The sequence below is a fragment of the Draconibacterium sediminis genome (assembly GCF_000949475.1).
Lineage (GTDB): Bacteria > Bacteroidota > Bacteroidia > Bacteroidales > Prolixibacteraceae > Draconibacterium > Draconibacterium sediminis.
This window is the reverse complement of record NZ_JRHC01000003.1, coordinates 1-57,671: the sequence shown is the minus strand read 5'-3', so window position 1 is coordinate 57,671 and position 57,671 is coordinate 1. Positions and strand designations below refer to the sequence as shown.

At 40.7% G+C, this 57,671-nt stretch carries 58 protein-coding genes (1 of these 58 running past the window's edge); 25 read left to right on the top strand and 33 right to left on the bottom strand.

Features of this window, described 5'->3' with window-relative positions; genetic code table 11:
- A protein-coding gene (locus LH29_RS12730; RefSeq protein ID WP_045030413.1) for a hypothetical protein crosses the window boundary here: on the top strand, positions 1-236 show its final stretch. 367 nt of this gene lie to the left of the window's left edge; only the last 236 of its 603 coding nucleotides appear in the window; its start codon lies off the left edge, out of view; its stop codon occupies positions 234-236.
- 211 nt (positions 237-447) lie between these two features.
- Entirely contained in the window at positions 448-1,551 is a 1,104-nt protein-coding gene (locus LH29_RS12725; RefSeq protein WP_045030410.1) for a lipid II:glycine glycyltransferase FemX, read from the top strand.
- Positions 1,552-1,606: 55 nt separating this feature from the next.
- Here the strand turns inward: LH29_RS12725 and fabF are convergent, their stop codons facing one another.
- The 6 genes from fabF to LH29_RS12695 all read right to left on the bottom strand — a co-directional run bounded on the left by fabF (position 1,607) and on the right by LH29_RS12695 (position 7,208).
- Positions 1,607-2,857: a beta-ketoacyl-ACP synthase II gene (gene fabF / locus LH29_RS12720; RefSeq protein WP_045030408.1), complete on the bottom strand. Its 1,251-nt coding sequence runs from the start codon at positions 2,855-2,857 to the stop codon at positions 1,607-1,609.
- Positions 2,858-3,008: 151 nt separating this feature from the next.
- The gene (locus tag LH29_RS12715; protein ID WP_045030404.1) at positions 3,009-3,839 is read right to left on the bottom strand and encodes a nitroreductase family protein; all 831 of its coding nucleotides are present in this window, start codon (positions 3,837-3,839) and stop codon (positions 3,009-3,011) included.
- 152 nt (positions 3,840-3,991) lie between these two features.
- Complete coding sequence (arsB, locus tag LH29_RS12710; RefSeq protein WP_045030402.1) at positions 3,992-5,023, bottom strand: ACR3 family arsenite efflux transporter; 1,032 nt, start codon at positions 5,021-5,023, stop codon at positions 3,992-3,994.
- A gap of 34 nt (positions 5,024-5,057) precedes the next feature.
- Entirely contained in the window at positions 5,058-5,483 is a 426-nt protein-coding gene (locus tag LH29_RS12705) for an arsenate reductase ArsC (RefSeq protein ID WP_045030400.1), read from the bottom strand.
- A 198-nt stretch (positions 5,484-5,681) separates the two neighbouring features.
- Positions 5,682-6,014 (bottom strand): ArsR/SmtB family transcription factor, encoded by a 333-nt coding sequence (locus tag LH29_RS12700; RefSeq protein ID WP_045030399.1) that lies wholly within the window; start codon positions 6,012-6,014, stop codon positions 5,682-5,684.
- Between the two features lie 261 nt (positions 6,015-6,275).
- Positions 6,276-7,208 (bottom strand): magnesium transporter CorA family protein, encoded by a 933-nt coding sequence (locus LH29_RS12695; RefSeq protein WP_045030398.1) that lies wholly within the window; start codon positions 7,206-7,208, stop codon positions 6,276-6,278.
- A 312-nt stretch (positions 7,209-7,520) separates the two neighbouring features.
- Here LH29_RS12695 and LH29_RS12690 point away from each other — a divergent pair, with 312 nt between their 5' ends.
- Together LH29_RS12690 and LH29_RS12685 are read left to right on the top strand one after the other, a co-directional pair.
- Positions 7,521-7,844 (top strand): hypothetical protein, encoded by a 324-nt coding sequence (locus LH29_RS12690; protein ID WP_045030397.1) that lies wholly within the window; start codon positions 7,521-7,523, stop codon positions 7,842-7,844.
- Positions 7,845-7,945: 101 nt separating this feature from the next.
- Positions 7,946-8,338 carry a hypothetical protein gene (locus tag LH29_RS12685; protein ID WP_045030395.1) on the top strand — a complete coding sequence of 131 codons (393 nt, stop codon included), beginning with the start codon at positions 7,946-7,948 and terminating at the stop codon, positions 8,336-8,338.
- A gap of 92 nt (positions 8,339-8,430) precedes the next feature.
- Here LH29_RS12685 and LH29_RS12680 read toward each other — a convergent pair whose 3' ends face one another.
- The 7 genes from LH29_RS12680 to LH29_RS12650 all read right to left on the bottom strand — a co-directional run bounded on the left by LH29_RS12680 (position 8,431) and on the right by LH29_RS12650 (position 12,504).
- The gene (locus LH29_RS12680) at positions 8,431-9,204 is read right to left on the bottom strand and encodes a pyrroline-5-carboxylate reductase family protein (protein WP_045030991.1); all 774 of its coding nucleotides are present in this window, start codon (positions 9,202-9,204) and stop codon (positions 8,431-8,433) included.
- 150 nt (positions 9,205-9,354) lie between these two features.
- Positions 9,355-10,398 (bottom strand): permease, encoded by a 1,044-nt coding sequence (locus LH29_RS12675; protein WP_045030393.1) that lies wholly within the window; start codon positions 10,396-10,398, stop codon positions 9,355-9,357.
- 88 nt (positions 10,399-10,486) lie between these two features.
- Complete coding sequence (locus LH29_RS12670) at positions 10,487-10,711, bottom strand: (2Fe-2S)-binding protein (protein WP_045030391.1); 225 nt, start codon at positions 10,709-10,711, stop codon at positions 10,487-10,489.
- Positions 10,699-11,412 carry an aromatic aminobenezylarsenical efflux permease ArsG family transporter gene (locus tag LH29_RS12665; RefSeq protein ID WP_045030390.1) on the bottom strand — a complete coding sequence of 238 codons (714 nt, stop codon included), beginning with the start codon at positions 11,410-11,412 and terminating at the stop codon, positions 10,699-10,701. The genes LH29_RS12670 and LH29_RS12665 overlap by 13 nt, the downstream gene beginning before the upstream one ends.
- Positions 11,413-11,417: 5 nt before the next feature.
- Entirely contained in the window at positions 11,418-11,855 is a 438-nt protein-coding gene (locus LH29_RS12660) for a nitrophenyl compound nitroreductase subunit ArsF family protein (protein ID WP_045030989.1), read from the bottom strand.
- Positions 11,856-11,913: 58 nt separating this feature from the next.
- Positions 11,914-12,144 carry a thioredoxin family protein gene (locus LH29_RS12655; protein WP_045030389.1) on the bottom strand — a complete coding sequence of 77 codons (231 nt, stop codon included), beginning with the start codon at positions 12,142-12,144 and terminating at the stop codon, positions 11,914-11,916.
- Positions 12,145-12,204: 60 nt separating this feature from the next.
- Positions 12,205-12,504: an ArsR/SmtB family transcription factor gene (locus LH29_RS12650; RefSeq protein WP_045030387.1), complete on the bottom strand. Its 300-nt coding sequence runs from the start codon at positions 12,502-12,504 to the stop codon at positions 12,205-12,207.
- Between the two features lie 252 nt (positions 12,505-12,756).
- On the opposite strand from LH29_RS12650, the gene LH29_RS12645 reads away from it, so the two are divergent.
- The 3 genes from LH29_RS12645 to LH29_RS12635 all read left to right on the top strand — a co-directional run bounded on the left by LH29_RS12645 (position 12,757) and on the right by LH29_RS12635 (position 14,876).
- Positions 12,757-13,242 carry a glutathione peroxidase gene (locus tag LH29_RS12645; protein WP_045030384.1) on the top strand — a complete coding sequence of 162 codons (486 nt, stop codon included), beginning with the start codon at positions 12,757-12,759 and terminating at the stop codon, positions 13,240-13,242.
- 95 nt (positions 13,243-13,337) lie between these two features.
- Positions 13,338-13,781 carry a MarR family winged helix-turn-helix transcriptional regulator gene (locus tag LH29_RS12640; RefSeq protein WP_045030382.1) on the top strand — a complete coding sequence of 148 codons (444 nt, stop codon included), beginning with the start codon at positions 13,338-13,340 and terminating at the stop codon, positions 13,779-13,781.
- Positions 13,782-13,880: 99 nt separating this feature from the next.
- Positions 13,881-14,876, top strand: coding sequence for an FAD:protein FMN transferase (locus LH29_RS12635; RefSeq protein WP_045030381.1), 996 nt, complete (start codon positions 13,881-13,883; stop codon positions 14,874-14,876).
- 171 nt (positions 14,877-15,047) lie between these two features.
- Here LH29_RS12635 and LH29_RS12630 read toward each other — a convergent pair whose 3' ends face one another.
- Entirely contained in the window at positions 15,048-15,296 is a 249-nt protein-coding gene (locus tag LH29_RS12630; protein WP_045030380.1) for a hypothetical protein, read from the bottom strand.
- A gap of 161 nt (positions 15,297-15,457) precedes the next feature.
- Between LH29_RS12630 and LH29_RS12625 the strand changes: the two genes are divergently transcribed.
- Genes LH29_RS12625 through LH29_RS12610 form a run of 4 tightly spaced genes read left to right on the top strand, consistent with a single transcriptional unit; the run spans position 15,458 to position 18,589 of the window.
- Positions 15,458-15,814, top strand: coding sequence for a hypothetical protein (locus LH29_RS12625; RefSeq protein WP_045030378.1), 357 nt, complete (start codon positions 15,458-15,460; stop codon positions 15,812-15,814).
- Between the two features lie 48 nt (positions 15,815-15,862).
- Positions 15,863-16,780 (top strand): hypothetical protein, encoded by a 918-nt coding sequence (locus LH29_RS12620; protein ID WP_045030377.1) that lies wholly within the window; start codon positions 15,863-15,865, stop codon positions 16,778-16,780.
- A gap of 43 nt (positions 16,781-16,823) precedes the next feature.
- Positions 16,824-17,096 (top strand): acylphosphatase, encoded by a 273-nt coding sequence (locus tag LH29_RS12615; RefSeq protein WP_045030375.1) that lies wholly within the window; start codon positions 16,824-16,826, stop codon positions 17,094-17,096.
- 50 nt (positions 17,097-17,146) lie between these two features.
- Entirely contained in the window at positions 17,147-18,589 is a 1,443-nt protein-coding gene (locus tag LH29_RS12610; RefSeq protein ID WP_198152441.1) for a pyridoxal-dependent decarboxylase, read from the top strand.
- 26 nt (positions 18,590-18,615) lie between these two features.
- Here the strand turns inward: LH29_RS12610 and nth are convergent, their stop codons facing one another.
- A complete protein-coding gene (gene nth, locus LH29_RS12605) occupies positions 18,616-19,260 on the bottom strand; it encodes an endonuclease III (protein WP_045030369.1) in 645 nt (214 codons plus the stop codon).
- 291 nt (positions 19,261-19,551) lie between these two features.
- Here nth and LH29_RS12600 point away from each other — a divergent pair, with 291 nt between their 5' ends.
- The gene (locus tag LH29_RS12600; protein ID WP_198152440.1) at positions 19,552-20,817 is read left to right on the top strand and encodes a serine hydrolase domain-containing protein; all 1,266 of its coding nucleotides are present in this window, start codon (positions 19,552-19,554) and stop codon (positions 20,815-20,817) included.
- A 3-nt stretch (positions 20,818-20,820) separates the two neighbouring features.
- A complete protein-coding gene (locus tag LH29_RS12595) occupies positions 20,821-22,707 on the top strand; it encodes an ABC-F family ATP-binding cassette domain-containing protein (RefSeq protein ID WP_045030367.1) in 1,887 nt (628 codons plus the stop codon).
- 11 nt (positions 22,708-22,718) lie between these two features.
- Here LH29_RS12595 and LH29_RS12590 read toward each other — a convergent pair whose 3' ends face one another.
- The 4 genes from LH29_RS12590 to ffh all read right to left on the bottom strand — a co-directional run bounded on the left by LH29_RS12590 (position 22,719) and on the right by ffh (position 26,008).
- Positions 22,719-23,111 (bottom strand): DUF3276 family protein, encoded by a 393-nt coding sequence (locus tag LH29_RS12590; RefSeq protein ID WP_045030366.1) that lies wholly within the window; start codon positions 23,109-23,111, stop codon positions 22,719-22,721.
- A 212-nt stretch (positions 23,112-23,323) separates the two neighbouring features.
- A complete protein-coding gene (folD, locus tag LH29_RS12585; protein ID WP_045030987.1) occupies positions 23,324-24,199 on the bottom strand; it encodes a bifunctional methylenetetrahydrofolate dehydrogenase/methenyltetrahydrofolate cyclohydrolase FolD in 876 nt (291 codons plus the stop codon).
- Positions 24,200-24,237: 38 nt separating this feature from the next.
- Positions 24,238-24,618 carry a GxxExxY protein gene (locus LH29_RS12580; RefSeq protein WP_045030362.1) on the bottom strand — a complete coding sequence of 127 codons (381 nt, stop codon included), beginning with the start codon at positions 24,616-24,618 and terminating at the stop codon, positions 24,238-24,240.
- 49 nt (positions 24,619-24,667) lie between these two features.
- Complete coding sequence (gene ffh / locus LH29_RS12575) at positions 24,668-26,008, bottom strand: signal recognition particle protein (RefSeq protein ID WP_045030360.1); 1,341 nt, start codon at positions 26,006-26,008, stop codon at positions 24,668-24,670.
- Between the two features lie 234 nt (positions 26,009-26,242).
- On the opposite strand from ffh, the gene LH29_RS12570 reads away from it, so the two are divergent.
- The 4 genes from LH29_RS12570 to LH29_RS12555 all read left to right on the top strand — a co-directional run bounded on the left by LH29_RS12570 (position 26,243) and on the right by LH29_RS12555 (position 30,745).
- The gene (locus tag LH29_RS12570) at positions 26,243-26,932 is read left to right on the top strand and encodes a hypothetical protein (protein ID WP_045030358.1); all 690 of its coding nucleotides are present in this window, start codon (positions 26,243-26,245) and stop codon (positions 26,930-26,932) included.
- Between the two features lie 258 nt (positions 26,933-27,190).
- Entirely contained in the window at positions 27,191-27,781 is a 591-nt protein-coding gene (locus LH29_RS12565; RefSeq protein WP_045030356.1) for a hypothetical protein, read from the top strand.
- 120 nt (positions 27,782-27,901) lie between these two features.
- Entirely contained in the window at positions 27,902-30,037 is a 2,136-nt protein-coding gene (locus tag LH29_RS12560) for a Tex family protein (protein WP_045030355.1), read from the top strand.
- Complete coding sequence (locus tag LH29_RS12555; protein ID WP_045030353.1) at positions 30,038-30,745, top strand: M15 family metallopeptidase; 708 nt, start codon at positions 30,038-30,040, stop codon at positions 30,743-30,745.
- On the opposite strand, the gene LH29_RS12550 is transcribed toward LH29_RS12555, so the two are convergent.
- Positions 30,735-30,956: a PspC domain-containing protein gene (locus tag LH29_RS12550; protein ID WP_045030351.1), complete on the bottom strand. Its 222-nt coding sequence runs from the start codon at positions 30,954-30,956 to the stop codon at positions 30,735-30,737. The genes LH29_RS12555 and LH29_RS12550 overlap by 11 nt on opposite strands.
- Before the next feature lie 46 nt (positions 30,957-31,002).
- Complete coding sequence (locus tag LH29_RS12545; RefSeq protein WP_045030985.1) at positions 31,003-31,257, bottom strand: hypothetical protein; 255 nt, start codon at positions 31,255-31,257, stop codon at positions 31,003-31,005.
- A gap of 336 nt (positions 31,258-31,593) precedes the next feature.
- Here LH29_RS12545 and LH29_RS12540 point away from each other — a divergent pair, with 336 nt between their 5' ends.
- From LH29_RS12540 to LH29_RS12510, 7 genes are all read left to right on the top strand, one after another.
- The gene (locus tag LH29_RS12540; RefSeq protein ID WP_045030983.1) at positions 31,594-33,324 is read left to right on the top strand and encodes an alanine/glycine:cation symporter family protein; all 1,731 of its coding nucleotides are present in this window, start codon (positions 31,594-31,596) and stop codon (positions 33,322-33,324) included.
- Between the two features lie 104 nt (positions 33,325-33,428).
- Positions 33,429-34,463 (top strand): sialidase family protein, encoded by a 1,035-nt coding sequence (locus LH29_RS12535; RefSeq protein ID WP_045030349.1) that lies wholly within the window; start codon positions 33,429-33,431, stop codon positions 34,461-34,463.
- A 178-nt stretch (positions 34,464-34,641) separates the two neighbouring features.
- On the top strand, positions 34,642-37,134 hold the full coding sequence (locus tag LH29_RS12530) for an endonuclease MutS2 (protein ID WP_045030346.1): 2,493 nt from the start codon (positions 34,642-34,644) through the stop codon (positions 37,132-37,134).
- Between the two features lie 60 nt (positions 37,135-37,194).
- Complete coding sequence (locus LH29_RS12525; protein WP_045030343.1) at positions 37,195-37,887, top strand: HAD family hydrolase; 693 nt, start codon at positions 37,195-37,197, stop codon at positions 37,885-37,887.
- A gap of 91 nt (positions 37,888-37,978) precedes the next feature.
- On the top strand, positions 37,979-39,730 hold the full coding sequence (locus LH29_RS12520) for an arylsulfatase (protein WP_082063684.1): 1,752 nt from the start codon (positions 37,979-37,981) through the stop codon (positions 39,728-39,730).
- Between the two features lie 52 nt (positions 39,731-39,782).
- Positions 39,783-40,199: a VOC family protein gene (locus tag LH29_RS12515; RefSeq protein ID WP_045030342.1), complete on the top strand. Its 417-nt coding sequence runs from the start codon at positions 39,783-39,785 to the stop codon at positions 40,197-40,199.
- A gap of 26 nt (positions 40,200-40,225) precedes the next feature.
- Entirely contained in the window at positions 40,226-42,079 is a 1,854-nt protein-coding gene (locus LH29_RS12510; RefSeq protein WP_045030341.1) for a right-handed parallel beta-helix repeat-containing protein, read from the top strand.
- A 1,361-nt stretch (positions 42,080-43,440) separates the two neighbouring features.
- On the opposite strand, the gene LH29_RS23840 is transcribed toward LH29_RS12510, so the two are convergent.
- From LH29_RS23840 to LH29_RS12485, 5 genes are all read right to left on the bottom strand, one after another.
- Complete coding sequence (locus LH29_RS23840; RefSeq protein ID WP_052670888.1) at positions 43,441-44,187, bottom strand: energy transducer TonB; 747 nt, start codon at positions 44,185-44,187, stop codon at positions 43,441-43,443.
- 323 nt (positions 44,188-44,510) lie between these two features.
- Entirely contained in the window at positions 44,511-44,948 is a 438-nt protein-coding gene (locus LH29_RS12500) for a helix-turn-helix domain-containing protein (RefSeq protein ID WP_045030339.1), read from the bottom strand.
- Between the two features lie 255 nt (positions 44,949-45,203).
- Positions 45,204-45,617, bottom strand: a complete 414-nt coding sequence (locus LH29_RS12495) for a hypothetical protein (RefSeq protein WP_157493686.1) — start codon at positions 45,615-45,617, stop codon at positions 45,204-45,206.
- Between the two features lie 200 nt (positions 45,618-45,817).
- Positions 45,818-48,109 carry a beta-glucosidase BglX gene (bglX, locus tag LH29_RS12490; RefSeq protein WP_045030334.1) on the bottom strand — a complete coding sequence of 764 codons (2,292 nt, stop codon included), beginning with the start codon at positions 48,107-48,109 and terminating at the stop codon, positions 45,818-45,820.
- A gap of 215 nt (positions 48,110-48,324) precedes the next feature.
- On the bottom strand, positions 48,325-49,041 hold the full coding sequence (locus LH29_RS12485; RefSeq protein WP_082063682.1) for a ThuA domain-containing protein: 717 nt from the start codon (positions 49,039-49,041) through the stop codon (positions 48,325-48,327).
- A 184-nt stretch (positions 49,042-49,225) separates the two neighbouring features.
- Between LH29_RS12485 and LH29_RS12480 the strand changes: the two genes are divergently transcribed.
- Complete coding sequence (locus tag LH29_RS12480; protein ID WP_045030332.1) at positions 49,226-50,458, top strand: alpha/beta hydrolase family protein; 1,233 nt, start codon at positions 49,226-49,228, stop codon at positions 50,456-50,458.
- Between the two features lie 306 nt (positions 50,459-50,764).
- On the opposite strand, the gene miaB is transcribed toward LH29_RS12480, so the two are convergent.
- The 7 genes from miaB to LH29_RS12445 all read right to left on the bottom strand — a co-directional run bounded on the left by miaB (position 50,765) and on the right by LH29_RS12445 (position 57,599).
- Complete coding sequence (miaB, locus tag LH29_RS12475; RefSeq protein WP_045030330.1) at positions 50,765-52,105, bottom strand: tRNA (N6-isopentenyl adenosine(37)-C2)-methylthiotransferase MiaB; 1,341 nt, start codon at positions 52,103-52,105, stop codon at positions 50,765-50,767.
- Between the two features lie 70 nt (positions 52,106-52,175).
- Entirely contained in the window at positions 52,176-52,820 is a 645-nt protein-coding gene (locus tag LH29_RS12470) for a ferredoxin--NADP reductase (RefSeq protein WP_045030328.1), read from the bottom strand.
- Positions 52,821-52,974: 154 nt separating this feature from the next.
- Positions 52,975-53,979, bottom strand: a complete 1,005-nt coding sequence (locus tag LH29_RS12465; RefSeq protein ID WP_052670886.1) for a sugar ABC transporter substrate-binding protein — start codon at positions 53,977-53,979, stop codon at positions 52,975-52,977.
- Between the two features lie 123 nt (positions 53,980-54,102).
- Entirely contained in the window at positions 54,103-54,678 is a 576-nt protein-coding gene (locus tag LH29_RS12460) for a Maf-like protein (protein ID WP_045030326.1), read from the bottom strand.
- A 1-nt stretch (position 54,679) separates the two neighbouring features.
- Entirely contained in the window at positions 54,680-55,210 is a 531-nt protein-coding gene (locus tag LH29_RS12455; RefSeq protein ID WP_045030325.1) for a KdsC family phosphatase, read from the bottom strand.
- A 2-nt stretch (positions 55,211-55,212) separates the two neighbouring features.
- Positions 55,213-55,995: a Rossmann-like and DUF2520 domain-containing protein gene (locus LH29_RS12450; RefSeq protein ID WP_045030324.1), complete on the bottom strand. Its 783-nt coding sequence runs from the start codon at positions 55,993-55,995 to the stop codon at positions 55,213-55,215.
- On the bottom strand, positions 55,992-57,599 hold the full coding sequence (locus LH29_RS12445; protein ID WP_045030320.1) for an O-antigen ligase family protein: 1,608 nt from the start codon (positions 57,597-57,599) through the stop codon (positions 55,992-55,994). Before LH29_RS12445 ends, LH29_RS12450 begins: the two co-directional genes overlap by 4 nt.
- Positions 57,600-57,671 lie beyond the last annotated feature (72 nt).

Sequence of the window (57,671 nt, the reverse complement as noted above, 5' to 3'; positions counted from 1 at the left end):
ATTGTAAAGGAGATGCGCTTTTTATAGCTCATTTAAATGGATATTATTTTGAATATAACGATATCGAATTTGGAATAAAAGAAGATGGTGATGGATTTTTAATCTATGCTTGTAAGTTAACAAGTGCCTGTACCCCTCTTCAGATCGATAAATTCCTGATTAAAATTGATATTGAGGGAAATATAGTAGTATTAGAGCAATCGGTTTTAACTAAGATGGAGAATGCCTGCATATAAACAAGAACCATCAACAATGCACATACAAAACGAAAAGGATAGCGTAAAAACTAAAAAACAATAAGATTAATTTTGAAATTATCGAGCACTTATTCCCCTAACCCGCATGTTATCTCAAGTTTAACTTCTTTAAAATCACCCCTCCACAATTTTCATTCGCTAATGATTTGTATAGTTTCGCGCCCCAAACAGAAATTATAATTAGCGAAGTATGATTTGCGAACTGGCGAAAAAAGACATCGAAGAACTACAGACCACAAACGTATTACCGCAAACCACTTTTTGGGGCCGTATAAAACGCAACCAGGGTTTTATTCCGAAAGGTTTTGAACTTACCATTTCGCGCGATTTACTGGTTACAAGCGCCAATTCGCTCGAGAAAAAAGGGGAAGATTTACTGGTACTGATCAAGTATGTAAATCCTAACGCTTGTTTTGCCTATGTTCCGTACGGCCCGAAAATGGAGCCCACTTTCGAAAACCAGGGGCTGCTTTTAGAGCAGTTATCCGAATCGATACGACCGCACCTGCCTGCCAACTGTATTTTTATTCGTTACGATCTGACCTGGGAAAACCAGTGGGCCGCCGAAGATGATTATTTTGATGAGCAGGGGAACTGGATTGGGCCGCCACCCGCCCATACGCAGGAATACCGCGTAAATTTTAATACCGTCACCGGGAATGTAAAAAAGAGTATCGAGGATAACCTGCCAAAAAATACCTTCTTTCTCGACCTTACCTTAAACGAGCAGGAATTGATGTACAACATGCGCTACAATACCCGCTACAACGTACGCAAAGCCACCAAAAAAGGAATACGGGTGCGCGAATACGGGCTGGAGCAAATTGGCGAATGGTATAAATTATACTTCGATACAGCCATGCGTCATAATATGGCTTTGCAAAGCCAGGACTACTTTTCGTCTATTCTGAGAAACCAGGACAACAGCAAAAACGGCGTAACCGTAAAAATGCTTATGGCCGATATTGACGGGCGTTTTCTGTCGTCGATGTTTTTGGTTCTATCGCGAAAACGCGGAACCTATCTGTATGGCGCCTCTTCGTCGGATAAAGACAATTTAATGGCCAGTTATGCGCTACAGTGGGAGTCGATACGAATCTCGAAAGAATGGGGATGCACCGAATACGATATGTTTGGCTCGGCACCTAACTTAGACAGCAGTCACCCTTTGCACGGCGTGCATATTTACAAAAAAGGCTTTGGCGGCGATCTCTACCACCGAATGGGATGCTGGGATTATCCATACGACCAGAAACAGTATGATATTTTTCGTTTACAGGAGGCGCAGAAATAGTTTCTCGCTGATAACGCCGATTATTTTTTATTTATCTGCGAAATCTGCGTGCAACCTACTCCACCCACTTCTTAAAAACCAAAGTAGCGTTGTGCCCACCAAAACCAAAGCTGTTGGTAATAGCAATGTCAACGTTGGCTTGTACACTTTCTCCGGTAATTATATTTATCGTTTTCGGAATTACCGGATCAATCTCTGTGGTGTTTATTGTAGGAGTGATTATCCCCTTTTCGATAGCTTTAATGCATAGGATAGATTCCACTGCTCCGGCAGCCCCCAGCAAATGCCCCGTCATCGATTTTGATGAACCGATTTTTAGGTTCTGCGGATTTTCGCCAAACAAGCGTCGTACGGCATTTATTTCGCTGATATCGCCAATGGGTGTTGAAGTAGCATGGGCATTCAGGTAATCCACCTCTTCGGGTTTTACTCCGGCTTCTTTTAAGGCAAACTCCATGGCTTTTGATGCGCCTTCGCCATCGGGGTGCGATGCTGCCACATGGTAGGCATCCGATGTCATGGCAGCGCCTACAATTTCGGCATATATTTTAGCGCCACGTTTTTTGGCATGTTCGTAGTCTTCCAGAATCAATGTTCCGGCGCCCTCTCCCATCACAAAACCATCGCGGTTTACATCAAAAGGCCGTGATGCCTGTTCCGGGTGCTCGTTGTTTACAGACAGGGCACGCATGGCGTTAAAACCACCGATTCCCATTTCGATAATTCCGGCTTCCGATCCACCGGTAACAAAAACTTTTGCCTTTCCGAGTTTAATGTAGGTGTAGGCATCCATAATGGCCGTATTCGAAGTGGCACAAGCCGACGATGTGGTGTAGCTCATTCCTTTCAAACCATACTTTAATGAGATCATTCCTGCTCCCATATTTATAAGCATTTTGGGCCCCAACATCGGGCTAAAACGAGGCACGCCGGTTTTGGCATAAACTTTTACTTCTTTTTCGTAATAATCCATGCCGCCCTGGCCCGATCCCCAAATCACGCCAATGTCGTACGGATCGATGCTTGCCAGATCCAAACCACTATCCAGCAAAGCTTCGCCGGTAGTTACCAATGCATATTGCGAAAACAGGTCGGTACATTTTATATCCGATCGTTCGAGGTTCTCGTTTACATTGAAGCCTTTAATTTCGCAGGCAAATTTGGTTTTAAAATTGGATGTATCGAATTTGGAAATAGGCACTGCACCGCTGGTTCCGGCCACCGCATTCTCCCAAAATTCGTTTATATTATTTCCGATAGGCGTAAGTGCTCCAAGCCCGGTGATTACAACTCGTCGTTTTTCCATAATAAAACGGCACCCCTGTTCGGGATATGCCAAGCTGGTTATGATTTAGTTTTCGATTTATTCACAACAACACTATCAGCTGTTATGATTCTCAAGCAAATATAAGCACTTATTTAAAAGATGAACTTTATACCTCCGGCAATTTCTGGTTTTAATCCAGTTTAATGCGGTTCAAATGCAGTCCTTCGCTTTGAACAGAGCGGGCATATTTTACGGCCGGTTTTCCGAAAAGCAACACATAGCCCAGTTCATGGTCTTCCGGAATACCAATCTGGCTTCCCAATTCCGGAGCAAGAACTTTCATTACCATTTTTATAAAACCATTCCATAAAGTTCCTATTTCATAGCTGTTGGCAAGCAACTCGAAATAGCTAAGTGCAATATGACAATCAGCATCGGGCGACGCAACATTTTTGGGAGCCGAAGTAATTAGCACATGTGGTGCATCGCGAAAAAGAACGTCGATTTGTTTGCTTTCCCACAAGCGCTGCAGATCGTTTAAAAACGCCATTCGTTCAGGAATTTTTCCTGCGGCATTGGCTTCTTTAATTGCGTTATAAACTGCATTGCGCAATTTGCTTAACTCACTTTTTGTTTCGGTTACCGAAAACAACACTTCATTTTTATTATGCCCTGTTGGAGCATAAGCTGCCGTTGCCAGCAATTCGTGAATGAGTTCCGGCGCTATCGCTTCAGTTTTAAACTTGCGAATTGAACGACGAGTTTTGATTAACTGCGCCAGTTTATCCGGTTCTACAACATTCTTTTTAACCGAAATGCTGTCTTCCGGCTTCTTCCCCCAGATTGAAAGCGCTGCCGTTGGACAGATAGCCAAACAGTGCTGACATTTTATACACTGTGCTTCTTTACCTTCTTTAATTTCCGGGTATTCGCTTTTTGGGTTGATGACCAGTGTTGGGCAATCGGCGGCACACAAACCGCATTGGGTGCATTTCTGCCTATCTATTTTAAAATCGATCATTTTGGTTTTTCTTTTTGGTGGTACAAAGATAGCAGTTGCCCTGAGAACACACTTTATACGTTTTCGCGAAAGGCCTAAAACAAAAAACAGGTAACATTTAGCGCTGTAGCTACCTGTTACCTGTTCTTCATCTTAAAACGATTTTAGAGGAATTAGTATTTCCATTTATTGGCCAGTCGCACCAGCGATAACATTACCGGCACTTCGACCAAAACACCTACCACAGTAACCATTGCTGCCGGCGATTGTAAGCCGAACAACGCAATTGCTACGGCCACTGCCAGCTCGAAAAAGTTGCTGGCGCCGATCATCGCTGCCGGAGAACAAACGGCGTGTGGCAATTTTAATTTCCGGCCGCCAAACCAGGCAATAAAAAAGATAAAGTAGGTTTGAATAACCAGCGGAATGGCAACCAGCACAATAATCAGTGGATTTTTAACGATAATATCCCCTTGGAATGCGAACAACAAAACCAGCGTAAGCAATAAGGCAATTATCGACACCGGTTTAAACTTCGGAAGGAAAACGTTTTTAAACCAATCTTCGCCTTTTTGTTTCACCAGCAGTTTGTGGGTTATGTAACCCGCCAAAAGCGGTACTACCACAAAAACAACGATACTGGCAACCAGCGTGTCGTAAGGAATGGTGATATTTGTTATTCCCAAAAGGAATCCCACAATCGGGATAAAAGCCACCAAAATAATCAGGTCGTTAACCGAAACCTGCACCAGCGTGTAGTTCGGGTCTCCGTTGGTTAAATAGCTCCACACAAATACCATTGCTGTACACGGTGCGGCTCCCAACAGAATTGCTCCGGCAATGTACTCTCCGGCCTGCTCAGGCGAAATAAAAGCCGAATAAAGTTTTGAGAAAAAGATCCAGGCAAAAAATGCCATGGTAAAAGGTTTAATTAGCCAGTTTACAACTAGGGTGAGAATTAAACCTTTGGGGCGCTTCCCAACGTTTTTTATGCTCGAAAAATCAACCTGAAGCATCATGGGATAAATCATCATCCAGATTAAAATAGCAACCGGAATGTTCACCTTGTAAATCTCCATGTTGCTCAATACCTGGATGCTGTCTCCGGCAAAGTGCCCGATGCCAATTCCCACAGCAATACAAATTGCCACCCACAGACTCAGATATTTTTCAAAAAAACCGATTTGCTTTTTGTTGTTGCCCATTTTTTGTTCCAATAACCGTTATTTAAAAGTCAACCTATAGTTGAGGTTTAATCTCTTCCTCGTATAGTTTGTAAAAACGTTCTTTAATTTCGTTGCGTACCCTGATAAACTCGCTCCAGATAAACTCATCGGTGCCGGTAGCGTGCGACGGATCGTCGAAACCAATGTGCAGGCGGTGTTTCACTTCACCGAAAAAAGCGGGGCAATTTTCGTTGGCACCACCACAAACGGTAATTACGTAATCCCATTGGTCGTTCAAAAATTTCTGAACCGAATCAGAAGAATGCCCACTGATATCGATACCAATTTCGGCCATTGCTTTAACGGCTTTTTGGTTGAGTTTACCCGATGCTTCGGTACCACCTGATTCTACCTGAATACGTTCGTCAAACGATTGTAAAAAACCGTGTGCCATTTGGCTGCGGCAACTGTTACCTGTACAAAGAATTAATACTTTCATTTTATAAATTATTTATTTTATTGCTATGATTGAATTTCAACTAATTCCTATTCTGCAAATTGATTATCACTGAATAGCCCTTCCCTAAAGGGAGCAGTGACAATCAATTCGCTTCCGCCAGCTGGCGGATAAGGGTAAACGAATTGAGATTTAGGATGTTTATTCATTTTTCGTAAAATAAAGCTATACATATCACTCTTATTTACATTCATAATCGCCCACATTCAGGCCACTTAAAAATTGTTCGATTATGGATTTTACCTCAGTAATTTTCTCCGGATTCAGACAATATTTTGTTCGAACACCTTCAATGTGCCCCTGAATTAAACCTGCTTCCTTTAACTCTTTAATGTGCTGATTTACGGTGGTTCTTCCCAATGGTAATTCTTCCGAAAGATCGCCGGTAATACAACTGTTCGCTTCCGACAGGTATTGCAAAATTTTTAAACGAGCCGGATGCGCCAACACCTTAAACCAGGCGGCCTGCGTTTTTAGCTCCTCATCGAATAAATCTGTTTTTGATTGTACCATTGTTTTTTATTTGGACGCAAATATACGTCAAATTGATTTCCGACGTATATATACATCTAAACAAATCGTTAAATTAAGGTAAACTGATCATTTCTACTTTAACAGATTCATTGAAAAATTCAATCTGTTTTACCCTAAACCCTAAAGGGAACCAGATTGATTTTTTGGGTTTCACCCTTTAGGGTCGGGGTAAAAGTCCAAAAAATTGTATTGAAATGATAATCTGTTAAAGTAGAATTATTTACTAAAGGCATATTGGTTTTAAAACCATTCGCGTTTTCGGAAAATAAGAATACCGATTAGCGCCAGAATTATTGAAATACCGAGGATAAGAAAAAATGCCCATCGACTGGTTTCCAGGTTATTCGGAATATTCATGCCATAAAAACTGGCCACAAGTGTTGGAATCATTAAAATAATGGAGATGGAAGCCAACTGTTTCATCACCACATTCAGGTTATTCGAAATTACCGAAGCAAAAGCATCCATCATTCCACTTTGAATATCGGAGTAGATCTGTGCCATGTCGAGCGCCTGTTTGTTTTCGATTATGGCATCTTCAAGCAGATCTTCGTTGATTTCGCTAATCGATTTCCGGTTTCCATTTTTCAGTTTGGCCAAAACCAATTCATTGGCTTTTATCGAGGTAATAAAAAACACCAGGCACTTTTCCATTTTAAGCAGTCGGTTCAATTCCTTGTTTCTGATCGATTTTTCCAGATCCTGCTCGATAATAGCCGTTTGCTGGTTAATGTATTTTAGGTAACTCAGGTAAGTATTGGCGGTGCGCAGAAACAGTTTCAATGCAAAGTTCAGCACGTCTTTAACCTGTCGTTTACTATCGCGGTACAGCGACGGACTATCGTAGGGCAGCACCTCGTTTTCCACCTGGCAAAGTGTTATGGTAAAACTTTCGGTCATAAAAATGCCAAGCGGAACCGTAATATACGGCACGCCGTTATTCTTGTCGGGCACCGGAATACGAATAATGATCAGCGACCAGTCATCGTCGTGCTCAATCCTCGAGCGTTCGTCGGCATCGAGAATATCGCGTACAACATCCTGCGGTACATTAAAGTCTTTAGTAAGTAATTCTATTTCGTTGGCGGTAGGTTTTGTTACATTAATCCAGCAGCCTTTTTCCGGCTTATCAATTTCAATATAACCGCCAAATGATTTGAAAATTTTCAACATGGTATTACCTCCTCTGTTTTTCTACCAGCAGGAGGCTATGTGGCTCCTAGTGGTAAGAGTTATTTTTTAATTCTCTATGATACGGGCCTTCGTCCATATTAATTTTTGTTTTTTTTGAATTCGCTTGCAAAGGTAATTTTAAACGGCCAAAACCCGGCTATTGTTCTAAAAAATATGTTAATGAACTCTTAATGCCTACCCCAAACGGAATCATTAACAACTCAATAAGAAATGTTAACTCTAATTAACTTTAATTCTGTTCTACAATATATTTAAAGCACTAATTTTAATCCCGGAAACAAAAGAAACCGTATGAGATGGATTTTTTACATAGTATGTTTTTTGCTGCTCGGAATCAATTCCGTAAGAGAAGATGTACTTCCGTCTCAGACAACTTCGTGCGAAAGCTTCCGCGCAAAACAGATCAATCAAACGATTATCATCTCTCCCGATCAATTTATTTCGGAAGATTTGGATACCGAATATTTTGCTCCGGGATCGGGAATAGTATTATCGAACGAGCTATTTGCTTATTTCTCTGAGAAGGGAAAAGATGTTAATGCTTCTTTTCCGGCCGGATATTGCTTTCTTTTATCGGCCTGGTTGATTGACCTTCCACCGCCTTCTTTAGTGTGATGCAAAACCGAGTATCACTGTGCCAACCCTAAATAGTTTGGCAGGTTTATACTCATATTCCGTTCATGAAAAACAAATATTCACACTAAAAAAATACGATCATGAGAACAATACTAAATATTAATGAATACGCACAAAATCAGGCAATTCACCTTGAAAAAATTAATGATAGTTCAAACCAGGTAGAAATAGCAGAAGTGAACTATACTCCTGAAAGTAACCTGGAACTTTTGCTTCAATCGCCACTGTTCATTCGTTCGCCACGAAACATAAAAATTGCGGGAGACCGGCTGACATTAACACTGGAAGAATTTGTTCGGGCCGATTACCCCGACCGTGCGCCGGAGTTTGCCTGGGCCAGCTTTTTTTACCATAGCTATGTGCGATTTCATCATATCTCTTTTTTGTTACCGGGCGATGATTTTTACATGATAAAATCGGCCTTACTTCCTGAAGCCATTTACCTGAAAATTGTTTTAGGAATGGCTGACTAAAACCGGAGTTTTTGTTTTTGTAACCATAATGAGTTCATAGAAAGGGGGTAAGTCGTAACGACTACCCTCTATCGTTTTTTATGGTTTGTCTTTTAAGCTTTAATTTTCTCGTATAAGCCCAACAGTTTAGTCTCGTAAATTTCCTTAATCTGCTCTTCGGCATCGCCAATAGGTTTTACCGGAATCAGATCTTTTACCTCATCGGCCGACATTCCTGATTTAAAGAAAATGGCATGTGATTTTTTCAATGTAGCTTCCACTGCTTTCTTGGCTTCTTTCTCGTCCAAACCGGTTGCAACGGCAACTCTTATCATCTCTTCCCACTGAAACCAGAAATAGGTTGGCAACATGGCTGAAACAATAGCGTATCCTTCCAGCTTATTTTCTTCCACCTCAAAGTTTTTACCCAAAGCTTTCACCAGTTTCATAAAGCTTTTTTGGGCTTTTTTATCGGTTTCAGGATGAAAAGCCACCGGATTATAACCTTTGTTAATAAATGATGTAGCATTAGGAATCATACGTACAACTTTTGAAGTTCCCAAAGCTCCGGCAATTTTCTCGATAGTAACTTTTGGCGCCAGCGAAAGCACCTGCGTATCTTCTGTTACAACATCTTTAATAGCTGTAAGTGTTTCGGCCATTACCGGCGGATGAACAGCCAAAACCACCAATTGTTGTTTGGCAGCAGCTTGTGCTGAATCGGCAACTTCAATATCCGGGAATAAATTTTGTAGTGCACTCAGCGTTTCGCTGTTTGGGTCGAATACCTTAACGTTCTCAAAAACAACTTTTTTGTTTTTAAACGCCTGCAAAAAGATCTTAGTGATCCTTCCGCCACCAATAAATCCAATGGTTTTTGTTTTCATCTGTTTAAAATTTTTTGATTTCTGAATGTTCAAAAAATTTGAATACATTCAGGAACTCACATAAATTTTAATCATTCATATTAACGAATTTAGAATGAAGAAAATTTATATTCGTTTCATTTTTTTGAGTTTTATCGTTAGTTGAAACAATTACATCACGTAGTTAAAAATGAAACCTACAATTACAATTCCGGCAGCAACAATACCCACAAACGCAGCTATCAATTGCCACTTTAATACCTTTTTCAGGATGATTATTTCGGGGAGCGACAAAGCAATTACCGACATCATAAATGCCAGTGCCGTGCCCAGCGACACTCCTTTTTCGATTAGTACACTTACAATTGGGATGATTCCGGCTGCGTTGGAATACATGGGAATGCCCATTAGGATAGCCAGCGGAACACCATACCAGTTTTCTTTACCAAGCAAGGAGCCTAAAAAGTCTTCGGGAACATAACCGTGTGCCCCTGCCCCAACGGCAATACCGATGATGATGTAAATCCAGATTTTGCCAACAATTTCGCGAACGGAATCGAATCCTTTCTGAATACGATCGCTAAACGAAAGTTTATTTTCTTCAAAACCTTCGGCATTTGCTTTTACGCTGTAAACCCACTCGGCGACATATTTTTCCATTTTAAGTTTCCCGATCAACCAGCCGGAAAGAATGGCAATCGTTAAACCGGTGCCCACATAAATAAGTGCCACTTTCCAACCGAATAATCCAACCAGCAAAACAAGTGCAACCTCGTTTACCATTGGTGCCGCAATTAAAAACGAAAAGGTAACGCCAATGGGAATACCGGCCTCAACAAACCCCAGAAATAAGGGAATGGCCGAACAAGAACAAAAAGGAGTTACAATGCCCAATAATGCCGCCATAATATTTCCGGTGAACAGCGATTTTCCCTGAAGCATTTTCCGGGTCTTTTCAGTTGAAAAATAGCTACGGATAATACCCACTCCAAAAATAATGAGCACCAGCAGGAGCATTACTTTTGGTACTTCGTAAATAAAAAAGCGAAGGGTTTCGGTTAAATGTTTTCCGGCTGTCATCCCGGCCACATTGTCGACAATTACATCGGCTATGTTTTGCAGGTTCAGGTATAACAGTAGCCACACGGGCAACATAAATAACGGAAGTAACCAACCGTTTGTTTTTCTGTTTAAGGTTATCACTTTCTCAATCATTTTCTTACCATTCGTATTTTTACGAACTATTTTTTTAAAATTTTTTATTTCATCAACTGCTGCAACACCCTACTCAAAGCTATGTCCATCATCCACAACAGCTACATTTTGGCTTTTCAGACTTTTGTTCTCCCAATATTTGGCGAATATCATCGGCGCAACATTTTCCTGAAGGATTTAGCGTTTTACAATCCGAACCGGTACATGCGCCGGTTGTTGCTTTTATATTCTGCAGGCTTTTTGCGCCTTTATCCATCGCAGACCGAATTTCTGCTTCGCTAATATTTTTGCAATAACAGATTATCTTATCCATGGCAAAACAAATAGTATTAAAACATAATAAAGCCCCACGCCAATAAACAGAACCGCAATTACGCGGCGAAACCAAATCTCAAAGGTTTTCATTTTGTTGTACAGGTTACCTATTGAACCTACACTAAAAGCTATTAGCCAGGCAAAAATGATTACCGGAATTCCGGTTGCCACTGCAAAAACAATTGGCAGGTATAACCCGCTGGCACTGCTTATGGTCATCGGAATTAATATTCCAAAATAAAGAACGCCGCTATACGGACAGAAGGCCAGCGCAAAAACAATTCCCAGCAACAACACGCCCCAAAATCCCTTATTCGATCTGTTTTGCATTTTTTCAGTCAGCGAACCAACACCGGGAACTGACAGCTTCAGTACACCCAACATAAAAAGGCCAATTACTATAAGTAAGGGACCTAATATTTTTTCGCCCCAGGTTTGAAAAAAAGATGAGAACTCGAACTGACTGGCTCCAAAAAAGAACAGCAAACCGATTGCAGTATATGAAAATGCACGTCCTAAAGTGTAAACCAAGCCATTAAAAAATACCTTTTTCTGACTGGTAATATCTTTACTGATGTAGCCGATTGCCGTTATGTTGGTTGCCAGCGGACAAGGGCTAATGGCGGTCATTAGCCCCAGCATAAACGCCGACAATATCGGAATTTCTGAATTCTCAAAAATTGTTTGTAATACCTCCATCTTGCTTAGAGCAGCTCGTCGATTTCAGACTTTAAGCGCTTTTCAAATTTTTCAGGTTTGGTGCGTGCATTCATAAATGCAGAACTGGTAAGGTCAACCATTTCGTCCCCTTTTACCAGCAACAGCGTTTGTCCGCTGATTTTATACTTTTTCACCAAAGGATTGTCCTTATCCTCTTCGCGATTAATAGACTCGAAAGTTACTTTTCCTTTGTAATTTTCTTCAATTGTTTGCTTTGCTACTTTTTCAACTGCCTCGCAGGTAACACAACGTTTTGTTGCATGAAAATAGTAGGCTTTTACCTCACTTGATTGCGGAGTTACGGCACAACCATCACCCGCTGCATTTGGACCACTTTTTGCCGCTCCTGAACAACATTGTGCATTTGCTGAAATAGCTCCAACAAACAGCATAATACTTAAAATACTGATTAGTTTCTTCATCATATTTCTGTTAAAGGTTGTTGATGTTATAATTTCAAATCGGTTTTGTTATTCGTTATTACGATAATAATTCTTTCAGTTCTTTATTTCCTGGCAGTCGTCCGCTCATTACTACCTTTCCGTCAACGACCAGCGCCGGCGTATTCATCACCCCAAATTGCATGATTTTATAAATGTCTTCCACTTTTTCAATCGATGCTTCAATGCCCAGTTCACTTACGGCGTTTCTTGTCTTTTCTTCCAGCTTTTTGCATTTGGCACAGCCGGTTCCTAAAACTTTTATCTCCATCTTCTCTTTGGTTTTTTTGATTTATTGTTCGCTGAAATACGAACGATTTGCTAAAAATTTCTAATCTATTTTCAGAAAATTTTTGAATAACTCCTGTGCTTCTGCCCAGTTTTCTTTGTTCACGCAATATTTAATACGAGGGGCTTCAATTTCGCCCTGAATCAATCCTGCATCTTTTAATTCTTTTAAATGTTGCGATAAGGTTGACTTTGCAATTGGCAGCTCATCGCTTAAATCGCCACTGTAACAACAACTCTGCTTGCCAAGTAATTGCAATACATACACACGCACCGGGTGTCCGAGCGCCTTGGCATAACGAGCTATTTTTTGTTGCTGATCTGAATTAATTTTCACTTCCATCTATTTTTGCTATCTATTTATTCACATACAGACCTATCTTCGTTGCGATTCCCCTTTAAGGGGACAATCAGATGGACGAAGATTGGGTGCATTGTTCGTTGTTCGCAAAATTACGAACTGTTTTTCGAAATATGAATTAATCCTTCCTTTTTATTACTATTTATTTTATATCGCTTACGACATTAAATATTGTTTCTATATTTGTATCGCGTACGATATTTTCATGAAAGACAAATAGAAAACAATTAAACAATGGAAAACAATTTTTATCAATTTAAAGCAACAAGTTTACAGGGCAAAGAAGTTGCTATGGACAGCTACAAAGGGAAAACGGTTTTAGTAGTGAACACCGCCAGTAAATGTGGCTTAACACCACAGTTTGAAGGACTGGAAAAATTGTACAAACAGTACAAAGACAAAGGCTTGGTGATTCTGGGATTTCCGTGTAACCAGTTTGCCAACCAGGAACCCGGCGACGAAAAATCAATTGCCGAAGGTTGCCTGCTTAACTACGGAGTAACATTCCCAATGTTCTCGAAAATAGATGTAAACGGTGATAACGCCCACCCCATTTACAAATACCTGAAAAAAGAACTGGGCGGAATTTTGGGAAGTAAGATCAAATGGAATTTTACAAAGTTTCTGATCGATGCTGAAGGTAACCCGGTAAAACGATTTGCACCAACTACAAAACCCGAAAAACTGGAAGGCCACATTGCAAAACTTTTACAGATTTAAATAAAAAATAAACGAAGATTAATAACAGTAAATGAAGCCGTTGTTAACACACTTCAGCGACTTCATTTTTTATCTTTGCATAAAAAATAAATAACATGGAATTCGAACAGCTAAAACTCAGTAATCAGCTTTGTTTCCCCATTTATGCAGCATCGCGCCTGATAACACGCACGTATCAGCCAATGCTCGACGAGCTGGGAATTACTTACCCGCAATACATGGTTTTAATGGTGCTTTGGGAGCAGGATTCCATGCCGGTAAATACAATTGCCAAAAAACTGATCCTGAACACCAACACCGTTACTCCGCTTTTAAAAAGAATGGAAGTGCAGGGAATTGTAAAACGCACCCGATCGGATGAAGACGAACGAAAAGTAACCGTTAGTCTAACAGACAAAGGGTTACAGTTGCGCACTCTGGCAGCCGAAATACCGGAAAAGCTGGTTGCCCAACTTGATACCGATAAAATTTCGGTGGATGAACTGATCGACCTCCGCGAAAAACTTAACCGCCTGATTGATTTAATGACTGAAAGATAATTGAGAGCTTTCATTAAAACTTCTCTGGTATTTCAGTTATGCAGTACTGCCCCTTGCGCATAAATTTCCTAAATTCGCAACAAATTCAACTACGTAAAAATGAATCAGCGAATACTTCTCCTCATTGGATTGATCTTTATTTTTCAAGCTTGTAACACCGGCACCTCGAAATACATGGCCAATAACGGAACCATATACGGCACGTACTACAGCATTAAATATGAAAGTCCAAACGGCGAAGACCTGCAAACGGAAATTGATGAGGAACTGCAACGTTTGTCGCGCATTTTTTCGCATTACGACAAGGAGGCAACCATCTCAAAAGTAAATAACAACACTCCCGTTGAGCTTGAACCTGAATTTGTAACCTGCTTTTTAAAAGCTGAGGAAATTTCAAAAATTACCAATGGTGCTTTTGATATTACCGCCGGTCCGCTGATTAGCGCGTGGGGATTTGGCCCTGAAGACCGCCAAAAAATGACAGCTGACAAGGTGGATTCCTTAAAGCAAATTTGTGGCTATGAAAAGATTCGTCTCGAAAATGGCCAGATCATAAAGGAAAATCCGCAAATGACGATAAATATGAGTGCCATTGCCAAAGGATACACCTGCGATTTGATCGGTGAGTTTCTGCAAAAAAAAGGATGTCTGAACTATATGGTTGATATTGGCGGCGAAGTTGTGGCAAAAGGCGTAAACGACAAAAGCAAAGTTTGGACAATAGGAATTCGCAAGCCCATTGAAAATCCTTTTGCGAATGAGCTAAGTGCAGCTTTAATGCTGAATAACCGCGCCATGGCAACATCAGGCAATTACCTGAATTTTTATGAAGAAGATGGTAAAAAATATGCGCATACTATCGACCCGATTTCAGGGTACCCGGTCCAACACAGTCTGTTAAGTGCCACGGTAGTTGCCAACGATTGTATGACCGCTGATGCTTTTGCCACCGCTTTTATGGTGTTGGGAAAAGATGCAGGCATTGAAATTGCGCGACTGGTGCCGGGAATGGAAATCTACTTTATTTATGCAGACGAAAATGGTGAGAACCAGGTTTACATGTCGGAAGGTTTTGGAGCGATGCTCAGAAAATGAGCGATCTCGTTGCAAACTAACAACGTATTAATATAAAGTTTTGCTAAAAAATAAGAATCGGAGCATTAACTCATTTATCCCGATACGCTCCGCTATCGGGATTAGTTCGACCATCAAATTACAGTTCGTTTCTCTCCTGTAATTTGGGTCTCACTGAATAAAAAAAGCCGGTTATTTACCGGCTTCTGTATCTGTTGCTAAATTCAACTTTTTGAATTGCAGTTCTTTTCGGGCCTCGCGCTGTGCCAGTTTATCTTGCGTAGTAGCACAATAAACACCGTTTTTCTTTAAATGAGCGTTTGCTCCAACGTGCGTATTAGGAAATTTTCCTCCTTTCAGAAAAACAATCCTCATCGCCATTCCCAACATTCCGACGCCCAATAAGGCAACCGCCAATAAAACTACTTTTAAAATTTCCATATCCTATCCCTTTGAAACTTTTCGATGCAAAATTAAAGTTTTCCAATTAACTAACCCTATCTAAATAACTAATTTAACGGCAAATTGTTGCTGTTCATCTAAAAGATTCAACGGTACACCAGTGAAATCTGTAAATTCAGGCAAACAAAAAACAACAAATCATGGAAAAACACATTAATGTAGTTGCTACTCTACAAATTATCTACAGCATTTTGGGATTAATAATCGCTACAACTATTTTTATCCTTTTTCACGTTATTGGTGATTTTGCCGATGATCACGAAGCCGAATTTGTACTTTCGATTGTCGCCAACGTAATCATGATTATTGCTTTTATAGTAAGCCTGCCGGGGATTCTCGCCGGAATAGGTTTATTCAAACGCAAAGAATGGGCACGAATTCTTACCCTCATTATTTCAGTGCTGAATCTGTTTAGTTTCCCTATCGGAACAGGTATCGGTGTTTATTCAATTTGGGCACTCGTACAACCCGAAAATGTAGAAGCTTTTAAAAATTAAGCCAGGAAAAAATCTTTCTTTATTTTTACAAAAAACAACATTTTAAACATGAACCTCATTCAGCTTAAAGAAAGTGCGGAAGAAAAAAATCGCCTTGAAAAACTTCTAATCCGCACTCAAAACGAACTTACACAAGAACAAAACAAATCAGTGCAACTTGCAAAACAACTGCAAAAGGAGTTCGAAGATGTTAAACGATTGGAAGAAGGAGGATTATCCAGCCTTTTTCATGAGATTTTAGGAACGAAAGAAAAGAAGCTTGACAAAGAACGGCAGGAATACCTGGCAGCCAAACTTAAATATGAGAATTGCCAAAAACAGATCGACAACCTAAAACAAGAGGTTGAAAGACTGAGCAGCAAACTCCAACAATGCGGAAATCCCGAAAAAGATTACAAAGTCCAATTAACCGCAAAAGAACAGCAGTTAAAAGCCGCAAACGATGGTACGCTTCAGAAATATGAAGAACAACTCGGCCACTACTATTCACAAAAGAAAGAAGTTAACGAGGCAATACATGCCGGCGAAATGGCCATTAAAGGATTAAAGCTGGCACTGGAATCTTTACGTAAAGCACAAAACTGGGGTACATTTGATATGGTTGGCGGAGGACTACTGGCAACGGCGGTGAAACACTCGAAAATGGACGAAGCAAAATCCCTTATCCATGACGTACAATACTGGTTGCGCAAATTTAACCGCGAACTTAAAGATGTTCAGGTAAACCAGATAGGCACCATGGATCTGCAATTGGACGGACTGACAACTTTTGCCGATTACTTCTTTGATAACCTTATTATGGACTGGGTTGTACAGAGCAAAATAAACCGTTCGTATGATGGATGCGTGGATGTATTGAACCAGGTTTCACAAATTGTGCATCAACTTAAAGCTGCCGATTCCTCATTAAGCAATAAATATAAAGCCACCAAAAAAGAATTGACCGACTATTTGGTACAAGCTTAAATAATCAATTTTATTACTTTTACGTTCGCATGAATGTAAAAATATGATTCAATACGAAATAAGAGTAACAGGAAGAGTTCAGAGAGTAGGTTTTCGCTACTATGTGCAGCAACAAGCCAAATTACTAAATGTTACGGGCTGGGTGCGCAATACGGTTGATGGAGGCGTGATGGTTGTGGCTCAAGGTTCGGAACCGGCTGTTAAAACATTGCTTGATTACCTATGGGTTGGTCCTCCCCTTTCCCTTGTAAAAAGTGTTCACCATGCCGAACTTCAGGCTATTGAAACGTATACCGACTTTGAAGTCAGGTATTAATATTTCTGCGTATTTACAAAGCTCAAACTGAAAAACTAAACCACACAAAATTGGAAAAACTTAACTACCATATGAGCCCGGAGCAGTTTCGGGAAGAAGGCAAAAAAATTATCGACTGGATTGCTGATTATTACGAACAGATAGAAGATTATCCGGTACTTTCGCAAGTAAAACCCGGCGATATCATCAACTCATTACCAGATGCAGCACCACTGCAAGGTGAAAGTATTGATGATATGATTAAAGACCTGGACGAGAAAATTATGCCGGGAATTACGCACTGGCAGTCGCCCAACTTTTTCGCTTATTTTAATGCCAACACTTCTTTTCCCTCAATTTTAGGCGACCTGGTATCCTCGGGACTTGGCGTTCAGGGAATGTTGTGGGCTACCAGTCCGGCAGCAACCGAAGTGGAAACGCGGGTACTCGACTGGCTGGCAGATATGATGAACATGCCCGAACAGTTCCACTCAACTTCTTCAGGTGGCGGGGTTATCCAGGATACCGCATCAACAGCAGCTTTAACGGCAATTATCGCAGCACGCGAAAGAGTTACAAAATTTAAAACAAACGAAGACGGGCTGGATAAAAAACTGGTGGCTTATGCTTCTTCACAAACACACTCATCGGTAGAAAAAGGAATTAAAATCGCAGGAATCGGGCGGGCAAATTTGAGACTGATCGACGTTGATGAAAACTGCTCAATGCGTACCGACCTGCTTGAACAACAGATACAACAAGACCGCGCCAATGGATTAATTCCATTTTTTGTTTGCGGAACTATTGGAACAACCTCATCAACTGCAATCGATCCACTGCCCGAAATCGGTAAGATCTGTAAACAGGAGAAATGCTGGTTTCATATTGATGCTGCATCGCTCGGAACAGCTATGCTTTGTCCGGAATTCCGACATTTAGCAAACGGCGTTGAATTGGCCGACAGCTACAGTTTTAATCCGCATAAGTGGATGTTCACGAATTTCGATTGTAACGTTTTTTGGGTGGCCAACCGAAAAGAACTAATCAACACTTTTTCCATTCTGCCGGAATATTTGCGCAACAAAGCCACAGAATCGGGCGAGGTGTTCGATTACCGCGACTGGCACATTCAACTCGGCCGACGTTTCCGGGCGCTAAAACTTTGGTTTGTAATTCGCCACTACGGAGTTAAAGGACTTCAGTTCCTTATTCGCGAGCATGTCCGACTGGCCAACGAATTTGAAAACTGGGTAAAAGATTCAGAAGAATTTGAAGTGGTTGTCCCCACAACAATGAACATGGTTTGCTTCCGTCATAAATCCGATGATGCGTTCAATCTAAAACTGATGAACACCATCAACGAAGCCGGAAAAATCTTTTTTACCCATACAAAATTAAACGGGCAAGTTGTGCTTCGTATGAATATCGGGCAAACACACATTGAAGAAAAACATGTAAAAAATGCCTGGAAAATAATTCAGGATACTGCAAGAGAATTGGAATCTAACAGGTAAAACTTACATCACATCATTTGCATAAATTACTTCTGCACTTCCTTTTTATAAAATTTACAAACCTCGGTTAGTCCGCATTTTTCGCATTTAGGTTTGCGGGCCAAACAGGTGTAACGTCCGTGCAAAATCAACCAGTGGTGCGCCTTGGGCACTAATTCTTCTGGTATGTATTTCATTAACTGCAGTTCGGTTGCCAAAGGAGTTTTTGCGTTTGTGCTTAATCCAATGCGAGCTGCCACTCTAAAAACATGGGTATCAACAGCCAACGCCGGTTTATTATAAACAACTGAAGCAATAACGTTTGCTGTTTTTCGTCCAACGCCAGGTAACTTTTGCAGGTCATCAACATCGCTCGGAACTTCTCCATCAAACAATTCGATAAGCTTTTGTGCCATTCCAACCAGGTGTTTGGCTTTATTATTCGGATACGAGCAACTTCTGATGTAATCAAAAACTTCTGCCGGTTCCACCTCTGCCATTTTGTAGGGTGTCGGAAAACGTTTCAGCAATTCCGGCGTAATTTGATTCACCCGCTTATCGGTGCATTGAGCTGATAAAATCACTGCAACAATCAGCTCAAACGGATTCCCGTAATCGAGCTCTGTTTCAGCAATTGGCATTGATTTTTCAAAATAATCTATGATGTATTCAAAGAGTTCTTTCTTTCTCATTTTCTAATTTTTCTCAAAAATAAATGAAATTTTTTCTCAAAACGTGTAACAAAAACAAAAGTGTGCAGTCCTATTTAATGAATTGCTTAAGCATCGTTTCTCCTCCTTACTTGAAATGGTTTTAAGTAATATTTAAACAGCAAAATAAAAAGCCGGTTCATGCCGGCTTTTTTCTTTTTCGCAGGTTATTAATATCAACTCGTGAATAAAAAATGTCCAGAAAATTCCGCTTCACCTAAAAATCAAGCAGATAAATTCTATTTTTGTTGAAATTGTGAAGGAGGAATCGTTTTGAAGAGAAGAATTTACGTAGTTGTGGTGATAGTAGGGTTGGCAATTCTGGCTTTCAAATTACAATCGTTTGTAGGAACAGAAAAGGCAGAAAGACAAGCCACGCAGGAGGTTGCCATTGTGGAGCCCGAGTATAATCCTGTTGTTGAAATTGAGAATACAGTTACACTTTTCGATAGTTTACTGGAACAAAATTTAAAAGAATCTGGAACTGTTGGTGCCGCAGCGGTGATTACCTATAAGGGAAAAATTGCGCTGGTGAAATGTTTTGGCGTTCGAAAAGCCGGTGAGAAAAATCCGGTGAACGAAAATACTGTTTTTCGCCTGGCTTCGGTTTCAAAATCGCTAACTGGAGTTTTAGCAGGAATTCTTGATGAAGAAAATATTGTAAAACTTGACGACCGTATTGTTGACTACCTTCCCGATTTTAAACTAAAAAATCCGGAATACACCAACCAACTGACTGTTCGCCATTTACTGAGTCACACCTCCGGATTAATTCCTCACGCTTACGACCTAATGGTTGAAGACAAAGTGCCGCTGGAACAAATTATTGAGCGATTGGATCAGGTTGATCTTACCGCTGCTCCCGGGCAAAACTACGGTTACCAAAATGTGGTTTACAGCATTTACGATCCGATTACCTGTGCCAAAACTCAGAAAACTTTTGAGTCGGTGATTAAAGAAAAACTGTTTCAGCCGTTTGGCATGGCCGATGCTTCAGTGAATTTTGAAGACTTTAAAAACAACAATAACAAAGCATATCCGCATTACAATCGCGGGCACAACCGTTACAGCCCAATGCGCCTTAACGACCGCTATTACTCCACTGCTCCGGCAGCCGGTGTTAACGCCAGTATTTCCGATCTTGGTCAATTTTTGTGCACTTTAACCGACGACGAATCGGAGATTTTCGATACAAAAGCACGTCAAACTGTTTTTACTCCACAGGTAAATTCGCCCTTAAACCGCTCTTATTTCAGAAGCTGGGGCCACGATGTAAAATCAAAACGTTATGGCATCGGCTGGAGAATTGTAGATTACAAAGGACGTGAAATTGCCTATCACGGAGGATATGTTTTGGGGTATAAAGCCGAAATTGCCGTTTGCGACCAGGAAGACATTGGTATTGCAATTTTGAGCAACTCGCCAAACAGTGCCACAGCTAAAAATATACCTACTTTCCTGAATATGTTGTTTGATTACAAAGACAGCGTGGTTCTACAAGAAGAACAAAAAGAGGATTCTTCGCAAAACAAATCGTAAATCATGAAACCATTTATACAAGCTGAAAACCTCTCGAAACGTTGGGGAGAGTTAATGCTTTTTGAGAATATTTCCTTTACTGTTTTTGAAGGAGCAAAAGTTGCGCTTATTGCAAAAAACGGAACAGGAAAATCTTCCCTGCTCGATCTTCTGGCCGGAAAAGAATCGCCCGATGAAGGTGTGATCACCCTCACCAACGATGTTAAAATGGGCTATTTTGAGCAGATTCCTGACTTGAACCCAAACAACACCGTAATTGAGGAGGTTTTTGAAAGCGACAACGAAAAGATAAAAACCGTAAAAGCTTTCGAGCTGGCTGTGGCCCACAACAAACAGGATGAGATTACTGCTATTTCGGCAAAAATGGACGAGCTAAATGCCTGGGCTATCGAAGTGGAAATTAAGCAAATCCTGACTGAGCTAAAGATCAATTTCCTGGAGCAGAAAGTTTCAGAACTTTCGGGGGGGCAGCAGAAACGACTGGCACTGGCTAAAGTGCTGATCAACCAACCCGATTTGGTGATTCTTGACGAGCCAACCAACCACCTTGATCTGGAAATGATTGAATGGCTGGAAGCTTACCTTGAAAAAACAAGATCTACTTTGTTAATGGTAACGCACGACCGCTATTTTCTTGATCGCGTTTGTAACGAGATCATCGAAATGGAGGACAACCAAATTTACCGTTACCAGGGCAATTACTCGTATTTTTTGGAGAAACGCGAAGAACGAATTGCCATGCAACAGGCCAGCATTTCCAAAGCCAAAAACCTGATGCGTACCGAAATTGAATGGATGCGCCGCATGCCTAAAGCTCGGAGCCATAAAGCAAAATATCGTGTTGATGCGTTTCAGGAACTGAAAGACAAAGCCTCGCAGAATATTCGCGATGATAAGGTGGAAATGAGCGTGAAATCGGCGCGCTTGGGTAAAAAGATTGTTGAGCTGGAACATGTTTCAAAATCGTTCCCCGGAGTTAAACTGATCGAAGATTTTTCGTATAAATTTCAACGTTTCGAAAAAGTTGGAATTGTGGGTAAAAACGGTACCGGTAAATCGACTTTCCTGAACCTTTTAACGCAAACATTAACGCCCGATTCGGGTGCCATAGAAATTGGCCAAACGATAAAATTTGGCTACTACCGCCAGGAAGGAATTGCTTTCGATCCGCAGGAAAAAGTAATTGAAGCGGTTCAAAAAATTGCCGAGTTCATTCATTTTGAGGATGGAACGAAAATGAGCGCCACACAAATGTTGACGCATTTTCTATTCCCGCCGGAAACGCAATACAATTATATTGAAAAGCTGAGTGGTGGCGAGCAGCGCCGTTTATACCTGTGCACAGTGCTCATGCAAAATCCGAATTTCCTGATTCTTGATGAACCAACCAACGACCTGGATATTATGACGCTGAACGTGCTCGAAGATTATTTGCAGTCGTTTGCAGGTTGTGTGGTAGTGGTTTCGCACGACCGCTTTTTTATGGATAAAATTGTGGATCACCTTTTTGTCTTTGAGGGCGAAGGGGCGATTACTGACTTCCCGGGGAATTATACCGTATACCGCAACAAAGTAGAAGAAGAGGAACAAATAAAGGCCAAACAAGAGGCAAAAAAGAAAGCTGAAGCCAAAGCAAAATTGGAAACTGCTGCTAAACCTGCTCAAACGCAAACAAAAAAGAAATTATCGTTTAAAGAAAAACGTGAGTTTGAGCAGCTGGAAAATGAAATTCCTGAACTGGAAGAGCAGATTGGTGAGTTGGAAGATTTGCTCAATTCAGGCACCTTGAACCACGACGAATTATACGAAAAATCGTTGCAATTAGACGACATGAAATCGCAGCTTGACGAAAAAGAATTACGTTGGCTGGAATTAAGTGAATTGGGGTAAAAAATTACGGCTTAAATGTCTTCAAACTCTACGTTGGTGTAGTCTTTAACCGAAACTTCTTCCTCTTCAGCAACTTCCTCTGTATCGGCTTGTGCTTCAACGTCCTCTCTTATCTCTTCAGGTTGTTTGCCATGAATAAAATCAACTACTTCCTGCAGACTTTCGATGAACTTGGTGAAGTCTTCCCTGTATAAAAAGATTTTGTGTTTCTCGTACGAATATTTACCGTTTTCGCCAAAGCGCTTTTTGCTTTCGGTAATGGTTAAGTAGTACTCATCATTTCGAGTGCTTTTTACATCGAAAAAATAAGTTCTTTTTCCTGCACGAATAACTTTCGAATGAATCTCTTGCTTGAATTTGCTGTCTTTAAACTTAGCTCCCTCGTTAGTATCACCACTTTCCATTCTTCAATTTTTTGGTTTTTGGACTTAGTCAGGTTTCAAAAATAGAAAAATATTTGACAAATATTCAGAAACTGTCACGTAGCAGTTTTATTCGATGGCAAAAAATGCTATTTATATTGGTTCTACAAACAAATTTCCAAATCTAACCGTTTGGTAAACAGCATAAAAAAAGGGGACACATCAATGTCCCCTTTCAATAGAAGTATATCGTTTTATTTATAGATCTCTTTTTTTGCCGACAGCAAGGTATTTAACAACAACGAGGTACGTGTCATCGGTCCTACTCCACCCGGAACCGGAGTGATGTACGAACATTTTGGAGCTACCTCATCATACAAAACATCGCCTTTCAGTTTCCATCCCGATTTTGTTTTATCTGATTTTACACGTGTAGTTCCCACGTCGATAACAACAGCTCCTTCTTTAACCATATCAGCGGTTACAAACTCAGGAACTCCCATTGCTACGATTAAAATGTCGGCATTGGCACAAACCTCTTTAAGGTTGGCAGTGCGGCTGTGTGCAACTGTTACTGTGGCGTTAATCGCTTTCTGCGACATCAACACGCTCATCGGTCGGCCAACAATATTACTACGGCCTAAAACCACACAGTTTTTACCGCTGGTTTCGATGTTGTAACGTTTCAGCAATTCAACAATTCCGTATGGAGTTGCTGATACAAACGACGGCAGACCAATTACCATACGTCCAACGTTTATCGGGTGAAATCCGTCAACATCTTTTCTCGGATCGATTGCTTCAATTACTTTTTGCTCCGAAATATGTTTTGGCAGTGGCAACTGAACAATAAAACCGTCCAAATCGTCGTCATTATTCAATTCCTCAACCTTGGCAAGCAATTCTTCTTCGGTAACATCGTCTTCATAACGAATCAGCGAAGACTTAAAACCTACCGCCTCACAGTCTTTAATTTTGTAAGCAACATAGGTTTCGCTACCACCATCATGACCAACCAAAATAGCTGCCAAATGAGGTTGTTTTCCTCCGTTGTCGATTATTTGTTTAACCTCTTCTGCTATTTCCTGCTTGATTTCAGCAGCAACTTTATTTCCGTCGATCAAATTCATGTTGTTTAATTTCTCGCAAAGGCGCAAAAACGCCAAGTTTATAAAAGTTTGTTTACAATTCGTGTTATTCCGTTTTTTATCAGCGTCTCATTAAAGTTAATTAAGAGACCAAGTTTTAGATCAGTTAGCTTGAGATAGGTCAGTAACTGTTTCTTATGAACAGGAGCAACAGCTTCGACCGATTTCAATTCGACAATAACCCTATTCTCAACAATCAAATCTGATCGAAAACCTTCTCCAACAATTTGGTCCTTCCAGACAACTTGCACTGGTTTTTGTCTTTCGACTTTTAATCCCTGGCTTTTTAGCTCAAGGTATAAAATCTCTTCATAAACCGACTCAAGTAATCCTGGTCCAAGTTCAACATGTATCTCATAACAAGTGTTGACAATTATCTTTGAAATTTCATTTTCTGTCATCCCTTGTTCTTGTTTTTCTTTGCGACTCTGCGCCTTTGCGAGGGGTTTTCTAGAACTTCCGTCCCTGTCCCTGCATGCCGCTCATCATACGCTGAACGTTTTTCCCCTGCGACACCATACGCATCATTTTACGTGTTTCGCTAAACTGTTTCAACAAACGGTTTACTTCCTGGATATCGGTTCCCGAACCGTTGGCAATACGTTTTCTGCGGCCTCCGTTAATCAGCGATGGATTTTCCCGCTCAGCCGGTGTCATCGAGTAAATAATTGCTTCGATGTGCTTAAATGCATCATCGTCAATATCCATCCCTTTTAACGCTTTTCCCATGCCCGGAATCATTCCCATCACATCTTTCAGGTTACCCATCTTTTTAATCTGGCTAATCTGTTTCAGGAAATCGTTAAAATCAAATGTATTTTTCTGCAGTTTTTTCTGCAGGCGTTTTGCTTCTTCTTCATCAAATTGTTCCTGGGCTTTTTCAACCAGCGAAACAATATCACCCATTCCCAAAATACGGTCAGCCATACGATCGGGGTGGAAAACGTCGAGTGCATCAACTTTTTCGCCGGTACCCACAAACTTAATTGGCTTCTCAACCACCGCACGAATTGATAACGCCGCACCACCGCGGGTATCACCATCGAGTTTGGTAAGAACAACACCGTCGAAATCGAGACGGTCGTTAAACTCTTTTGCTGTGTTTACGGCATCCTGACCAGTCATCGAGTCAACAACAAACAGAATTTCATCCGGATTGATTGCTTTCTTCACTGCAGAAATCTCGTTCATCATCTGCTCGTCTACTGCCAAACGACCGGCGGTATCTACAATCACCACGTCGTTGCCATTTGCTTTTGCATGTTGAATTGCTGCTTTGGCAATTTTCACCGGATCCAAGTTTCCTTCTTCGGTATAAACCGGAACCTTTATCTGCTCGCCCAAAACTTTCAACTGATCGATTGCAGCCGGACGATAAACGTCGCATGCCACCAGCAGCGGATGACGGCCTTTTTTGCTTTTCAGCATATTTGCCAGCTTTCCGGAGAAAGTTGTTTTTCCCGAACCTTGTAAACCCGACATCAGAATTACTGCCGGTTTATTCTCAAGCTTGATATCGGCAAAAGTACCTCCCATCAATTCTGCCAGCTCGTCTTTTACGATCTTCACCATCATCTGCCCTGGTTTTACGGCAGACAAAACATCCTGCCCCAAAGCTTTGACTTTTACGTCGTCGGTAAATTTTTTGGCAATTTTAAAGTTAACGTCGGCATCCAATAAGGCACGACGAATATCTTTTAGCGTTTCCGCCACATTGATCTCGGTAATTTTCCCCTGCCCTTTCAGTAGTTTGAAGGACTTCTCCAGCCTGTCGCTTAAATTATCAAACATGCTTTTACTTCTTTTTGAAAATGAGGTGCAAAAATAGCAAAAACAACACAAAAGATGAAAGGAAATAGAAGCAAAAAGAAAAAGCATTTTTGATTTCTAAAAAACGGGCACAAAACTGCGGGGCAAATTTCTATTTTCATATTAACTCAGATTATCATAACTTGTAAACGCAAACTATTATTTCAGAACAAATACGCTTTTAAGTTTAACCATATATTAAAATTTACAACGAACATGAAAAAAGCAACTTTCACTGTATTATTTATTCTTGTGTCCATTATAAGCTTCGGGCAAAACCTCGACAATCAATTCTATTTCCGTTTCGGGTATTCGAGTCCTTCGTGGAAACAATTCGGATTGGAGGAACAGGACTGGAACGACCTGGGTATTACATCAAAGGCAGGAGCCAATTTTGAGTTGGGATCGATATTTTTGCTTAAACGCGTTATAAATCGCAACGATATGGCGCTAGGTATTAATGTAGACTACCTATATACCGTTTTCCATAATTTCGAAAATGAAGATGATGTGAATGGCGGTAGCCTCGGTGTTCTTCGTGCCGGGTCGAAAATTGGGCCGTCTTTTACTTACAGTCCGGTGGATAAACTGGAATTTGATGTTTATACAAAACTTGATTGTGCATGGGCAACAGGAGCGGTAATCTATTATTCAGATATGATTGACGATGCCGAGGACTTTTTTCTGGGTACAGTTGATTTTGGATTTTCAACCGGTTTAAACATTCGTTACGGAAAATTGATGCTTGGTGTGGAATTTAACACCATCAGCTCAGAACTGGAAAGCGATGATTATCCGGGGGTATATCTGCAACAATTCGTAGATGCGGAGTTTTCGGATAACCTTGGATCCGAAAAAAAATCGAAGCTTCCGTGTACCAATTTTACCGTTGGTTTGAGTTTCTAGATTAGTAACCAGTAATTTAACATGAAACCGCTCTGTATATCCTGTGCAGAGCGGTTTTTTATTTTCATCGCTTTCCTGCTTTTTAAACATTTGTGTCGGCAACATCTTAAAACCAGCCCTTATTCCACCCTAACAATCTGGTTTTCACCTAAATAATATTTCGCCAACCATTGTATTTAAGACATAATCGTCGTAAATTGCATTAAAGACTCTTAGGTCTTTATTTATTTTTGCAATCAATAATCCAAAAAACGCAACATGAAAACAAGGTTCTTATTCTTAAAAATGTTTGTATTATTCTCTGTAGCAGCGTTATATGCAGGCGCCACCGACCTTCCGAAAATGGAGATTTCGCAAAACGGAAATGAAGCTGCCTTACTGGCATTCAACTCCAACGTTCCCAAAACTTTCGAGATTACAGTCACGAATGAAAACAACGCAGTGGTCTTCTTTCACAAAACCACAAAAAAACTGGCCAGTTACAACGAAAATCTTGATTTTTCAGCATTGGGTAACGGCACCTACTGCATTTGTATCAATTACGGCAACCAAAGTCTGAATAACAAAATAATGGTTTCGGACAGTAAAATTACCACCGAAAATGTACAACATTTATATGAACCGTATATGAAACTGGATAACGGTCAACTGAATGTTTCCTTTCTAAATACGGCACAAAAAGGTGTTTTCCTGAACATTTATAAAAACGGAGAACATGTTTATGGGTATAACCTGGGTAAAAAATTAACGATTCATAAAAGCTACGACATATCGAACTTAACGAGCGGCGAATACCGCGTTGTAGTTACCGACGATTTTAAAGACCATATTTTTACTTTACGGAAATAGCGTAAATTTTCGTAGTTAACTGCAAACCACTCGGAAAGCCCCGGGTGGTTTTTTTGTTTTGTCATCTTCTTTTGAAATGAAAAGTTCCTTGTCTACCTTTGCGATTCAAGAAAACGAAATATGCAAAACAAAACCATAGATCTTATTGCCCGCAATCTGGGGCTGAACACCACCCAGGTTTTAAACACCATAAATTTACTGAATGAAGGCGCCACCGTTCCGTTTATTTCGCGCTACCGAAAAGAACGTACCGGCAGTCTCGACGAAGTGCAGGTGCTTCAAATTAAAGAGCAAAACGATAAGTATGCAGAACTTGCCAAACGCAAGGAAACCATTCTGAAAACCATTGATGAACAGGGGCAGCTAACGCCCGATTTGAAATCGCGAATTGAAGATTGTTTTGATTCGGTTGAACTGGAGGACATTTACCTGCCCTATAAACCGAAACGCCGCACAAAAGCTACCATCGCACGCGAAAAAGGATTGGAACCACTGGCCAAAATTATAATGAAACAGCTGGAACGCGATCCTGAATACCGGGCCAACCAGTTTTTAAACGACGAAGTACCATCAGTAGAAGACGCTCTTTCGGGTGCCCGCGATATAATTGCCGAATGGGTAAGCGAAAACGAACGTGCCCGGAATATCGTGCGTAAAGGTTTTGATCTGGGCGCTTACATCACCTCAAAAATAATTAAAGGAAAAGAAGAAGAGGCCGCCAAATACCGCGACTATTTTGATTGGAGCGAACCGCTGAAAAAATGTCCATCGCACCGGTTACTGGCCATGCGCAGGGGGGAAAACGAAGGATTCCTGCGTGTTTCCATTTCGCCAAATGAAGAGCGGGTGCTGGAAAACCTCGAACGATTTTTTGTAAAAGGAAACAACGACAGTGCGGAACAGGTAGCACTTGCCGTAAAAGATAGTTTGAAACGCCTCATCCAGCCATCGATTGAAACGGAATTTGCCAAATTATCGAAAGAAAAAGCTGATACTGAAGCCATAAACGTTTTTACCGAAAACCTGAAACAGTTGCTGCTGGCACCTCCGCTGGGCCAAAAACGAACACTGGCCATCGATCCGGGTTACCGTACTGGTTGTAAGGTAGTTTGTTTGGATGAACAGGGAAACCTGCTGCACAACGAAAATATTTACCCGCACAAACCACAGGAAGAAAAAAAGATGGCGGCCAAAAAAATTTCCTCGATGGTAGAAATTTACCAGATTGATGCCATTGCCATTGGAAACGGAACGGCCAGCCGCGAAACTGAAGCTTTTATAAAAAAGTTACGTTACAACCGCGAGGTGCGTGTTTACGTGGTGAGCGAAGATGGCGCTTCGGTTTATTCGGCCTCATCGGTGGCCCGACAGGAATTTCCGCAATATGATGTTACCGTGCGTGGGGCCATCTCCATTGGCCGCCGCTTGATGGATCCGCTGGCCGAGCTGGTAAAAATCGACCCGAAAAGTATTGGCGTTGGGCAATACCAGCACGATGTTGATCAGAAAAATCTGAAGAGCAGCCTGGATTCGGTTGTTGAAGTGAGTGTAAATTCTGTTGGCGTAAATTTAAATACCGCCAGCAAACACCTGCTAACCTACATTTCGGGTCTTGGTCCGCAGTTGGCTGAAAACATTACCACGTATCGAAAAGAGAACGGCATGTTCGAATCGCGCGACGCACTAAAGAAAGTGCCACGTATGGGGCCAAAAGCCTTTGAACAGGCTGCCGGATTCCTGCGAATTCCCGATGCCAAAAATCCGTTGGATAATTCAGGTGTGCATCCGGAATCGTACAAAATCGTATCGAAAATTGCCAAGGACCTGAAATGCGAAGTAAAAGACCTGATCAGAAATGAAGAGCTGATCTCGAAAATTGATTTCAAAAATTATGTGACTGCTGAAGTAGGCCTCCCTACCCTGACCGACATAAAAAACGAGTTGCTGAAACCGGGCCGCGACCCGCGAAAACCAATCAAGGTTTTTGAATTTGCCGATGGTATTTTCAACATCACCGATTTGCAGGTTGGTATGGTGTTGCCCGGAATTGTAAACAACATTACCAAGTTTGGAGCTTTTGTTGATGTGGGTATTAAAGAGTCGGGACTGATACATGTTTCGGAAATGGCCGATCGTTTTATTTCCGATCCCAACGAAATTGTAAAATTGCACCAACACATAAAAGTGCGGGTGAAAGAATTGGACATCCCACGCAAACGCATTCAATTGTCATTAAAAGGAGTTGAACAGGAATAAATGATGAGAACAACCAAAATATTTACGCTCCTTTTCTTGAGTGCCTTTCTGTTTTCGTGTGTAACAAAAAGCACTTCAGAGAAACGGAATCCGCATAATCTGCCAATTGTAAATTCAGTGGAAAAATACAAATCTCAGGTTGCAGAAAACCCGCACTTGGAATTGGTTGACCTGGAAAAGGAGCTAAATAATGTGGTTCTCGATATTCGTTACGCCACCAACAATAATTTTACGAAAGAAGTAATTTACCAATCGCCAAAAGCCTATGCCCGAAAACCGGTGGCGGCGGCTTTAAAATTGGTGCAGGATTCGCTGGCATTCCTTAATCTTGGCTTAAAAATTTACGATGCTTATCGTCCGTATGCCGCAACGCTTAAGTTTTATGAGGTGTATCCCGATCCTGATTTTGTTGCCAGCCCAAAAACCGGCTCCCGTCATAACCGGGGTTGTGCTGTTGATGTTTCGTTGGTGAATTTAACTACAAAGCAAGAACTTGAAATGCCTACTGCCTTTGATGATTTCTCGGAAAAAGCCCACTCAGATTATACCGATCTTCCGGAAGCAGCCCTGCAAAACCGCACCATTTTAATTGGTGTTATGTCTCATTTTGGATTTTCAGTGATTAGTTCTGAATGGTGGCATTTTGATTTTAAGGGCTGGGAAGATTTTCCTTTAATGGATCTTTCGTTTGAAGAGCTTACGAATTAGTGTCGGAATTATACGGATGGAAAGGTTTTTCAGGTGTTACAACCCAGAAAATAATATACACCAGCAAGCCGGGAAATCCGGCAGAGAAAAGCGATAGCAGCACATAAATTACTCGTATTAAAACCACATCCACCGAAAAGTATTCGGCAAAACCTGCCAAAACACCTCCAAGTACCCGGTTACGCGAACGATATAAACGATCTGCTGCCATTGCTATTCCGTGTATCTTTTGCTGAATAAAATCAGCGCGTTAACAACTACTCCTCGTCTTCGTCTTCTGCCAGAAGTTCTTCGTTTTCAAATTCTTTTTCCAAAAATTCTTCGGCTGCCTCAACCAATTCTGTAATAAATTTTTCATCTCCGGGCTCTCCGTCAATCCAGTGAATTTCCTGGTTGTTCCAGAAATCATCAATATCTGCTTCAATAATAAAACGCGGTGTTTCGGTGTGAACCACAAAAATAGTATCAGGAGTCTCCTGCGAATTGTCGGCTAATAAAAACTTTGGTAACATGATTAATTGTTTTTTATGTTGTTTACGCGAAATTACGACAAAATCCAATGGGTTTCGATAATGTTTAAAAGAATTTGAAAAGCAGGCTTAAAAACATGATCTGGCGTACTCCGCCAAACAAGCCACCACAAAAGATGACCTTTCTCAGGATTTAATAACATTTTAAAAATAAAAACCCTCATTTTTTAGCAAATTGAACAGGATTACTATTTTTAGCTCGATTTTTGAAACGAGCATACGACAATACCTTCAATCCGACGAAAAGAATTGGGCTATGCGGGTTTCAAAAGTTACCTTTTTGAATTAACAATTCAACGTATAAAAAAACTGCAAATAATGAACAAACTCAATGAGATTCTTTCTACCATCGACGGCCATATTGGAGGCTCGGAATGGTTTGTATTTCTATTACTCGGAACGGGTATCTTTTTTACCATTTATCTGAAATTTCCACAGTTTCGTTACCTGAAACATTCGCTGCGAATTGTAAGAGGGAAATTCGACAAAGAAGGCGACGTAGGCGACACTTCGCACTTTCAGGCCTTAACAACAGCCTTGTCGGGAACAGTGGGAACCGGAAACATTGCGGGAGTGGCGCTGGCCATTCACCTGGGTGGGCCGGCAGCACTTTTCTGGATGTTGGTAACAGCAGCACTGGGTATGACCACCAAGTTTGTGGAAGTTACCCTTTCGCATAAATACCGCGAAAAAGCTGCCGACGGAACAATTGCCGGAGGTCCGATGTATTTCATGAAAAAACGACTGAACATTCCCTTAAAAAACAATAAAATTTTAAAAACGGGTACTTTGCTCGGAGGACTTTTTGCAGTTGCAACCATTCTTTCATCGTTTGGTACCGGAAACCTGCCGCAAATTAACAGTATCTCCAACTCGCTGTTCGAAACATTTGGTATCAACCACATGGTAAGTGGCGGTATTTTGGCCGTATTGCTCGGGCTGGTGATTGTTGGTGGAATTAAACGTATTGCCAATGTTACCTCGAAACTGGTACCGCTTATGGCCATTGTTTATTTTATAGGTGCACTGGCCGTTATCACTTATAATTACGACAATATTATACCATCGATTGCGGCTATTTTTGGCGATGTTTTTAGTGGTTCGGCTGCTGTTGGCGGATTTTTGGGTGGAAGCATTGCTTTTGCTTTTAACCGTGGAGTAAACCGTGGATTGTTCTCGAACGAGGCAGGACAAGGATCGGCGCCAATTGCCCACGCCGCTGCCCGTGCCCACGAGCCGGTTTCTGAAGGTTTGGTTGCATTACTCGAGCCATTTATCGATACCATTATTATTTGTACTCTAACCGGGCTTGTATTGTTATCGTCGGGAGTTTGGACCGAAAAACACCAGAACCTTTTTCAGGAAACCGATATTGTGGTGCTCGACGGAACGTATTCGGAAGCTGATCAGAACGATGTTGACCAGTTACACAACTACCTGGTTGGAAAAGCAGATTTGACCATGTTCAACAATGTTCTCGAGGTACAAAACGGTGAAATTATCGACCAGCCAACAATTTTGCATGCCCGTTCAGTAGCCGAAGAAATTCGTGTTTTATTGGGTAACCAGCCTTATTCGGGCCAAATAAAAGTTACCGACGGAAAAATTGACAGAAGCCCCGAAAGCCCCAATCCAAAAGATTTGGCACTGGAAGGAAAATCGTTAATGCACAGTGCACCACTTACCACCATTGCCTTTACCAAAAGTTGGTTTGGCGATTACGGGAAATACATTGTTTCAATCGGCCTGTTGATGTTTGCTTTCTCTACCGCCATCAGTTGGTCGTATTACGGGGGACGTGCAGTTACCTATTTGTTTGGTGTTAAAGCCGAAGTTTGGTACCGTGTGGTTTATGTAATCGGCTTCTTTTTGGCTTCGTTTACCGACACCACAATCATCTGGACCTTATCGGGAATTACCATCGCCTTAATGACCATTCCTAACCTTATCGGTATCCTTTCGCTTTCAAAAGAAATGAAAAGCGAGGTAAAACTATTCTGGGTGGAATATGGCAAACGCTTCCCGGACGAGAAAGTACCGAAAGGATAGTGTTTAGAAAAAACGACCTCAATTTTACTAACAGAAAAGGATGTTATCTATTCAAAGAGATGACATCCTTTTTTCAATAAAAAGAAAATTACGACATTTGATTTATGAAAAAATTAATCCTGTTGCTAAGCTTTCTTTTTCTAATAATTACTGGTTGCCACCAAAAGAAAAGCATAAACTTTACACTTGTTTCCGAAAGCTACATTTCCGACACTTTGCAATATGCGCAATGTCACGCTTCATCGATAATTGAAACAAAAACTGGACTTTTGGTATCGTTTTTTGGAGGGCCGCACGAGCGACATCCCGAGGTTAGTATTTACACAGCTGCTTTTGAAAACGGACAATGGCAAAAACCACAAAAAGTAGCCGACGGCAAAGCTGATACAACGTCGTTCCCAACGTGGAATCCGGTTTTATTCAGAAGTGCAAACAATCAAATTGATCTTTTCTACAAAGTTGGCCCCAGCCCAAACGATTGGTGGGGAATGGTAATGCATTCGTCTAACGAAGGAAAAACCTGGTCGGCACCCGAAAAACTGCCGGACGGAATTCTTGGCCCGATCCGGAATAAACCGATTCAACTGTCTTCCGGTGTAATTCTTAGCCCGTCGAGCACCGAAGAAAGCCATGTGCTTTGGAAAGCACACATTGAACGATCGCAAGATGGCGGCCAAACCTGGACAAAAATTGCCATTCCTTCGCCCGATTCGGTAAAAGTTATTCAACCAACCTTGCTCGTTTACCCCGATCAACAAATCCAGGCACTTTTACGCAGCAACCAAAATGTTGTAATGGAAAGCTGGTCGCACGACGAAGGAAAAACATGGTCAGCAGTTCTGCCTACAACCATCCCGCATCCCAATTCGGGAATCGATGCTATTACCCTGCAATCGGGAGCAAAATTGATGGTCAACAATCCTCTGCCAGGTGGCGATTCGTGGGAAGCGGGAAGAAACAAACTCGATCTTTATTATTCCACCGATGGGAAATTGTGGAAAACAATCATGCATCTGGAAAATGAACAGGAAGGAGAATTCAGTTATCCTTGTATTATTCAAACAACTGATGGATTAATTCACATTTCGTACACCTACAACCGCAGGCAAATTAAACATGTTGTTTTGCGCGAATCATAGCCCAAAAGTAAGGTTCTGGAAGATTGACATGAATTATTGAACTGACAAATTGTTCAATCGTCAAATTGTATTCTCCTATTGTGTCCTATGTGTTTAATGTGTTTCGAAACTTAGCGTCATTGCGCCTTTGCGAGAGAAATTTGAAAACTGTATTTTTGCAGCTGATTAAGAAAAGGCTATGCAAAACATTTATCCAAATAATTTCGAGGCAAAAATTGGTTTCGACCGCATTCGTGAAATGCTTACCAACAAGTGCATCAGCACCATGGGAGACGAATGGGTGCAGGAAATGCACTTTCAAACGTCATACGACACCATTTTGCAACAACTGAATGAGGTAAATGAGTTTTGCAGAATCATTCGCGAATTCGATAGTTTCCCGGCCACACATTTTTACGATCTGCGCGAGGCTTTGAAAAAAATCCGGTTGGAAGGCCGTTTCCTCGAACCGGAAGAATTGTTTGACCTGAAACGTTCGCTCGAATCGGTACGTGCCATCGTAAACTTCTTTTCGAAACAGGAAGAAGAAGCCTTCCCTATCCTAAAGCAAAAAACATCGCGGGTGCAGGTGTTTCCGTACATCTACGACCGTATCGATGTGATCATCAATAAATTTGGAAAGATCCGCGACAACGCATCGCCCGAGCTGGCACAAACCCGCCGCAGTATTATGAACATGCAGTCGAACATGTCGAAACGTTTGCATGCCATTTTAAAACAGGCTCAAAAAGATGGCTGGGTGGAAGATGATGCCTCGGTATCAATCCGCGACGGACGTGCCGTAATACCTGTTGCTGCAGCCAACAAACGCAAACTTAAAGGTATTGTTTACGACGAATCGGCTACCGGAAAAACATCGTATGTTGAGCCCAACGAAATCGTGGAAATGAACAATGAGATTCGCGAACTGGAATACGCCGAACGCCGCGAGATCATTAAAATACTTACCAATTTTGCCAACGATATTCGTCCATATCTGGAAGAACTGTCTTACTCGTACGACTTCCTTGGCGAAATGGATTTTATTCGGGCAAAAGCTTTGCTGGCCGTTGAATTTGATGCCATCCGCCCCGAATTTAAAGAGGAGCCGATAATTGAATGGTACAATGCCATTCACCCCTTGCTTTTAAAAACATTACAAAAGGAAAACCGCAAAATTGTTCCGCTCGATATAAAACTTACCGACGATAAACATATCCTGTTGATTTCCGGACCAAATGCCGGTGGAAAATCGGTTTGCCTGAAAACTACCGGCTTGCTGCAATACATGTTGCAATGTGGCTTGCTTATTCCGGTTAACGAAGCCAGTAAAACAGGGGTTTTTGAACAACTTTTTATTGATATCGGCGATGAGCAATCGATGGAAAACGACCTGAGTACCTACAGTTCGCACCTGATGAACATGAAACATTTTGTGCGCAACTGTAACGAAAAAACGCTGATCCTGATTGATGAATTTGGTACAGGAACCGAACCCATGCTGGGTGGTGCAATTGCCGAATCGATTCTGGAGAAACTAACAGAACTGGGTACTTTTGGCGTAATTACCACGCACTACACCAACCTCAAACACTTTGCATCGTCGGCCGAGGGGATTATAAACGGAGCCATGCTTTACGATTCGCAAAATATGAATCCGTTGTTTAAGCTGGATATTGGCAAACCGGGCAGTTCGTTTGCTTTTGAGATTGCACGAAAAATCGGATTGCCTGAAGATATTTTGGAGCATGCCACCGAAAAAGTGGGAAAAGACCATATTGATTTCGACCGTAACCTGCGCAAAATTAACCGCGACAAACGCTACTGGGAAACGAAGCGAATGAAGATTCGTAAGGTGGAAAAGATTATCGACGACACGGCGGAAACCTACGAGGCCGAATTGCAGGAGATACAAAAGCAGCGAAAAGAGATTCTGAAAAAAGCCAAAGAAGAAGCCGATGCTTTGCTGAAAGGTGTAAATAAACGAATTGAGAATACCATTCAGGAAATAAAAAAGGCCCAGGCCGACAAAGAAAAAACAAAAGAGGCACGCGCCAAACTGGGCGATCTGAAAAAGGATATCGACCGTAAAACAACGGGGAACGATTCGCAGATCTCTAAAAAGATGGAGCAACTGCGCCAGAGGGAAGACAACCGGAACAAACACCGCCCCGACGAGTCGAAAAAGCCGGTAAGCAAAGAAAAGCTGGAGCAAAGTGCAGAAATGCGCCCCGGCGATAAAGTGCGTTTAAAAGGTCAGGATACCGTTGGCGACCTAATTGAAATTAACGAAAAAAATGCGGTGGTTGCTTTTGGCCAGTTAATGACAACAATGCCAAGTAAAAACCTGGAACGAATTAGCAAAAACGAGGCGAAAAAGCTGGATAAAAACCGTGGTGGTCGGGCATCTGTTCTTACTGAAGGTTTCTCGGAACGCCGCCTGAGTTTTAAACCCGAAATTGATATAAGGGGGCAACGCGTGGAAGAAGCTATTTCCAAAATCACCGAATTTATCGACGAGGCAATTATGTTTGAGGCTGGCCAGTTACGCATTCTTCACGGTAAAGGACACGGGATTTTAAAACAAAGTATCCGCGATTATTTGCGTTCGGAACCCATGGTTCGCAGCTATAAAGATGAGCATGTTGACTTTGGCGGCGCCGGAATTACCGTGGTGAATTTAGCGTTATAAACCAAGCTTATAGATAAAAGCAAATTTGCGTTTTCAGCGAAATCTGCGAGAAACATCATCATGAAAAGCAACTTCAAAGTAATAGCATTTGATGCCGACGATACCCTTTGGGTAAACGAAACATTCTTTCGCGAAACCGAGGAAAAGTTTTGTGCCTTGTTATCGGATTTCAGCACTTCGGACGAAATCATGGAAGTGCTTTACACCACCGAAATACAAAACCTGGAAGAATACGGTTACGGCACCAAAGGTTTTGTTTTATCGATGATAGAAACCGCACTGAAAATCACTGGCAACAAAGTACCTCAGCAAACTTTGGAGCAGATTATTGAATTGGGTAAAACACAAATCAATCAGCCGGTAGAATTACTCGACGGGGTTGTTGATACACTGGAATATCTGCAGCAAAAAGGCTATAAATTAATTGTTGCTACCAAAGGCGATTTGCTCGACCAGGAACGAAAATTGCAAAAATCAAAACTCGAAAAATATTTTCATCATGTGGAAGTGATGAGCAACAAAAAACCTGCCGATTACCAGAAACTCATCAATCACCTGGAAATTTCTCCAGAGGATTTTCTAATGATCGGAAATTCGTATAAATCAGATATTGAACCGGTACTGCAACTCGGTGGTTTTGGCATTCATATTCCTTTTCATATTACCTGGATTCACGAAAAAGCGGAAGAAATGGAAGAGCACCCGAACTGGATAAAACGATCAAACTTGGCTGAAATAAAAACGCTGCTATAGTTGCATCAACAAACGATAATCCTTCAGACTCATCGCATGTCGGTTTAGTGCCAAATATTAGTTATTTTAGCCATAAACTAAACCAACAATAATGAAAAACCTGCTACTTCTTCTTTTTCTATTTTTATTATTATCGTGTTCACACAAACCATACGAAACAAAACCCAACATCATAATCATATTAACCGACGATCAAGGTTGGGGAGACTTAAGCTGTAACGGAAATACAAACATAAAAACTCCAAACATTGATAAGCTGGCTGAAACCGGTGTTACTTTCGACCGTTTTTACGTTTGTGCCGTTTGCTCGCCTACCCGGGCTGAACTGTTAACAGGACGGTATCATGTGCGCAGTGGTGTTTGGTCAACCGGAGCCGGTGGAGAAAGAATGGATCTTGATGAAACAACGCTGGCCGAGGTATTTAAAAATGCCGGATATACCACCGCTGCTTATGGGAAATGGCACAATGGCATGCAGGCCCCCTACCACCCAAACTCCAGGGGTTTTGATGACTTTTATGGCTTCTGCTCCGGTCATTGGGGAAACTATTTCAGCCCAATGTTAGAACACAATGGCGAAATTGTAACAGGTAATGGTTTTATCATCGATGACTTCACACAGAAAGGCCTGAATTTTATAGAGGAAAATAAGGATCAACCATTTTTGTTGTATTTGCCATTTAATACACCCCATTCGCCAATGCAGGTACCCGATAGATTCTGGGAAAAATATAAAAACAAAAACCTTGAAATGTTTAACCGAAATAAGGAGAAGGAAGACACCCTGTTTACAAAAGCTGCTTTGGCCATGTGCGAAAACATCGATTGGAATGTCGGTCGCATAGCTCAAAAACTTGAAGAACTGGAACTGACTGAGAATACGATCATTCTATATCTCTCAGATAACGGCCCAAATAGTGTTCGCTGGAATGGTAACATGAAAGGCAAAAAAGGATCTACTGATGAAGGTGGAGTGCGTTCTCCACTTATTATGAAATGGAAAGGAAATTTTAGTCCCGGAAAAGAAATCAGTGAAATTGCCAGCGGAATAGATTTGCTCCCCACGCTGGCAGAATTGGCCGGAATTAATATGGACATAAAAAACCCGCTTGACGGTATAAGCTTAAAACCTTTACTAATGGACGATGCCACAGAATGGAAGGATAGGATAATTTATAATTATTGGGGTGGCAGATTAAGTTTAAGATCTCAGAAATTCAGACTCGATCATGAAAACAAACTTTTTGATATGGAAAATGATCCGGAACAATATTTTGATGTATCTGAAAAATATCCAAATGAATATCAGGAACTACTGATAGCAAAAACAAACTGGCAAAAAAATGTAGCAAGCGAATTGGATATAAATGCAGATCGTCCCTTTCCGATAGGTCATCCAAGTGTATTTCAAACCCAACTTCCGGCGCGTGATGCAATTGCTACCGGTAATATAAAAAGGTCAAACAGGTGGCCAAACAGTTCATTTCTGCTTAACTGGACAAGTACTGAAGACAAAATAACTTTTGATGCAGAAGTCTTAAATTCAGGAAATTATGAAGTTGAATTATTTTATACCTGCCCTGAAGAACAAATCGGCTCAACTATAAAACTTAGCTTTAATGAAGCAGTTCTCGAATTCAAAATCGACGAAGCATTTAACTCCCCGTTATTGGATAATATGGATATATATCCCCGAGCAGAGGGATATGTAAAACAATTTAAGAGGAAAAAAGTCGGAAACATCTACCTTGAAAAAGGAAAGGGATTATTAACCATGCAGGCAACCTTTATTCCCGGCAGCGAGGCAATGGATTTTCGATTAGTTCTTCTTCGGAAAATTTAATTTCGCTTGAACCATTTGATAGCGTTATCTTTTTATTGATAAAAGAAAATTTATGAAAAAAGTAACAGGCATCGGCGGAATCTTTTTCAAAACAAAAGATCCGGAAAAGATGAAAAATTGGTATAGTGAAAACCTGGGTCTGGTAACAAACGAATACGGTTCGGTTTTTGAATTCCGGAAATCGGATTCGCCGGATGAAAAAGCCTACTCGGTTTGGAGTCCGTTTAAAGATGATACCAACTATTTTCAACCTTCGGAGAAAGAATTTATGATCAACTACAGGGTTGAAAATATTGAAAAGTTGGTGACTGATTTGCAAGAAGCAGGGGTAACAATTTGCGATGAAATTGAATCATATGAGTATGGAAAGTTTGTTCACATCCTCGATCCTGAAAACAACAAAATAGAACTTTGGGAACCGGTTGATGAAGTTTTCCAGTCGATGTACGAAGGAAAAACCACAAAATAGTATCTTGCAAAAAAATAACAATTACTATGAGACCCGGATTTCTAATAATACTGTTTTCGTGGCTGTTTTCCTTCACTGTGCAAGCTTCAGCTTCCGAAATTCCAAACGACACCACATACATTTTTCTAAAAGATTACGGTTTATACAAAACCCGGAAAAACAATGCCATTAAACACTTTTATAAAGCACTGGAAGATCTGAAAACCGATCAACCAAAAGTACTGGTATTCTCCACCGGCACTTACCATTTTTATCCCGATGATTGCAAAACCAAAGTTTATTACCAGGCAAACACCTTAAATGCAGGTCCGAAAGTTTGTGCATTTCATTTTGAGAATATTAAAAACCTGGTAATCGACGGGCGCGGCAGCCACCTGATCTTTCATCAGGAAATGCAGCCCTTTACCTTCGACAATTGTGAAAACATTACCCTTAAGAATGTTACGATTGACTGGGAACAACCTTTTATTGCCCAGGCTGAAGTTTTACGGGCGACCGACCTTTATATTGACATTGCCTTGAATCCCAGAGAAACACCCTATCATTTAGAGGAAGGGAAGATTTATTTTGATGTGGGAAATGGCCGGACCAACGAATGGGAAAAAACCTTGGAGTTCGACCGAAACGGCAGATTCATTGTTCCTCATACCGGCGACAACCCTTGTTTGGGCGAAGACTGGGAGGCTTATACTGCCGAGGCTACAATGCCCGGAATTGTTCGCCTTCATTTTAACTTTAAACGCAAGCCCCAAATTGGGAATTTCCTGGTAATGCAACATGCCACGCCAACACACGCAGGTATTTTTATTTCCGAATCGGAAAACATTGCCATTGAAAATACAAGATTGTATCATGCTGCGGGTTCGGGTATTTTGTCGCAATACAGCAAAAATCTGGAGTTCGACCGGTACCAGGCAGTCCCTAACCGTTCTAAAATACGTTACTTTGGAGGAGGCTTTGACGGATTGCGGATAGTAAATTGTCAGGGCAAGGTTTGGGTTAACAATTGCACCTTTGAGGGCCTTGTTAATGAGCCTGTTTATGTTTATGGCATCAGCGTTCGTGTTGACGAAGTTATATCGGGAAACGAGGTGAAATGCAGCCACCTGGATAAACAAAGTGAAATTCAGAACTGGGCTCGTCCGGGAGATCAGGTAAATTTTGTTGGAGCTGACATTACGAGCACGGTTAAAACGATAACACCCATCGATGACATGCAATTTTCGTTACTTCTGGATCAACCAATACCAACAAACCTGCAAGCCGGAGCTTGTATTGAAAACCTGAGCTGGACACAGGACCTGACAATAAGGAACAGCAATTTTAAAAGTAGCAGAGCCAGTGGCATTGTACTGGCTACTCCCGGAAAAGTATTAATTGAAAACAATACGTTCGAATCCAGCGGAAGCGCCATACTAATTGCAGGCGATGCAAATACTTCGCTTAAAACAGGCGGTGTAAGCGATGTATCCATATCGGGGAATATATTTACCTCCTTATGTAATTCAAGTACTTACAGGTACAATGAAGCAGTTATTTCCATCAATCCAGTCATTCCTGCTTTAAATGATAATAATCCAGGTTATCACCGAAATATAAGCATTCAGCATAATCAGTTCGATCCTTTTGATTATCCTTTACTTTATGCACTTTCTGCTGAGGCACTGTCTTTTAAGGGAAATACCATAACCAGAAATTACGATTTTTCGCCGTTTCATAACCGGCTTTATACTTTTAGTCTTGAGTATTGTAAACTAATAGAAATTATCGGCAACAACATTTCGGATGATGTACTGGGGCGAAATATTTATTTGAAAAGGACCCCTGAAAATGAATTAAAAACGGATATGGAATCCATCTTCACATTTGAAAAGTACTGATTACTGAGTAACAACTTCATAAAAACTGATTACCGACGTAAAATAGACGGAATCGGGTGTTGCCGTTGTAACTTTCTCTTTTAATGTTTTACTTTTACCAACGGACGCAATAATCTTAGCATATTAAAATACTGTGGTGATCCATTTAAGGATGGTTCTACTTTTTCAGTACACTTTTTGAAGTGGTTTGTAAATACAAAACCGTTCATGTTGATGAACGGTTTTTTTATGGTGGCCAGCCTTTAATTATCTTTTGTTTTTACTGCCCCTATGAAATCTTATTAACATAACGTTAAAAAAGAAGCAAAAAGAAAGGGTAGAACTTAAGGACGCTTTTTAGTGATGATTGATAATTTACAAACCCCTTTATACAGAACCAATCAAATTAGAAGTCGTTCTACCCTGTTATACAAACCCTATATTTTTATTTTCCTAATTTGTCCTATTAATAGCAATCGGTGTTCCAAAAATCCTTACTTATTGATTTTCTGACACTTAGATGTGCCAAACTTTTTATTTACGTTTTCATTTTGGGACAATTTTCTCAATATAGAACATAAAACGGACAGCCTCACCGCTGCTGTTTGTCAATATTGCGTCAGTAATTCACCATCCAGATGCATAAAATGAAATGATGCGATTAAAATAAATAAGCGAAGGAGCAATAAGCCGCACTCACCCCTACTTAATTTTAAAGTACCACATTAAAATATGGGAAGCCATAAAAAACAAAAGGCAACTCAACAGTTGCCTTTTTATATTTCTTACGTCCTCGTAAGATGTAAAAGAATTGTGCCTAATTTTAATTGAATCGCAAAAGTGAAATTGAAAAGGGTAATTGAATAAAGCCCTAACCAATTTTTTTTCTTCCCTAACAAATTATCTGTGCGATTATTGTTATTTCAAAATTACAAATTCAAATACAGAAAACCTCGGAACTGCCTGTCATTTCAGCCTATTTCAGCAAACTACCTAAAATCTGATAGGTATTTTGAACACCCGGGATAAGCCAACTTCTTCCTTGATTTTATCTTTTTTGTAAAAGTACGTTGGAGCTAAAAACATGTTTGGGATTTGGCAAAAAAAAGAAAGGGCAGTTCAACAACTGCCCTTATTAATGTTAACCCCCAAACACACAATAGGTCGGAACGACCTATCACCAACAAAGAAAATAATTCTTTTTAATTTACACAAATAAATATATCCAAATCCGTAAAATTTAGGCAAATCACCTATTGTGCTCTCAGCATTTTTAACCCCTTGATTATCTGTCATGTTCATTTCATTGTATTTATAAAAAAGGCCCGGAATCAGATTCCGGGCTTACAGTTTTCTTACATCGAAGATTCGTTACTAATAGCCTACCTTTCTTCCAGCAAGGCCATTAAAGCTTCGTATGCTTCTAAGTTTTTTGTCTGGGCAAGATATTCTGCATTCAGATCAAGAGTACCCAGTTCCAATAAACGGCTCCAGTCTTCCCGTGCTCCTGCAACGTTTCCTCTTTCATAACGGCAAAGTCCACGCATAACAAGAAGACTCTGATCGTAAGGCATGTAGGTGATTCCTTTTGTAAATAGTCGTTCAGCCTTTTTCGATTTTCCTTTTTCAAAAAAACATTCTGCTCCCTGTGTGAAACAGCTGGTAGCTACTTTAAGAAATTTTTTATTCGTTTCTTCAGCATTTCCCGACAATGAGAATACAATAGAAACTTCCTGCTCCATTGCAACGGGAATACCATCTCTAATACCTGGTTTCCACATTCCATTTGTCGATTTCAGCACACGTACCAGTTCATCATCTATTTCAGGGCAAACACCATTTACGATGTCGATATTGCTTACTATCCCGTGAGCACTTACGTTGAACTTAATTACTTCTGTTCCTTCCTTACCGCAACGTTCCGCATTATCCGGATATTGAACTTTCTCCGAAAGATAACGTTGCAAATAATTGGCATCAATATTCGAAAAATCAACATAGTTTTCAATTCCGGTAAAAGCTGGTGGAGAGATCGCTACTTCATCAAAAGAAACTTTTGGGGTATCATTTTGACCAACTGCCAGCAAACAAATAAATATTGCCAGCATAATAAATAGTACTTTTTTCATGGCTTTCGGTATTTAATTAACATTAATAAGTAGGTTTCTGAATACTTTTCCTCCTTTCCTAAACAGAAACTTTTAGTATTCAAGTTACGCCGAAATGAAGAATAAACTCTTGAAAATATGTTGCATTCATTACACCAGTTTCCAAATTCTTTAAACTATGAGCGCGAATTGAAACTATGTCGTATTAATGAAACCAACAATTGATTTTGAATGAATTCTGTAAGTTGTGTATTCACCAGTTGTTTCCCTTCCTGATGGAGCTTAATAAAAATACTTTTATTGTTCAACCCAGAATATCCGGTGTTGCAATTTTCGTCTGCTGCTTAAATCCAGAACCAAAGAAAAAGTAGCAAAATAACGAGCAATATAACGACAATAATGACCCAAATATGACGGTTTAGCCGGTGGTATAAATTGGGACAGGGTTTTATTCTTCTGCCAGATTTGAATTCTGTTTCAGGTTTATTCTGCCAATTAGGGAAGTGTTTATGGGCACCCGGCGAATGACCAAAATAATCGTGAAAACACTTGTTAAAATAGCTGGCGCTACTAAAACCAACCTTGTAGGCTATTTCTGAAACAGTATTATTATTTTCTTTTAGCAACTCGCTTGCATGAAGCAAACGTGTTTCGCGAATAAAACAACTGGCTGATTTGCCGGTGAGACTTTTTAATTTCCGGTGTAACTGCGATCGGCTTAACCGGACTTCTTTTGCCAAAACATTTACCCCAAAATCATCTTCCGACAATTTTTGTAACACGATCCTACGTAGTTCAGATAAAAACTCAGAATGTGGCGAAGCATAATTATTTTCATGTTGACGGAACACGTAATTTTTGGTTAATAGTAATCATCTTTCCCTGCATTTGGAACAGGATGGAATTAAATCGTATTAGCATACGAAATTTTGCAAAAAAAGATTTAAGCAACAATTGTAATGTTGGTTAGGAAAGGATATGAAATGGGAAGTTGATAAAACAAAATGGTGAATTAAATACCTGAATAAACAGTAGAACTATGCTCCAATCTGTATTTCTTCGGCCATTCGTTCAGCACTTTCAATTCCTGAATTTAACACCAAATCGGTAAGGTTAAGGCTATCGATGTATTGCACCGCTTCGGTGTACGACCGTATATCGCGTTTTACCTCTAAAATGGTAATATCCGGATCGGGATTATCTACCATTTCGTTATACACCGGTGCTCTGAATTCGGCCATAGGAACTATAACCTCCTCATTGTAATTGTAGATAAAATCGTTGTGGCGGGCAAAAACAAATTCCAGATCGGTATGGTTAAAACCTGCTTTATAAAAGCGGGCAAAACACAGATACACTTTCCCATCGGGCAGCCCGTAAAAGTGCACCGGGTAGTGGGTTGGTAAAAATGTCATACTGGATTTGTGGATTAACCTGCTTAATGATTTCATAATTCGCAAGTTAAAGTGGTTTTATCGCTTGCTAAGTTAATGAAATTTATAGCCCTTAAAGCATCTGTTTTTTATCTAAATGTTAAAAGATGTTATATTCAATATTAAATCACCAGCTTTCACACTTTGCTCAAACAAAAAACAGGCGATTTCAGTTTTATTCTGAAACCGCCTGTTTTATACCGGCACTAAAAGAGTGTTTAATTCATCTTTTTCAGTGTGAACGAAGCAGCCATTCCTTCAGCAGAGTTTGGACCAACCCAAAGGTTAAAATCTCCCGGTTCGGCTTTCCACTCTTTCGAGGCTCCGTAAAATTCAAGATCTTTTGTAGTTATCTCAAACGATACCACTTTCGACTCTTTTGGCTCCAACTTAATTTTCTCAAAACCTTTCAGTTCTTTCACCGGGCGCGAAATACTTCCAACCAGGTCGCGAATATACAGTTGAACGATCTCTTCTCCGGCAACATTACCGGTATTGGTAATTGTCGCTTCAACTACAATTTTTCCGCCTTCGGTTAATTCATTTGTCGACAGTTTCAGATTTGAATAATCAAAAGTTGTGTAACTTAAACCGTAGCCAAATGGATAAAGCGGTTCTTTACTCTGGTCGGTATAGTGCGACCAGAATACATTTCCCTCGCCATTTGTCGCACGGCCGGTATGTAAATGATTGTAATATAATGGCTGCTGCCCAACAGCTCGTGGAAACGACACCGGTAATTTACCGGCAGGATTGTAATCGCCAAACAATACTTCGGCTATTCCGTTGCCAGCTTCCGATCCCAGGTGCCAGCATTCTACAATTGCAGGAACATTTTCGGCCATCCAGTTAATTTCTATCGGACGTCCATTCATCAGCACAACCACAACGTTTTTATTTACTTTGTAAACCTCTTCCAACAACTCCTGCTGAAAACCTTTCATCGAAATATCGGTTTGGCTGCGGCCTTCGCCCGACTGCCAGCAATCTTCACCTAATGCAATAACTACCACATCAGATTTTGAGGCCAACAAACGTGCTTCCGACATTCCACTGCGGTCGGTAGTGTTAATGTTTAGTTCGGTAGTAAACGAGCGTAAACCTTCTGTGTAAGCAGGCCCCTGGGCAAAGCGAATGCTGGAACTTCCGCCTACATTTTTTATTCCCTCCAGCAACGACACTGCTGAATTTGTAATTGCTTTAGCTCTCCAGCTTCCAAGTGGTACATCCTTGCTTCCGGCCAGTTCGCCAATAACGGCAATTTTTAGTCCATCCTTTTTCAACGGAAGAAGATCGTTTTCGTTTTTCAGCAAAACAATACTTCTTTTTGCGGCTTCTTTGGCTGCTGCAAGGTGTTCGTCGCAACGCAGTACCTTTTCACGCTCAGGATTGCAATATTTGTAAGGATCATCAAACAATCCCAGTTTAAATTTGATAGTTAATATGCGGCGTACGGCATCGTCAATCAAAGCTTCATCAACTTTTCCTTCGTTTACCAGTTCTTCCAGGTTATTTATGTAAGCATTACCTTCCATGTCCATATCCGAACCGGCGGTAATAGCTTTATAGGCAGCTTCCTTTTTATCGACAGCTACTCCGTGCGGCACCATTTCGCCAATCGAGTTCCAGTCTGAAACCACAAATCCTTCAAACCCCCACTCACCTTTCAAAATATCGCGTTGCAGGTAAGAGCTGGCTGTTGCCGGTGTTTCATTAACGGTGTTAAACGCATTCATAAACGTTGCCACACCTGCATCAACACAAGCTTTAAATGGAGGGAAAACAATATTGTGCAAAGTTGGATCGCCAATTTGTACTGTATTGTAATCGCGTCCCGACTCAATAAATCCATAAGCAGCAAAGTGTTTGGCACACGCAGCCATGGTTGTTTCATCCGACAGGTCGTCGCCCTGAAAACCTTTTACGCGCGCATAAGCCATTTTAGCTCCCAGATACGGATCTTCGCCAGATCCTTCCATAAAACGTCCCCAGCGGGCATCGCGGGCAATGTCAACCATAGGCGCAAAAGTCCAGTGTAAACCAACTGCAGATGCTTCAGTTGCAGCAACCCTCGACGATTTTTTTGCCAGTTCAGGTTCCCAACTGGCAGCCTCGGCCAATGGTATCGGAAACATAGTTTCGTAACCATGAATTACATCGTAAGCCAGTATTAGCGGAATTCCCAAACGGCTGCTGTCAACTGCCCAGGCTTGAATTTTTCGGGTGGCATTTGCTCCGGTAACATTCAACATTGAGCCAACTTTTCCTTCTTTAACCATGTTGTAAAGCGACATTGAATCAACGCCTTCAGGTGCGGGCCCTGTTAATTCCCAACGCGAAGAATATTGGTTTAACTGACCGATCTTTTCAATCAGCGTCATTTTCGACAGTAAAGCCTCAACTTTTGTATTAATACCTGAATCATTTTGGGAGGTAGTATTAGTACCAGGCTTTTGGCAAGCCACTGCAATTAATCCCAATAGAAGTAGTGATAGAAATTGTTTTTTCATTGATTATATTATATTATATTGCTTATTGTATATTTAACAGTTTGAAGCAAATATAATATAAAAACGTTCTGAAAACCTAAGCCTTAGCTCAAATAATAAAAATATGAAGCTGATTTTTACTGCTTCAAAATAACAACAAGTCCCAACCGAAAATTTATAAAAACAGATCGGGCAAAATGATAGTATACTTTTAATGTATTTTTTTTGTAATTACCTTATTTATTGAAAGTATTCAGGTATTGTATGGCTTGAAAAAGAAGCTTTCGGTACTCTTCTGTTTCGTATGTACGTTTATCGTGGCCAGGCTGTATATAAACAATCGCTGATGCGTTATACCGGTTCTCCCACGCGACATATTCAGCGCTTTTAGGATGACGGGTTCTCAACAATGGTCTCACATTGTCGGAGATTCGAATATTATTATATACCTCGTCGAAAAAACGTAATTCGCGAAACCCGGCAGTAACAGGCGTATAATTTTCAATCGAGCAATACACCCACATATCATGTTCGTATTCCGACCATTCCTCTTCCGGAATTTTTTTGTTTTGCTCGACATAACGACCTCCTACAATTTCCTCGAACGCCGGCCAGTTTTGATACGAAACGAGCGAATGATGTAGAAATAAAAATGGTTTTCCCCCTTTAGTCAGTCGTATATAAGCAGCTTTCTCATCCCGGGTTATTTTGTTCCACATATCGTAAAAAACAAGTACATCAAAATCGTCGGCAACACCATTTGCAATTGCTTTGTTGGCATTGGGTTGAGCAAAATGTTCATACTCTATTTCCGGCATCCGATCGAACAGTTGAAAAAACTGGAGCGTATCGAAACTATGTCCTCCGGTAACCAACATTACTTTTATTGGTTGAGCCATAACGACACTTGCAAACATGCTTACAACAACAAAAAGTATAATTTTCTTCATCATTTTTTTGTTTGAAACCCAAATGGACGGTCTCTGTGTATCGCGAAAATAAAAAAAACATCTGTATGATATTAATACGAAAAAGTATTGTTGTTAACACCCGAAATTCATAAATCGCTGAATTAAAGTTTTACAGGAATAAAAATTACCCTATTTTTGGTTAAATTAATTCAGAAAACACATTTCCATGAACAAAAAACTATTTCTATTATACTTCTCGTTAATTGTAGTTGCTTTTATATCGTGCGACCACATGGACGATGTTGAGCCGGTAACTCCGGCAAATGATTATCTTGTTGATGCAGAATTGCAATTTCGGATCTCGAAAACTGTAATTGATTTAACGATTGCCGCTGCAAGTGCGCAATACCCGGAATTATCAGCGGTTAGCGACCACATTTATTCGGGAGTTGACGTTTATAAAATTACCTACAAAACTACGTTTAACGATAATCCGGTTTTGGCATCGGGTGTAGTTGCCATCCCCGATGTTGATGGTGATTACCCGGTTTTAAGCTACCAAAACGGTACCAACACGGAACACAGTAAAACACCCAGTGTTGATTCGGAAAACCAGCTTTTCAAAATGCTGAAAATGATGGGATCCACCGGTTTTATTATTTCGTTACCCGACTACCTGGGTTTTGGCGAATCGGACGATATGTTTCACCCGTATCTGCACCAAGAGTCGACTGTACAAACTGTTACCGACATGCTGGAAGCAGTGCGCGAATTTATCGACGACAAAGATGGTATTTCGCTAAACGACGACTTGTACCTTGCCGGTTACTCGCAAGGAGGATGGGCTACCATGCAGGTTCAGCAGGCCATTGAGGCCGATGCCGGTTTTACCTACAATTTAAAAGCAAGTGCCTGCAGTGCGGGGCCATACAACCTGGTAACGCTTAACGAATATGTGGTTGGTTTGGAAGATTACCCACAACCCTATTTTCTGGCGTATATTTTTAACAGCTACCTGAAACTCGGTCTTGAAACACCTGTAAATACCGTTTTTCAGGCACCGTATGCCGATAAAATTGAAACGATGTTTGACGGTCAGACTTCAGGAGCCGATTTAAACGCTGAGCTAACTACTACCGTTTCCGACTTATTTACATCTGAATACCTTGCCGGATGGGATTCAGATGCAAATTATGCCCCTGTTATTGATATGTTGCACGCCAACAGTGTTCCTGCTTTTGTTCCCACCGTACCAACTACCTTATTTTACGGAACAGCCGACACTTATGTGCCACCTATTGTGAGCGAAGAGAAGTATGAAGAATTTATTGAAGCTGGTGCATCCACCAACCTGGTTCAGAAAATTCATCTTGATGGGCTCGATCATCAGGGAGGTGTTCTTCCATCAGGAGTGGCATCGATACTTTGGTTTCTGGAACTGAAAAATGCAGCGATGTAAGAAAGCCTGGAGAACAAAGCAGCAGACGGAAGTCCCGGATCCTTATTGAAACTTCATTAAAAGATATTTTACAGACTCCAAAACGATTCAGATTCATATTTTGCGTGCAAAATGCCAATCCTGACAGTTGAGATTCATATTTTCTGTGCAAATTATCAATCCTGACGGTTCAGATTCATATTTTCTGCGCAAAATGCCCATTCCAAAGCCGCTACCGCGCGAATCACGTTGCTTGATCTATCAAAAAAAAAGATTCCATCTCTCAAAAAGATGGAATCTTTATAATATATATTCTAAAGTCTTTTTCTAACAACTGGCAGCAACTTCCACCAACTCGCCTTCCAGCGAGAAATCGGATGCTGAGGTAATCTTAACATCGGCAAATTGCCCGATCATTGATTTATCGGTACAGGCAAAACGAATGGTTAATTTACCTTCGGTATACGATGTAAGGAAACCTTCTTTGCGGTCTTCGCCACGGACTAGTATACGTACGGTTTGGCCTACCAAACTTTCATTGTATGGCAGGTTGTGTTTTCGTAGATCTTCGGTAAGCTGATGCAGACGTCGTTTTTTCTCTTCCAACGGTACATCATCCACCCAGCGGTGACTGGTAGCTCCCGGACGAGGCGAATAAATTGCTGTGTACGACATGTTGAATTTAAACTCGTCGAAAGCCTTGCGGGTATTTTCAAACTGCTCCTCTGTTTCGCCTGTAAATCCAACAATCACATCGGTAAACAAAGTTGCCTGCGGAATAATACGACGGATAGTCTCCACAATATGACGATACTTTTCCATGTTGTGTTTGCGGTTCATGCGCATCAACACTTTATCGTCGCCACTTTGCATGGGTAGGTGAATCTGTTTTCCCAAAACGGGATATTCGGCAATCACCTCAATTACTTCATCAGTCATGTCGCGCGGGTGCGGCGAAGTAAAGTACAGCCAGAATTCTTTTTTCATGCGTTTCCCCAATTCTCCAATCTCGCGTAACAATTGTGGAAACGTCAGCTCCTCGCCTTTTTTGTCCAGTCCGTAGGAGTTTACGTTCTGTCCCAACAAGGTAATTGATTTATAACCCTGTGCTACCAACAATGCCACTTCGGCAATAATATCTTTTGATGGGCGCGACACCTCACGTCCACGCGTATAAGGCACAGCACAATAAGTACAGAATTTATCGCAACCGTTCTGGATTGGAATAAACGCCTCGAAATTCGACTGGTAATGGGGCTGCACGTTCCAGAAATCTTCGATATTCTCGTTATGCGGATCGATGCCCACATTCAAATGCGTAGGTGTTGTAATACCGTAGCTGCTGATCATTTTGGGCAGCTCGGGCAGGTCTTTCATCTGGAAAGTGATATCAAAAAGTTTCAGGAATTTTTCATGATCGTCGGGCAAAATACAACCCGAAATAAAAGTAACCAGGTTTTTATTGTTTTTCCACTTATTCCACTTATGAATGCGTGAATACACTTTATCGATGGCTTTCTGACGTACCGAGCACGCCAAAATACCAATCACTCCTGCCTCCTCCTCATTGTCGGTCCACTGGTATCCGGCTTCTTCAAGTACCGAGATCACCCGCTCGCTATCCGACATATTCATCTGACACCCTAAGGTTACTACGTGATATTTCATTTTATTATAGCTTGAAGACTGAAGCCGGAAGTCCGAAGATTCTGGTTGCAGTCTAACTTTTCTTTATTTATTAAAAGTACACTTCGGTATAAATGTTCGATGTCGGGATTCCTTTTTCCGACAAAATATCGAACACTTCGTATATCATTTCACTGTTTCCACAAAGAAAACAGTTTGTATTTTCATCTATTGTCTCTGTCTTTAAAAATTCGGTTACCCTTCCGTCGAAGTCGCCTCCCTTTTCTCCTGAAGTGCACAAAGTTACCCTTTCTTTATTAAAATCGTCATGATCGTAGGCTTCTTCTACTTTACGCACCCCATGTATCATTTTGTAATTCAGCTGCGGATGCGTTTTTACAAAACCATGAAACGGGCTGATGCCTGTTCCGGTGGCGATGAACAAAAATTGCTGCACCTGAAAACTTTGGGGATCGAACTTAAAAAATCCAAACGGGCCATCTACATCAACCAAATCACCGGCTTTCAGCTTTTTTAATTTCGACGATACTTTTCCGCCGTCCACTTCGCGTACCAAAACTTCCAGGTAATCGTCGTTCTCTCCACTGTAAATAGAATATTCGCGACGATCAACGGCTCCTTTAGTACCGAGCAATACAAACTGCCCGGTTTGGAACTCCATACCATTTCGTTCGAACCGAATTACAAAGGTAGAATCGGTTAAATGCCTGACCTGTGTTACTTTATGCTTTTTCAATTATTAAGACCTGTTCTAAATAAATCGGTGCAAAAGTATAAATAATTGGCAAATCTTCAAGGTTTTAGCGGTTTACATTAATCATTGATAAAAAAGCGCCACAAAAAAAGGGACCCTGCTAACAGAATCCCTCAACAAATAATCCTCCTTCACACTAATTGTATACCTCTTCCTCTCTTTGGTATCCCTCTGAAATAACGGTCAACTGAAGGTTCTCCCTGTTAACGATCATTCCGGTATGGAAAACCGTAGGTACTAACATTTCCCCGTTACTCACTGTCTGATATGTTTTTTCGCCATTCTCATCGCGTGCAAGTTTTATTGCCAAATCGGCAGTAGTGGCAGCAAGTTTTTCGTAAGGTTTATAAACGGTGCAGGTTTGATGACCGGCAACAATTTCGCGTAAGTTTCGCAAATCGGCATCCATTCCAGCTATCAATATCTGATCCTCCATACCTGCTTCTTTTATAGCCCTTATCACTCCCATGGCTAACTCGTCGTTTCCGGCTATAATTGCATTTACATCAGGATGAGCATCTAATAGTTTTTTGCAATGTTCATAGCCTTCGTTTTCTTCCCATGCGTTGGTAAATTCGTTATAAACAATTTCAATGTCGCCCCGTTCAACCAGAGGTTGCAGCACATTTCGCTGGCCAAGGTAAAGCAACTGGCTGTTGTTGTCGCTCATTGCTCCCCCGATTAAAGCATATTTTCCTTCGGGTTGTATGGTGGTTAAATAACTGGCCTGCAACGAACCAATTTCTACGTTGTCGGTCGAGACATAATAATCAAGTTTGCAATTTTTAATCAAACGGTCGTACGAAATAACTTTTACATTCTTCGCATGTGCAGCTTCAACAATAGCAGCGGCAGCAAACTGATCTACAGGTACTACCACTAACACGTCAACACCGTTGGCGAGCAGTTCTTTTGCCTGAGCCAATTGTTTATCAGCATCATTTTCGGCATTCATAACTTTTACGGTTCCTCCAAGTTCCTGAACATCTTCTACAAGATAGTCCCGGTCGTTTTCCCACCGTTCTTTATCAAATGCATGGATTAAAAATCCTACTTCAACAGGCTCGTCTTTGGTATCGCAAGCAGTAAAGCAAAGTCCGGAAAGAAAAACTAAGATGAGTAATGTTATCCTGTAATTCATATTATTGAATTTAATTAAGTTTCTATTCAATTTACGAATTATAAGATGATAGGTTAACCCTTAAAATTGTTTTAGTTGCTTGTTTTATAACATTAGAAATAATGAAACCTTTTGAAGGGGATTTTAAAACTTTTGAATCTCCTCGTATAATTTTTGAAGAGGAAGCCCCATAACATTGTAAAACGATCCTTCGATGTGTGAAATCCCGATTGTTCCAATCCACTCCTGAATGCCGTATGCACCGGCCTTATCGAAAGGTTTATAATTGCGAATATAGTAGTCTATTTCAACTTCGCTTAGCTTTTTAAATTGCACGTTGGTTAAGGAAGAAAATACCACCGATTTTTTGGTTGAACTAAGACAAACACCAGTTATTACCTCGTGCATTTTTCCGCTTAAAGCCGATAACATTTTGTAGGCGTGATCGTAATCGTCCGGTTTTTCCAGCACTTTTCTGTTTAAAACAACAATGGTATCGGCTGTTATCAGCAAATCGTTATTGTTTAGTTCATTGGCAAAAGCCTTTGCCTTTTTTTCTGCCAGGTAGCCCGGAATCTGATCAGGAGAAAGCTCCGGCGGGTAATTTTCATCTACATCTTTGGTTTTCATCTGAAAAACAATCCCCAACGATTTTAAAAGCTCTTGCCGCCGTGGCGATTTTGATGCAAGAATGAAGTTATATTCGGGTATCCAATTCATTTCAGAATGCTCTTGAATTTAGCATTTCGGGAGTAAACCATTTGTGTTGTGCTTTTAACGCCTGTTCAATTACATCGCGCACACAACCTTCGCCACCGTTTTTATCCGAAATGTATTTCGAGATATTTTTAATATCACTTACAGCATCTTTTGGGCAGGTTGGTAAACCAACAGCCTGCATCACCCGGTAATCCACCAGGTCGTCGCCCATAAAAAGCACATCTTCGGGAGATATGTTCACCTTTTCCAGGAAATCGTTTAAACAGGCTACTTTATCACGGGCTTTATCGTAAAAATGCTCCACTCCAAGTTTTTCGTAGCGTAAGCGAACACGTTCAATATAACCTCCGGTGATAATCGCAATCGGATAACCGGCTTTTATGGCACTTCTGATGGCAAAACCATCTTTAACGTTAGCTGTTCGTATAGGGTCGCCCTCTTCGTTAAGCGGCGAAACGTCTTGCGACAATACGCCGTCGACATCGAATACAAAAGCTTTTACGCGGATAAGTTCTTCTTTAAAAAACGACATTCTTATTGTTTTTCCTGATGATGCTCAAAAATACTCTTTGAATTTGAATTGTACAATTCCTGTAGATCGGACATTTCTTTTAATTCACTCAGGTGCGATTTTATAATGTTTTCATCGAAACGGATGGCCGGGCCTGTTTGTGCATCTTTCGGATGCAATTCCTGAACTTTTTGAGCTGTTTCCATAATGAGTGGCCGCAGGATTTCAAACTGCAGATCTTTAGTCTCCAGATATTTGGCAGCCATTGCATAACAATGATTGGCAAAATTACAGGCAAACACGGCGGCAATGTGTAAGCTTTTTCGTTTTTCAGAATTGAGTATTGTGACTGATTCCGAAAGCTCATTAGCGAGTTCTTCTAAAATGTTTAAATTCTCGGATGAACTTGCTTCAACAAAAATGGGAATCTGCTTAAAATCCACTTTTCTGTTTTTTGAAAAAGTTTGCAAAGGATAAAAAACACCATAGTTTTTAGCGTATTGACTTAAAACGCTCATGGGTAAACTTCCCGAACAATGAACGAGCAATTTATCGCCAAACCCGATCTTGCTCAATACCTGATCCACTGCCGAATCTTTTAAGGCCACAATGTAGATATCAGCTTCTTTTGTGATCGTTTCAGTTGAAGTAGTGAAGGTCGTATGTAAACTATCAGCCAACTGTTTTGCTGACTCCTCGGTACGACTGTAGACCTGTACCATTTCGTGTCCGCATTTTTTCAATTCATTCGAGAGATGAGTTGCCACATTTCCTGCGCCGATAAAAGCTATTTTATATTTTTTCATTTGTGCTTTTCTTGAAAGGTAAAATTTTTAATCTGTTCCGGCGAATGCCATAGAAACAGGCTGTAAAACAAACAAAAGAATGAAAGTCCCATATGCGTTTCAAGATTGGCATCGCCCCAATTGGCAATTCCAATAAAAACGAATAATAACCATAACAATAGGTTTTTCTCCTGGTTTTCTTTAAAAACGGGTATTAAAATCATACTCATTATGACCGCGAAACCTATCAGACCGAACTTTACTATGTAGTTTAAGTACTGATTATGCGATGACCGCTGATTTTCCTGTTTTAGTTGCGAGTTTAGCTCATCGTATGCTTTCGCATATTCAGCCTTCCAGTTTCCTGTCCCAATCCCAAACCAAATATTCGTTTTTATGATTTCGAGTGATGCTTTTACAAACTCAATACGTTGAGATAGCGATTGATCATTAGGATTTCCGGTTGCTTTGTACCTGTCGTATTCCCAAATGGTCTCGTAAATCCGAGGATATAACGAGAAACGTTTTTCGGCATAAATGTAGTTAGCAATTCCCTGTTCTATATTTTTAATATCGGCCTCAGTTAATTGGCTCACTCCGGCACTGTCTTTTCTTAATCCCCTGCTTGTAAGGTAACGAACCAAAGTGGACCGATTACTGAAGCCATGGATGTTTAGCGAGTCGTATTTACATTCACTCCGTTTGTTCCATTCCGTACGCAGCTCATCAGCACAAATATAACTTTGTACCCAATGTCCATTTTCTTTTTCCTGCGAGTCAAAATTAAAAGTATACGGGTTTCCTGATGCTGTATATTTGTCTACGGTTTGCGGATCCAGCTTTTCGACGTTATAAAAATCGTTCCAAACTGATTTTGTATAAATAATCGGTAATGCAACCAAAATTGCAAGTATAACTACAAGCAAATAGTTGAATTTACGTTTTACTGTATATAGATAATAAAGCCCCAAAAAACACACCGTACCCCAAAAAGCAATAATTCCGATTATTGATTTCAATAGAAAAAGAAATAACACCAGCCAAACTGCCATGGTTATAATTGCTGATCTGTATTTAAATCCTCCACTTTCCTTCGAACTCCGTATAACAAGGAAAATGCAACAGAATATGGCTAATGCCACCTGATAGGAGTACCTGATATGTGAAATGAGCGAGATATCTCTGAAGTCGGAGATATTGAATGCTGATTTAAATATGAAGCGTATAGCAGCAATTACAGCTACTACAGTAACAGCTATGCAGAATACTGTTATTACTTTATAGAAGCGTTTTTCTGACAACCGCGGAGATAGTACTATTCCGAGTGGAATTACCACCCAGAAAGCCACTTTTTTCAGTTCATACAATGACAACGCAAAATCTCGTGTATGAAGCATCCCCAACAGATACACGCCAAATATTGCAAGAATATAGAATATTGATTTATGCCTGATTAACGACTTTTTTAAATCACTTACAGGTTGAAATAATAGTGATTGCAGAAATAGAAAAGCTGCTGCAATACTAACCAAGGCTTCGGAAAAAGGCAGAACGATTACAAATAGCAGCAGGCTATAGTAAAAACTTTTTTCGCGTAATTCAGCAGTGTTATTTTTCAGACTCATTTAGCCAGGTTGCAATTCGATTTATTAAACGGCACAGAATTACTAATAATTGCTGATAAGCGCAATTTTTTG

Coding starts and splice junctions, on each gene's coding strand:
- LH29_RS12480 (WP_045030332.1), top strand. CDS start 49,226: ATGAACAAAAAACTATTTCTATTATACTTCTCGTTAATTGTAGTTGCT.
- nth (WP_045030369.1), bottom strand. CDS start 19,260: ATGAGAAAGAAAGAACTCTTTGAATACATCATAGATTATTTTGAAAAA.
- LH29_RS12715 (WP_045030404.1), bottom strand. CDS start 3,839: ATGATCGATTTTAAAATAGATAGGCAGAAATGCACCCAATGCGGTTTG.
- LH29_RS12510 (WP_045030341.1), top strand. CDS start 40,226: ATGAGACCCGGATTTCTAATAATACTGTTTTCGTGGCTGTTTTCCTTC.
- LH29_RS12495 (WP_157493686.1), bottom strand. CDS start 45,617: ATGAAATCATTAAGCAGGTTAATCCACAAATCCAGTATGACATTTTTA.
- LH29_RS12565 (WP_045030356.1), top strand. CDS start 27,191: ATGAAAACAAGGTTCTTATTCTTAAAAATGTTTGTATTATTCTCTGTA.
- LH29_RS12725 (WP_045030410.1), top strand. CDS start 448: ATGATTTGCGAACTGGCGAAAAAAGACATCGAAGAACTACAGACCACA.
- folD (WP_045030987.1), bottom strand. CDS start 24,199: ATGAATTTGATCGACGGAAATAAAGTTGCTGCTGAAATCAAGCAGGAA.
- LH29_RS12705 (WP_045030400.1), bottom strand. CDS start 5,483: ATGAAAGTATTAATTCTTTGTACAGGTAACAGTTGCCGCAGCCAAATG.
- LH29_RS12595 (WP_045030367.1), top strand. CDS start 20,821: ATGAAACCATTTATACAAGCTGAAAACCTCTCGAAACGTTGGGGAGAG.
- LH29_RS12545 (WP_045030985.1), bottom strand. CDS start 31,257: ATGTTACCAAAGTTTTTATTAGCCGACAATTCGCAGGAGACTCCTGAT.
- LH29_RS12445 (WP_045030320.1), bottom strand. CDS start 57,599: ATGAGTCTGAAAAATAACACTGCTGAATTACGCGAAAAAAGTTTTTAC.
- LH29_RS12570 (WP_045030358.1), top strand. CDS start 26,243: ATGAAAAAAGCAACTTTCACTGTATTATTTATTCTTGTGTCCATTATA.
- LH29_RS12615 (WP_045030375.1), top strand. CDS start 16,824: ATGATTCAATACGAAATAAGAGTAACAGGAAGAGTTCAGAGAGTAGGT.
- LH29_RS12655 (WP_045030389.1), bottom strand. CDS start 12,144: ATGGAGATAAAAGTTTTAGGAACCGGCTGTGCCAAATGCAAAAAGCTG.
- LH29_RS12450 (WP_045030324.1), bottom strand. CDS start 55,995: ATGAAAAAATATAAAATAGCTTTTATCGGCGCAGGAAATGTGGCAACT.
- LH29_RS12675 (WP_045030393.1), bottom strand. CDS start 10,398: ATGATTGAGAAAGTGATAACCTTAAACAGAAAAACAAACGGTTGGTTA.
- LH29_RS12465 (WP_052670886.1), bottom strand. CDS start 53,979: ATGAATTACAGGATAACATTACTCATCTTAGTTTTTCTTTCCGGACTT.
- miaB (WP_045030330.1), bottom strand. CDS start 52,105: ATGAAATATCACGTAGTAACCTTAGGGTGTCAGATGAATATGTCGGAT.
- LH29_RS12625 (WP_045030378.1), top strand. CDS start 15,458: ATGGAAAAACACATTAATGTAGTTGCTACTCTACAAATTATCTACAGC.
- LH29_RS12460 (WP_045030326.1), bottom strand. CDS start 54,678: ATGAATTGGATACCCGAATATAACTTCATTCTTGCATCAAAATCGCCA.
- LH29_RS12540 (WP_045030983.1), top strand. CDS start 31,594: ATGAACAAACTCAATGAGATTCTTTCTACCATCGACGGCCATATTGGA.
- LH29_RS12690 (WP_045030397.1), top strand. CDS start 7,521: ATGAGATGGATTTTTTACATAGTATGTTTTTTGCTGCTCGGAATCAAT.
- fabF (WP_045030408.1), bottom strand. CDS start 2,857: ATGGAAAAACGACGAGTTGTAATCACCGGGCTTGGAGCACTTACGCCT.
- LH29_RS12555 (WP_045030353.1), top strand. CDS start 30,038: ATGATGAGAACAACCAAAATATTTACGCTCCTTTTCTTGAGTGCCTTT.
- ffh (WP_045030360.1), bottom strand. CDS start 26,008: ATGTTTGATAATTTAAGCGACAGGCTGGAGAAGTCCTTCAAACTACTG.
- LH29_RS12635 (WP_045030381.1), top strand. CDS start 13,881: ATGAATCAGCGAATACTTCTCCTCATTGGATTGATCTTTATTTTTCAA.
- LH29_RS12455 (WP_045030325.1), bottom strand. CDS start 55,210: ATGTCGTTTTTTAAAGAAGAACTTATCCGCGTAAAAGCTTTTGTATTC.
- LH29_RS12580 (WP_045030362.1), bottom strand. CDS start 24,618: ATGACAGAAAATGAAATTTCAAAGATAATTGTCAACACTTGTTATGAG.
- LH29_RS12620 (WP_045030377.1), top strand. CDS start 15,863: ATGAACCTCATTCAGCTTAAAGAAAGTGCGGAAGAAAAAAATCGCCTT.
- LH29_RS12660 (WP_045030989.1), bottom strand. CDS start 11,855: ATGAAGAAACTAATCAGTATTTTAAGTATTATGCTGTTTGTTGGAGCT.
- LH29_RS12700 (WP_045030399.1), bottom strand. CDS start 6,014: ATGGTACAATCAAAAACAGATTTATTCGATGAGGAGCTAAAAACGCAG.
- LH29_RS12535 (WP_045030349.1), top strand. CDS start 33,429: ATGAAAAAATTAATCCTGTTGCTAAGCTTTCTTTTTCTAATAATTACT.
- arsB (WP_045030402.1), bottom strand. CDS start 5,023: ATGGGCAACAACAAAAAGCAAATCGGTTTTTTTGAAAAATATCTGAGT.
- LH29_RS12560 (WP_045030355.1), top strand. CDS start 27,902: ATGCAAAACAAAACCATAGATCTTATTGCCCGCAATCTGGGGCTGAAC.
- LH29_RS12680 (WP_045030991.1), bottom strand. CDS start 9,204: ATGAAAACAAAAACCATTGGATTTATTGGTGGCGGAAGGATCACTAAG.
- LH29_RS12685 (WP_045030395.1), top strand. CDS start 7,946: ATGAGAACAATACTAAATATTAATGAATACGCACAAAATCAGGCAATT.
- LH29_RS12640 (WP_045030382.1), top strand. CDS start 13,338: ATGGAATTCGAACAGCTAAAACTCAGTAATCAGCTTTGTTTCCCCATT.
- LH29_RS12485 (WP_082063682.1), bottom strand. CDS start 49,041: ATGATGAAGAAAATTATACTTTTTGTTGTTGTAAGCATGTTTGCAAGT.
- LH29_RS12530 (WP_045030346.1), top strand. CDS start 34,642: ATGCAAAACATTTATCCAAATAATTTCGAGGCAAAAATTGGTTTCGAC.
- LH29_RS12515 (WP_045030342.1), top strand. CDS start 39,783: ATGAAAAAAGTAACAGGCATCGGCGGAATCTTTTTCAAAACAAAAGAT.
- LH29_RS12665 (WP_045030390.1), bottom strand. CDS start 11,412: ATGGAGGTATTACAAACAATTTTTGAGAATTCAGAAATTCCGATATTG.
- LH29_RS12525 (WP_045030343.1), top strand. CDS start 37,195: ATGAAAAGCAACTTCAAAGTAATAGCATTTGATGCCGACGATACCCTT.
- LH29_RS12590 (WP_045030366.1), bottom strand. CDS start 23,111: ATGGAAAGTGGTGATACTAACGAGGGAGCTAAGTTTAAAGACAGCAAA.
- LH29_RS12645 (WP_045030384.1), top strand. CDS start 12,757: ATGGAAAACAATTTTTATCAATTTAAAGCAACAAGTTTACAGGGCAAA.
- LH29_RS12630 (WP_045030380.1), bottom strand. CDS start 15,296: ATGGAAATTTTAAAAGTAGTTTTATTGGCGGTTGCCTTATTGGGCGTC.
- LH29_RS23840 (WP_052670888.1), bottom strand. CDS start 44,187: ATGAAAAAAGTACTATTTATTATGCTGGCAATATTTATTTGTTTGCTG.
- LH29_RS12550 (WP_045030351.1), bottom strand. CDS start 30,956: ATGGCAGCAGATCGTTTATATCGTTCGCGTAACCGGGTACTTGGAGGT.
- LH29_RS12670 (WP_045030391.1), bottom strand. CDS start 10,711: ATGGATAAGATAATCTGTTATTGCAAAAATATTAGCGAAGCAGAAATT.
- bglX (WP_045030334.1), bottom strand. CDS start 48,109: ATGAAAAAACAATTTCTATCACTACTTCTATTGGGATTAATTGCAGTG.
- LH29_RS12695 (WP_045030398.1), bottom strand. CDS start 7,208: ATGTTGAAAATTTTCAAATCATTTGGCGGTTATATTGAAATTGATAAG.
- LH29_RS12520 (WP_082063684.1), top strand. CDS start 37,979: ATGAAAAACCTGCTACTTCTTCTTTTTCTATTTTTATTATTATCGTGT.
- LH29_RS12650 (WP_045030387.1), bottom strand. CDS start 12,504: ATGGAAGTGAAAATTAATTCAGATCAGCAACAAAAAATAGCTCGTTAT.